Annotated in this window: 61 protein-coding genes and 1 tRNA gene (2 of these 62 cut by a window edge); 22 read left to right on the forward strand and 40 right to left on the reverse strand. The window is 74.0% G+C overall.

Features of this window, described 5'->3' with window-relative positions; genetic code table 11:
* From QRT03_RS00585 to QRT03_RS00625, 9 genes are all read left to right on the forward strand, one after another.
* A protein-coding gene (locus QRT03_RS00585; RefSeq protein ID WP_286050481.1) for an alpha/beta fold hydrolase crosses the window boundary here: on the forward strand, positions 1-82 show its 3' end. The gene continues 752 nt to the left of window position 1, outside the view; the window shows 82 of its 834 coding nt (coding positions 753-834); its start codon lies off the left edge, out of view; its stop codon occupies positions 80-82.
* 127 nt (positions 83-209) lie between these two features.
* Complete coding sequence (locus QRT03_RS00590; protein ID WP_286050482.1) at positions 210-3,680, forward strand: indolepyruvate ferredoxin oxidoreductase family protein; 3,471 nt, start codon at positions 210-212, stop codon at positions 3,678-3,680.
* 37 nt (positions 3,681-3,717) lie between these two features.
* Positions 3,718-4,752, forward strand: coding sequence for a YihY/virulence factor BrkB family protein (locus QRT03_RS00595; RefSeq protein WP_286050483.1), 1,035 nt, complete (start codon positions 3,718-3,720; stop codon positions 4,750-4,752).
* 164 nt (positions 4,753-4,916) lie between these two features.
* Positions 4,917-5,762, forward strand: a complete 846-nt coding sequence (locus QRT03_RS00600) for an SDR family NAD(P)-dependent oxidoreductase (protein WP_286050484.1) — start codon at positions 4,917-4,919, stop codon at positions 5,760-5,762.
* Between the two features lie 286 nt (positions 5,763-6,048).
* Positions 6,049-6,579 carry a DUF433 domain-containing protein gene (locus QRT03_RS00605; RefSeq protein ID WP_286050485.1) on the forward strand — a complete coding sequence of 177 codons (531 nt, stop codon included), beginning with the start codon at positions 6,049-6,051 and terminating at the stop codon, positions 6,577-6,579.
* 97 nt (positions 6,580-6,676) lie between these two features.
* Positions 6,677-7,402: a hypothetical protein gene (locus tag QRT03_RS00610; RefSeq protein ID WP_286050486.1), complete on the forward strand. Its 726-nt coding sequence runs from the start codon at positions 6,677-6,679 to the stop codon at positions 7,400-7,402.
* Positions 7,377-7,802 (forward strand): PIN-like domain-containing protein, encoded by a 426-nt coding sequence (locus tag QRT03_RS00615; protein WP_286050487.1) that lies wholly within the window; start codon positions 7,377-7,379, stop codon positions 7,800-7,802. The genes QRT03_RS00610 and QRT03_RS00615 overlap by 26 nt, the downstream gene beginning before the upstream one ends.
* Before the next feature lie 257 nt (positions 7,803-8,059).
* Positions 8,060-8,452, forward strand: coding sequence for a CopG family transcriptional regulator (locus tag QRT03_RS00620; RefSeq protein ID WP_286050488.1), 393 nt, complete (start codon positions 8,060-8,062; stop codon positions 8,450-8,452).
* Between the two features lie 61 nt (positions 8,453-8,513).
* Positions 8,514-9,614, forward strand: coding sequence for an extracellular catalytic domain type 1 short-chain-length polyhydroxyalkanoate depolymerase (locus QRT03_RS00625; RefSeq protein ID WP_286050489.1), 1,101 nt, complete (start codon positions 8,514-8,516; stop codon positions 9,612-9,614).
* Here QRT03_RS00625 and QRT03_RS00630 read toward each other — a convergent pair.
* The 13 genes from QRT03_RS00630 to QRT03_RS00690 all read right to left on the reverse strand — a co-directional run bounded on the left by QRT03_RS00630 (position 9,611) and on the right by QRT03_RS00690 (position 21,145).
* Positions 9,611-10,219: a hypothetical protein gene (locus QRT03_RS00630; RefSeq protein WP_286050490.1), complete on the reverse strand. Its 609-nt coding sequence runs from the start codon at positions 10,217-10,219 to the stop codon at positions 9,611-9,613. The genes QRT03_RS00625 and QRT03_RS00630 overlap by 4 nt on opposite strands.
* Positions 10,220-10,263: 44 nt before the next feature.
* Complete coding sequence (locus QRT03_RS00635; protein WP_286050491.1) at positions 10,264-11,268, reverse strand: NAD-dependent epimerase/dehydratase family protein; 1,005 nt, start codon at positions 11,266-11,268, stop codon at positions 10,264-10,266.
* Positions 11,265-12,866 carry a fatty acid CoA ligase family protein gene (locus tag QRT03_RS00640; RefSeq protein WP_286050492.1) on the reverse strand — a complete coding sequence of 534 codons (1,602 nt, stop codon included), beginning with the start codon at positions 12,864-12,866 and terminating at the stop codon, positions 11,265-11,267. The genes QRT03_RS00635 and QRT03_RS00640 overlap by 4 nt, the downstream gene beginning before the upstream one ends.
* Before the next feature lie 8 nt (positions 12,867-12,874).
* Positions 12,875-13,762 carry an alpha/beta fold hydrolase gene (locus tag QRT03_RS00645; RefSeq protein WP_286050493.1) on the reverse strand — a complete coding sequence of 296 codons (888 nt, stop codon included), beginning with the start codon at positions 13,760-13,762 and terminating at the stop codon, positions 12,875-12,877.
* Entirely contained in the window at positions 13,759-14,781 is a 1,023-nt protein-coding gene (locus QRT03_RS00650; RefSeq protein ID WP_286050494.1) for a 3-oxoacyl-ACP synthase III, read from the reverse strand. Before QRT03_RS00650 ends, QRT03_RS00645 begins: the two co-directional genes overlap by 4 nt.
* Before the next feature lie 229 nt (positions 14,782-15,010).
* A complete protein-coding gene (locus tag QRT03_RS00655; protein ID WP_286050495.1) occupies positions 15,011-15,922 on the reverse strand; it encodes a hypothetical protein in 912 nt (303 codons plus the stop codon).
* A gap of 4 nt (positions 15,923-15,926) precedes the next feature.
* Positions 15,927-16,952 carry a glycosyltransferase family 4 protein gene (locus QRT03_RS00660; RefSeq protein ID WP_286050496.1) on the reverse strand — a complete coding sequence of 342 codons (1,026 nt, stop codon included), beginning with the start codon at positions 16,950-16,952 and terminating at the stop codon, positions 15,927-15,929.
* A 41-nt stretch (positions 16,953-16,993) separates the two neighbouring features.
* Positions 16,994-18,175: a DUF899 family protein gene (locus QRT03_RS00665; RefSeq protein WP_286050497.1), complete on the reverse strand. Its 1,182-nt coding sequence runs from the start codon at positions 18,173-18,175 to the stop codon at positions 16,994-16,996.
* 28 nt (positions 18,176-18,203) lie between these two features.
* Positions 18,204-19,592, reverse strand: coding sequence for an MFS transporter (locus QRT03_RS00670; protein ID WP_286050498.1), 1,389 nt, complete (start codon positions 19,590-19,592; stop codon positions 18,204-18,206).
* Between the two features lie 33 nt (positions 19,593-19,625).
* Positions 19,626-19,976, reverse strand: coding sequence for an ArsR/SmtB family transcription factor (locus tag QRT03_RS00675; RefSeq protein ID WP_286050499.1), 351 nt, complete (start codon positions 19,974-19,976; stop codon positions 19,626-19,628).
* Complete coding sequence (locus QRT03_RS00680; RefSeq protein WP_286050500.1) at positions 19,973-20,404, reverse strand: SRPBCC domain-containing protein; 432 nt, start codon at positions 20,402-20,404, stop codon at positions 19,973-19,975. The genes QRT03_RS00675 and QRT03_RS00680 overlap by 4 nt, the downstream gene beginning before the upstream one ends.
* A gap of 99 nt (positions 20,405-20,503) precedes the next feature.
* Positions 20,504-20,980 (reverse strand): hypothetical protein, encoded by a 477-nt coding sequence (locus QRT03_RS00685; protein ID WP_286050501.1) that lies wholly within the window; start codon positions 20,978-20,980, stop codon positions 20,504-20,506.
* 88 nt (positions 20,981-21,068) lie between these two features.
* Positions 21,069-21,145 (reverse strand) — tRNA-Thr (locus tag QRT03_RS00690).
* 94 nt (positions 21,146-21,239) lie between these two features.
* Here QRT03_RS00690 and QRT03_RS00695 point away from each other — a divergent pair.
* Together QRT03_RS00695 and QRT03_RS00700 are read left to right on the forward strand one after the other, a co-directional pair.
* Positions 21,240-21,668, forward strand: coding sequence for a thioredoxin family protein (locus tag QRT03_RS00695; RefSeq protein ID WP_286050503.1), 429 nt, complete (start codon positions 21,240-21,242; stop codon positions 21,666-21,668).
* A 106-nt stretch (positions 21,669-21,774) separates the two neighbouring features.
* Positions 21,775-22,194, forward strand: a complete 420-nt coding sequence (locus QRT03_RS00700; protein ID WP_286050504.1) for a DUF4395 domain-containing protein — start codon at positions 21,775-21,777, stop codon at positions 22,192-22,194.
* Here the strand turns inward: QRT03_RS00700 and surE are convergent, their stop codons facing one another.
* On the reverse strand, positions 22,195-23,037 hold the full coding sequence (gene surE, locus QRT03_RS00705) for a 5'/3'-nucleotidase SurE (RefSeq protein ID WP_286050505.1): 843 nt from the start codon (positions 23,035-23,037) through the stop codon (positions 22,195-22,197).
* A complete protein-coding gene (locus tag QRT03_RS00710; protein WP_286050506.1) occupies positions 23,034-23,798 on the reverse strand; it encodes an arylamine N-acetyltransferase family protein in 765 nt (254 codons plus the stop codon). The genes surE and QRT03_RS00710 overlap by 4 nt, the downstream gene beginning before the upstream one ends.
* A gap of 20 nt (positions 23,799-23,818) precedes the next feature.
* Here QRT03_RS00710 and QRT03_RS00715 point away from each other — a divergent pair, with 20 nt between their 5' ends.
* Together QRT03_RS00715 and QRT03_RS00720 are read left to right on the forward strand one after the other, a co-directional pair.
* Positions 23,819-24,607, forward strand: a complete 789-nt coding sequence (locus QRT03_RS00715; protein WP_286050507.1) for a carbon-nitrogen hydrolase family protein — start codon at positions 23,819-23,821, stop codon at positions 24,605-24,607.
* A 25-nt stretch (positions 24,608-24,632) separates the two neighbouring features.
* Positions 24,633-25,109, forward strand: a complete 477-nt coding sequence (locus QRT03_RS00720) for a YbaK/EbsC family protein (protein ID WP_286050508.1) — start codon at positions 24,633-24,635, stop codon at positions 25,107-25,109.
* A 244-nt stretch (positions 25,110-25,353) separates the two neighbouring features.
* Here QRT03_RS00720 and QRT03_RS00725 read toward each other — a convergent pair whose 3' ends face one another.
* The 5 genes from QRT03_RS00725 to QRT03_RS00745 all read right to left on the reverse strand — a co-directional run bounded on the left by QRT03_RS00725 (position 25,354) and on the right by QRT03_RS00745 (position 28,500).
* Entirely contained in the window at positions 25,354-25,926 is a 573-nt protein-coding gene (locus QRT03_RS00725; protein WP_286050509.1) for a DUF3558 domain-containing protein, read from the reverse strand.
* The gene (locus QRT03_RS00730) at positions 25,913-26,377 is read right to left on the reverse strand and encodes a hypothetical protein (protein ID WP_286050510.1); all 465 of its coding nucleotides are present in this window, start codon (positions 26,375-26,377) and stop codon (positions 25,913-25,915) included. Before QRT03_RS00730 ends, QRT03_RS00725 begins: the two co-directional genes overlap by 14 nt.
* Before the next feature lie 51 nt (positions 26,378-26,428).
* Positions 26,429-26,881, reverse strand: coding sequence for an ArsR/SmtB family transcription factor (locus tag QRT03_RS00735; RefSeq protein WP_286050511.1), 453 nt, complete (start codon positions 26,879-26,881; stop codon positions 26,429-26,431).
* Entirely contained in the window at positions 26,878-27,966 is a 1,089-nt protein-coding gene (locus QRT03_RS00740; RefSeq protein WP_286050512.1) for a serine hydrolase, read from the reverse strand. Before QRT03_RS00740 ends, QRT03_RS00735 begins: the two co-directional genes overlap by 4 nt.
* A gap of 375 nt (positions 27,967-28,341) precedes the next feature.
* The gene (locus QRT03_RS00745; RefSeq protein WP_286050513.1) at positions 28,342-28,500 is read right to left on the reverse strand and encodes a hypothetical protein; all 159 of its coding nucleotides are present in this window, start codon (positions 28,498-28,500) and stop codon (positions 28,342-28,344) included.
* Between the two features lie 24 nt (positions 28,501-28,524).
* On the opposite strand from QRT03_RS00745, the gene QRT03_RS00750 reads away from it, so the two are divergent.
* Positions 28,525-28,914 carry a hypothetical protein gene (locus tag QRT03_RS00750; protein WP_286050514.1) on the forward strand — a complete coding sequence of 130 codons (390 nt, stop codon included), beginning with the start codon at positions 28,525-28,527 and terminating at the stop codon, positions 28,912-28,914.
* An 8-nt stretch (positions 28,915-28,922) separates the two neighbouring features.
* Here QRT03_RS00750 and QRT03_RS00755 read toward each other — a convergent pair whose 3' ends face one another.
* Together QRT03_RS00755 and QRT03_RS00760 are read right to left on the reverse strand one after the other, a co-directional pair.
* Positions 28,923-30,125 (reverse strand): DNA polymerase III subunit delta', encoded by a 1,203-nt coding sequence (locus tag QRT03_RS00755; protein WP_286050516.1) that lies wholly within the window; start codon positions 30,123-30,125, stop codon positions 28,923-28,925.
* Positions 30,126-30,162: 37 nt separating this feature from the next.
* The gene (locus QRT03_RS00760) at positions 30,163-30,666 is read right to left on the reverse strand and encodes a hypothetical protein (RefSeq protein WP_286050517.1); all 504 of its coding nucleotides are present in this window, start codon (positions 30,664-30,666) and stop codon (positions 30,163-30,165) included.
* A 62-nt stretch (positions 30,667-30,728) separates the two neighbouring features.
* Between QRT03_RS00760 and QRT03_RS00765 the strand changes: the two genes are divergently transcribed.
* Both QRT03_RS00765 and QRT03_RS00770 read left to right on the forward strand, forming a co-directional pair.
* Positions 30,729-31,043, forward strand: a complete 315-nt coding sequence (locus QRT03_RS00765) for a TfoX/Sxy family protein (protein ID WP_286050518.1) — start codon at positions 30,729-30,731, stop codon at positions 31,041-31,043.
* A gap of 29 nt (positions 31,044-31,072) precedes the next feature.
* Complete coding sequence (locus QRT03_RS00770; RefSeq protein ID WP_286050519.1) at positions 31,073-31,255, forward strand: hypothetical protein; 183 nt, start codon at positions 31,073-31,075, stop codon at positions 31,253-31,255.
* A gap of 1 nt (position 31,256) precedes the next feature.
* On the opposite strand, the gene QRT03_RS00775 is transcribed toward QRT03_RS00770, so the two are convergent.
* Together QRT03_RS00775 and QRT03_RS00780 are read right to left on the reverse strand one after the other, a co-directional pair.
* Positions 31,257-32,027: a thermonuclease family protein gene (locus tag QRT03_RS00775; protein WP_286050520.1), complete on the reverse strand. Its 771-nt coding sequence runs from the start codon at positions 32,025-32,027 to the stop codon at positions 31,257-31,259.
* A 75-nt stretch (positions 32,028-32,102) separates the two neighbouring features.
* Positions 32,103-32,741 carry a TetR/AcrR family transcriptional regulator gene (locus tag QRT03_RS00780; protein ID WP_286050521.1) on the reverse strand — a complete coding sequence of 213 codons (639 nt, stop codon included), beginning with the start codon at positions 32,739-32,741 and terminating at the stop codon, positions 32,103-32,105.
* An 88-nt stretch (positions 32,742-32,829) separates the two neighbouring features.
* On the opposite strand from QRT03_RS00780, the gene QRT03_RS00785 reads away from it, so the two are divergent.
* Complete coding sequence (locus tag QRT03_RS00785) at positions 32,830-33,531, forward strand: DUF998 domain-containing protein (RefSeq protein WP_286050522.1); 702 nt, start codon at positions 32,830-32,832, stop codon at positions 33,529-33,531.
* A gap of 3 nt (positions 33,532-33,534) precedes the next feature.
* Here the strand turns inward: QRT03_RS00785 and topA are convergent, their stop codons facing one another.
* The 3 genes from topA to QRT03_RS00800 form a co-directional block, all read right to left on the reverse strand.
* Positions 33,535-36,273 (reverse strand): type I DNA topoisomerase, encoded by a 2,739-nt coding sequence (gene topA, locus QRT03_RS00790; protein ID WP_286052011.1) that lies wholly within the window; start codon positions 36,271-36,273, stop codon positions 33,535-33,537.
* Positions 36,274-36,624: 351 nt separating this feature from the next.
* On the reverse strand, positions 36,625-37,467 hold the full coding sequence (locus QRT03_RS00795) for a hypothetical protein (protein WP_286050523.1): 843 nt from the start codon (positions 37,465-37,467) through the stop codon (positions 36,625-36,627).
* A 195-nt stretch (positions 37,468-37,662) separates the two neighbouring features.
* Positions 37,663-39,966, reverse strand: a complete 2,304-nt coding sequence (locus QRT03_RS00800) for a sodium-translocating pyrophosphatase (protein WP_286050524.1) — start codon at positions 39,964-39,966, stop codon at positions 37,663-37,665.
* A gap of 220 nt (positions 39,967-40,186) precedes the next feature.
* Here QRT03_RS00800 and QRT03_RS00805 point away from each other — a divergent pair, with 220 nt between their 5' ends.
* Entirely contained in the window at positions 40,187-42,592 is a 2,406-nt protein-coding gene (locus QRT03_RS00805; protein ID WP_425604762.1) for a DEAD/DEAH box helicase, read from the forward strand.
* A 352-nt stretch (positions 42,593-42,944) separates the two neighbouring features.
* Here QRT03_RS00805 and QRT03_RS00810 read toward each other — a convergent pair whose 3' ends face one another.
* From QRT03_RS00810 to QRT03_RS00850, 9 genes are all read right to left on the reverse strand, one after another.
* Positions 42,945-43,592, reverse strand: coding sequence for a bifunctional DNA primase/polymerase (locus QRT03_RS00810; protein ID WP_286050525.1), 648 nt, complete (start codon positions 43,590-43,592; stop codon positions 42,945-42,947).
* 275 nt (positions 43,593-43,867) lie between these two features.
* Positions 43,868-44,233: an Rv3654c family TadE-like protein gene (locus tag QRT03_RS00815; protein ID WP_286050526.1), complete on the reverse strand. Its 366-nt coding sequence runs from the start codon at positions 44,231-44,233 to the stop codon at positions 43,868-43,870.
* Positions 44,230-44,700 (reverse strand): TadE family type IV pilus minor pilin, encoded by a 471-nt coding sequence (locus QRT03_RS00820; RefSeq protein WP_286050527.1) that lies wholly within the window; start codon positions 44,698-44,700, stop codon positions 44,230-44,232. The genes QRT03_RS00815 and QRT03_RS00820 overlap by 4 nt, the downstream gene beginning before the upstream one ends.
* Before the next feature lie 17 nt (positions 44,701-44,717).
* Complete coding sequence (locus tag QRT03_RS00825) at positions 44,718-44,924, reverse strand: DUF4244 domain-containing protein (protein WP_286050528.1); 207 nt, start codon at positions 44,922-44,924, stop codon at positions 44,718-44,720.
* Between the two features lie 42 nt (positions 44,925-44,966).
* On the reverse strand, positions 44,967-45,551 hold the full coding sequence (locus QRT03_RS00830) for a type II secretion system F family protein (protein WP_345783224.1): 585 nt from the start codon (positions 45,549-45,551) through the stop codon (positions 44,967-44,969).
* Positions 45,548-46,360: a type II secretion system F family protein gene (locus QRT03_RS00835; protein WP_286050529.1), complete on the reverse strand. Its 813-nt coding sequence runs from the start codon at positions 46,358-46,360 to the stop codon at positions 45,548-45,550. Before QRT03_RS00835 ends, QRT03_RS00830 begins: the two co-directional genes overlap by 4 nt.
* The gene (locus QRT03_RS00840) at positions 46,357-47,646 is read right to left on the reverse strand and encodes a TadA family conjugal transfer-associated ATPase (protein ID WP_286050530.1); all 1,290 of its coding nucleotides are present in this window, start codon (positions 47,644-47,646) and stop codon (positions 46,357-46,359) included. The genes QRT03_RS00835 and QRT03_RS00840 overlap by 4 nt, the downstream gene beginning before the upstream one ends.
* Positions 47,647-47,870: 224 nt before the next feature.
* Positions 47,871-48,953 (reverse strand): septum site-determining protein Ssd, encoded by a 1,083-nt coding sequence (gene ssd / locus QRT03_RS00845; RefSeq protein WP_286050532.1) that lies wholly within the window; start codon positions 48,951-48,953, stop codon positions 47,871-47,873.
* Between the two features lie 111 nt (positions 48,954-49,064).
* Entirely contained in the window at positions 49,065-49,805 is a 741-nt protein-coding gene (locus QRT03_RS00850; protein ID WP_286050533.1) for a Fic family protein, read from the reverse strand.
* Between the two features lie 118 nt (positions 49,806-49,923).
* Between QRT03_RS00850 and QRT03_RS00855 the strand changes: the two genes are divergently transcribed.
* The 3 genes from QRT03_RS00855 to QRT03_RS00865 all read left to right on the forward strand — a co-directional run bounded on the left by QRT03_RS00855 (position 49,924) and on the right by QRT03_RS00865 (position 51,838).
* Positions 49,924-50,301: an aminoacyl-tRNA hydrolase gene (locus QRT03_RS00855; protein WP_286050534.1), complete on the forward strand. Its 378-nt coding sequence runs from the start codon at positions 49,924-49,926 to the stop codon at positions 50,299-50,301.
* Between the two features lie 131 nt (positions 50,302-50,432).
* Positions 50,433-50,924 (forward strand): phage holin family protein, encoded by a 492-nt coding sequence (locus QRT03_RS00860; protein ID WP_286050535.1) that lies wholly within the window; start codon positions 50,433-50,435, stop codon positions 50,922-50,924.
* A gap of 53 nt (positions 50,925-50,977) precedes the next feature.
* Positions 50,978-51,838, forward strand: a complete 861-nt coding sequence (locus QRT03_RS00865; protein WP_286050536.1) for an alpha/beta fold hydrolase — start codon at positions 50,978-50,980, stop codon at positions 51,836-51,838.
* Here QRT03_RS00865 and QRT03_RS00870 read toward each other — a convergent pair.
* From QRT03_RS00870 to nth, 4 genes are read right to left on the reverse strand one after another with little or no spacing between them, the layout of a single operon-like run.
* The gene (locus QRT03_RS00870; RefSeq protein ID WP_286050537.1) at positions 51,835-53,034 is read right to left on the reverse strand and encodes a MarP family serine protease; all 1,200 of its coding nucleotides are present in this window, start codon (positions 53,032-53,034) and stop codon (positions 51,835-51,837) included. The two genes, QRT03_RS00865 and QRT03_RS00870, sit on opposite strands and share 4 nt — an antisense overlap.
* On the reverse strand, positions 53,031-53,735 hold the full coding sequence (locus QRT03_RS00875) for an NUDIX hydrolase (protein WP_286050538.1): 705 nt from the start codon (positions 53,733-53,735) through the stop codon (positions 53,031-53,033). Before QRT03_RS00875 ends, QRT03_RS00870 begins: the two co-directional genes overlap by 4 nt.
* Positions 53,732-54,364, reverse strand: a complete 633-nt coding sequence (locus QRT03_RS00880; protein ID WP_286050539.1) for a TlpA family protein disulfide reductase — start codon at positions 54,362-54,364, stop codon at positions 53,732-53,734. Before QRT03_RS00880 ends, QRT03_RS00875 begins: the two co-directional genes overlap by 4 nt.
* Positions 54,361-55,113 (reverse strand): endonuclease III, encoded by a 753-nt coding sequence (gene nth, locus QRT03_RS00885; RefSeq protein WP_286050540.1) that lies wholly within the window; start codon positions 55,111-55,113, stop codon positions 54,361-54,363. Before nth ends, QRT03_RS00880 begins: the two co-directional genes overlap by 4 nt.
* Positions 55,114-55,227: 114 nt before the next feature.
* On the opposite strand from nth, the gene QRT03_RS00890 reads away from it, so the two are divergent.
* Positions 55,228-55,417 carry the 5' portion of a hypothetical protein gene (locus QRT03_RS00890; RefSeq protein WP_286050541.1) on the forward strand. The gene runs 92 nt beyond the window's last position, so the window shows 190 of its 282 coding nt (coding positions 1-190); it begins with the start codon at positions 55,228-55,230; its stop codon lies off the right edge, out of view.

Here is a 55,417-nt window from a genome sequence, read left to right on the forward strand (position 1 = left end):
GGCCCGGTCGCACTTCCCGTTCCTGGAGAACCCGGAGCGGTTCAACGCGGTCGTGGAGGAGTTCCTCGGCGCAACGAAGTGACGTCTGGTGATCGCGTGGGTGACGATCTTTGCGTTGCCGTGGCCAGCTCGTCGGTGATCCTTGTACCACGACGGCCCGTCCGCTGGCATGGGTGCACACCACCACGGCGACCCACGCAGGAGTGGCCATGAGCACCACCCCCGACACCACCGTCTCGCTCGACGACCGCTACACCGCCACGAGCGGCCGCGCACTGATGACGGGGATCCAGGCCATCGTGCGGCTGCTGCTCGACCAGCGGCGGCTCGACGGGGCCCGGGGCCTGGACACGCGGGTGTTCGTCTCGGGGTACCAGGGCTCGCCGCTCGGCGGGCTGGACTCGGAGATCCTCCGCAGCCGACGCCACCTGGACCCGGCGGGCGTCGTGTTCACGCCCGGGGTCAACGAGGAGCTGGCCGCCACGGCCGTCGCGGGCACCCAGCTGCTCGGGGCCGTGCCCGGCCGCCGGCACGACGGCGTCGTCGGGTTCTGGTACGGCAAGAACCCCGGCCTGGACCGCGCCGCCGACGCCATCCGCCACGGCATGCTCTCCGGGACGGCGGCGCAGGGCGGGGCGGTGGCGCTCATCGGTGACGACCCGGCCTGCAAGTCGTCCACGGTGCCGAGCTCCTGCGAGCCGATGGCCGCGAGCCTGTCGATGCCGCTGCTGGCGCCGGGGTCGGTCGCGGAGATCGTGGAGCTCGGCCTGCACGCGGTCGCGATCTCCCGGGCCTCCGGCCTGTGGACCGGATTGAAGATCATCGCGGACGTGGCCGACGCGTCGGCGACCGTCGACCTCGGCGCCCTGGCCCCCGACCTGCTGGGCGTGCCCCACCCGCCGTCGCAGGCCCGACCGACGTCCCCGCCGCTGGTCGGCCCGCCCGCGCTCGACGCCGAGCACGACGTGCTCACCCGCCGTCTCGACCTGGCGAAGGCCTATGCTCGCGAAGCCGGCCTCAACCGTGTGGCGTTCACGGCGCGCCGCGCCCGGCTCGGGCTCGTGGCCTCCGGCACGAGCTACGCCACCGTCCTGCGCGCCCTCGACGACCTCGGCCTCGGCGAGCCCGAGCTCGACGCACTCGGCGTGCGGCTGATCCGTCTCGCGATGCCCTTCCCGGTCGACCACGAGGCGCTCGCTGAGATGACGCGCGACCTCGACGAGGTGCTCGTCGTCGAGGACAAGATGCCGTTCCTCGAGGGCCACGTCCGCCAGGCGCTGTACGGCACGGTGCCCCCGCCGCGGGTCGTGGGGCGCCGGGACGACCGGAACCGGCCGCTGCTCTCCGCGCGGGCCCAGCTCTCCGCCGAGGACGTGGCGACGGCGATCGCCGCCCGGCTCACCGCGCTCGGCGCGGAGCTGCCCGCCACCGCGGTCGCGCACCTCGACGCGCTGCGGCCGCCCCGCCCCTCGCGCATCCCGCTGACGACCGCCGACGTCCCGTCCCGCACGCCGTACTTCTGCTCGGGGTGCCCGCACAACACCTCGACCCGCACCGACGACGACACGCTGGTCGGCGTCGGCATCGGCTGCCACGCGATGGTCGCCCTCGACGGCGGGCACCGCGGCCACCAGGTCGGCATGACGCAGATGGGCGGCGAGGGTGCCCAGTGGATCGGGCTCGCCCCCTTCACCGACGACCGCCACCTCGTGCAGAACCTCGGCGACGGGACGTTCCACCACTCCGGCTCGCTGGCGATCCGCGCCGCGATCGCCGCCGGGGTCTCGATGACCTACAAGCTGCTCTACAACGACGCCGTCGCCATGACCGGCGGGCAGCGCGCCGAGGGGCGCATGGACGTGCCGGCGATCATCCGCGAGCTCGCGGTCGAGGGTGTCCGACGGATCGTCGTGACGACGGACGAGCCCGGGAAGTACCGCGGGATCGCGATCGACCCGATCGCCGAGGTCCGCCACCGCGACACCTTCGCCGAGACCGAGCGTGAGCTCGCCTCCGTCGACGGGGTCACGGTGCTCATCCACGACGACCGGTGCGCCACCGAGGAGCGTCGCCTGCGCAAGCGCGGGCAGCTGCCGGCGCCGACCGAGCGCGTCGTCATCAACGAGCGGGTGTGCGAGGGCTGCGGCGACTGCGGCGACGTCTCCACCTGCCTGTCGGTGCTGCCGGTCGAGACCGAGCTCGGCCGCAAGACCCGCATCCACCAGGCGTCGTGCAACTCCGACTACAGCTGCCTCAAGGGCGACTGCCCGTCGTTCCTGCTGGTCGAGCCGGGCACCGTCGCGACGCCGACGATCCCCGACCTGCCGGTGCGTCTCGTCGAGCCGGCCGAGCGCGCCGGGGACACGACGCTGCTGCGCATGCCCGGGATCGGAGGCACCGGCGTCGTCACCGTCTCGCAGATCCTGCAGATGGCGGCGCACCTGGACGGCTCGTTCGCGGCCGGGCTCGAGCAGGTCGGGCTCGCCCAGAAGGGCGGGCCGGTCGTCTCCGACGTCCGCATCGCCAAGCACCCGATCAGCGGGTCGCTGCGGGCCTCGCGCGGCAGCGCCGACGTCGTCGTCGGCTTCGACCTGCTCGGGGCCGCCGACCCCGCGACGCTCGGCGTCGCCCGCCCGGGCCACACGGTCGCCGTCGTGAACACCTCGCTGACCCCGACCGCCGCGATGGTGACCGGCCGCGTCGTGCTGCCCGGCTCGCCCGACGACGCCCTGGAGCGGCTGCGCGGGGTCGCCGCCGAGGTGCACCACGTGGACGCGCAGCGGATCAGCGAGGCACTGTTCGGCGACCACCTCCCGACCAACGTCCTGATGCTCGGCGCGGCGTGGCAGCACGGGGTCGTCCCCGTGTCGCTGGACGCCCTCGAGCAGGCGATCCGGCTCAACGGGACGGCCGTGGAGACCACGCTGACCGCGTTCCGGTGGGGCCGGGCGGCCGCGATCGACCACGACGCGGTGCTCGCCGCCCTCGTCGCGCCCGCACCGTCGTTCGTGGCGGTCGACGCGCGCTCCGCGGCGCTGGCGTCCACCGTCGAGGGCCTCGAGGAGGTGCTCGCGACCCGCATCGCCGACCTCACCGGCTACCAGGACGCCGCCTACGCGGCCCGCTACGCCGAGGAGGTCCGCCGGGTCACGGCGCTCGCGAGCGAGGCGGCGGGTCCCGACGACGGGTCGCGCGTCGGGGCCGCGTACGCGCGCGGCCTGCACCGGCTGATGGCCTACAAGGACGAGTACGAGGTCGCCCGGCTGCACCTGGACCCGGTCGAGGTCGCACGGCGGGAGGCCGAGTACGGCGCCGACGCCGACGTCTCCGTGATGCTGCACCCGCCGGTGCTCCGCGCCCTCGGGATGCAGCGCAAGATCCGGCTGCGGGGGCGGACGGCGGAGGTGGCGTTCCGCGGGCTGCGGGCCGCCCGCCGGCTGCGCCACACCCCGCTCGACCTCTTCGGTCTCGCCCACGTCCGCGCCGTCGAGCGGGCCCTCGTCGGGGAGTACCAGCAGGCCGTGCGGGCGGCGGTCGAGGCGTTGCCGGCGGCGCCGGTCGACGTGGTCCTGGAGATCGCGGGGCTGGCCGGGGACGTCCGCGGGTACGAGGACATCAAGCTCGCCGCCGTCGAGCGCTTCCGGGCACGGCGCGACGAGCTGCTGGGGTCGTTGCGGTGATCGCCCGCCCGGCCGGTCGGGAGGAGGTGGGAGCCCCATGGGAGTCGTCGGGGTGCTCGACCGGTTCCAGCGACGGCATCGCTGGGCCGGGCTCCCGATCGCCGTGCTGTGGAAGTTCCTCGACGACGAGGGCACCTACCTGGCCGCGCTGATCACCTACTACGGCTTCCTCTCGCTCTTCCCGCTGCTGCTGCTCGCGCTGACGGTGCTGGGCTTCGTCCTGCAGGACGATCCGGCGCTGCAACAGGCGCTGGTCAACTCCGCCCTGCGCAACTTCCCGGTGATCGGCGACCAGATCGGCGAGAACATCGGCTCGCTGCAGGGCAGCGTGCCCGCGCTGGTCGTCTCCGTGGTCGTCAGCGTCTACGGCGGGCTCGGGGTCATGGTCGCGGTGCAGAACGCCTTCGCCCGGATGTGGGCGGTGCCGAAGGCCGAGCGGCCGGCGCTCCCGACCGCCTATGCGCGCGGTGCGCTCGCGGTGGCCGTGCTGGCCGCGGCGATCGTCGTCGCCACCGGCCTCGCCGCGCTCGGCGCCCTGCTCCCCGGCCTGCCGACACCGCTCGCGGGTGTCGGCCAGGTCGTCCTGACGGTGGCCGGGGTGGCGGTCAACGCGACCCTCGTCGTGCTGGCGTTCAAGCTCCTCACGCCCCGGCCGCTGACGTGGCGACAGGTCGTGCCGGGTGCGGTGCTCGCCGCCGTCGCCTGGCAGCTGCTGCAGTCGATCGGCGCATACCTGGTGCGCTACCAGTTGCAGGGCACGAGCGCGAGCTACGGCGTGTTCGGCATCGTGCTCGGGCTGCTCGCCTGGATCTACCTCAGCGTGGTCGTCGCCCTGTTCTGCACCGAGATCAACACCGTCCGGACGCTGCGGCTGTACCCGCGCAGCCTGCTCTCGGCGATGCCGGACGACACCGCGACCACCCCGGCCGACGAGCGCGCGTACACCGTCTACGCGGAGGCCGAGCGGCTGAAGTCGTTCCAGAACATCGAGGTCGGGTTCGAGACGCCGGTGCCGCACCCTCGGGCCGCGGACGAGGACGGCGCCCCGGATCGAGCCGCCCCGCCGTCCTGAGCACCTCCCGGTGCAAGCAAAGCCCTGTCGGCGTGCTCGTCTGGATTGCTTGCGTTGAGCGCCAGGAAATCCGGCACCGTCGTCCGCTTGCCGACCTCGGTACGCTCACGTACCTTTCGGGTGCGGTACGAGGCCGTACCACAGACCTGCAGGAGGCAGCACCGATGAGCAGCGTGCGGAGCAAGGTCGCCGTCGTGACCGGCGCGGGGTCGGGCATCGGCCGCCAGCTGGCGCTGGAGCTCGCGCGACGCGGCGCCCGGCTCGCGATCTCCGACGTGAACGAGACCGGGCTGGCCGAGACCGCGGACCTCGCCAAGGCCCACGGCGCCGAGGTGCACTCCGCCCGGCTCGACGTCGCCGACCGCGACGCCGTGCTCGCCTACGCCTCCGCGGTGGAGGAGCACTACGGCGTCGTCCACCAGATCTACAACAACGCGGGGATCGCGTCGTCCGGGACCGTGCTGGACGGCGAGTGGTCGGAGTACGACCACGTCCTCGGCATCAACCTGTTCGGCGTCATCAACGGGACGAAGGCGTTCCTGCCGGCGATCGTGCGCTCCGGCGACGGGCACGTGGTCAACGTGTCCTCGCTGAACGGGCTCATGGCCCAGCCGGGGATGTCCGCGTACTGCACCGCGAAGTTCGGCGTCCGCGGGTTCACCGAGACCCTGCGCGCGGAGATGCTGGCCGCCGGCAGCCCGGTCGCCGTGACGGTCGTCCACCCCGGCGGAGTGAAGACGAACATCGCCACCGCGGCGTTCGAGCGCGGCTCCGCCGCCGGGCGCACGACGGCGGCCGACGAGGCCCGGACGCGGACCTACAACGAGAAGCTGCTGAAGATGCCGGCCGACCAGGCGGCGACGATCGTCGTCGACGGCGTCGAGGCCGGGAAGCCGCGCGTGCTCGTGGGCAACGACGCGAAGCTCGTCGACCTCTTCGTGCGCCTCGTGCCGCGCTTCTACCCGGCGGCGCTGGTCCGGTTCGGCGGGAGGACGCTGGGCGGCCGCTGAGCCCCACCCTCTGACAGCAAAGCGTCGTTGCTGTCATCGAGTGGCAGGTATGCCGCATCGTCGGCGGGCGCCACCCGAAAGGCACCACGCCGCTGACCTGCTGTGGGAGGCTGATCTCGTGAGCGGGACGGTGTCGTTGCTGGAGCGACCGGTCTACGGCTACGCCGAGACGGACCGGCTCCTCCGTGTGTCTCCGGGCACCGCCCAGCGTTGGATCAACGGGTACAAGCGAGCAGGCGTCGTGTATCCACCGGTCGTCCGCGAACGGCCGAGCGACTCGCGGTGGGTGACCTGGGGCGAGTTCGTCGAGGCGCGTCTGCTCGCCGAATTCCGACAGGGCATCCCCATGGTGAAGCTTCGCCCGGTCGTCGAGTGGCTCCGCGACTACACAGGTCAGGCGTATCCGCTGTCCTACTCACGAACGTTCCTGGAACAGGACGGGCGCGACCTGCTGCTGCGAGCGCAGGTCGAGACGGACCTGGACACCCAGGAGCTCTGGATGGTGTTCCCGGTCGTCGGTCAGGGCGCGCTCATGACGGCCACCACCCGCCGGTTCACCGGCGTCATCCACGCGAGTGTCGATGACGATCACGGGGCGATCGCCGCACTCCGAGCCGATGCGGGCACCCCCGACGTCGTTCTGGATCCGCACGTGCGGCAGGGCCAGCCGTCGGTCGGCAACATCCCGACCGAGAGACTCGCCGAGCTGGTCTGCGCCGGCGACTCCATCGAAGCCGTGGTCGACGGGTACGGCCTCACCGAGGAGCAGGTGGAGCGGGCCGTGACCTACGAGGCCACCCGTCGTGGCGCCGCCTGACCTCGACGAGCTCACTCCCGAGCGCTCGCCTCGTCGACTCGACGCCGTCCGGAGCGTTGATACGGCAGGAGTCCGAAGCGATGCGAGACTGCAGAGCATGACGACGACGGCCCGAGACAAGCGGTTCGATGTGCCGCTGTACTCGGTGACCGACGCCGCCCGTCACATCGGAGTCGCCCGGTCGACCTTCGACACCTGGGTGCAGGGCTACCAGCGCAACCCGAAGGGCCGCCCGATGGTCGTGGGGCAGCCGGTCGTGACGGCACTGCCGTCCGCGGGCCGGGGAGAGGCCCGTATCCCGTTCATCGGCCTGGCCGAGGGCTTCGTGCTGGCGGCCTTCAAGGAAGCCGGGGTGCCGCTGCAGCGCATCCGGCCGGCCCTCGACGAGATCAGGAGCCACATCGGCCTGGAGCACGCTCTGGCCTCCAAAGCGCTCTACACCGACGGCGCCGAAGTCCTCTACGACTACGCCGAGCGCCAGGGCGACACGCTCGAGGCAAAGTCGGCCCGAGACCTGGTGGTGCTGCGCAGCAACCAGCGGGTGTTCAACCCGGTCGTCGAGTCCTACCTCGAGCGGATCGACTTCGCCGACGACGGCTGGGCCAGGTTGCTGCACCTGCCCCAGTACGGGGTTGCCGACGTCGTGGTCGACCCGACCCGATCCTTCGGGCTCCCGATCTTCGCCAGCGGTGCAGCTCGGGTCGAGGTCGTCTTGGGCCGGTTCAAGAACGGGGAGGACGTGGCCTCACTCAGCAAGGAGTTCCACATCCCCGAGAAGCAGGTCTTGGCAGCGATTCGTGCCCACACCGACGCCGCCGCCTGAGCTTCCGAGGTTCTTCATCGACCGCAACATCGGCGGCATCAAGGTGCCCGCCGGCCTGCGGGCCCTTGGCGTCGAGCTGACCACCTTGTCCGAGCGCTACGGGGTGCACGAGGGGGAGCGGGTGACCGACGTGCAGTGGATGCTCGATGCGGCTGAGGCCGGCGAGGCGGTGCTGATGGCTGACGACGCCATCCGGCGCAAGAACCCCGAGGAGCGCCGGGTGCTGCGTGAGCTGGGCCTGCGGGCCTTCGTGGTCAACGCTCAAGCGGCAGCGCCCGAGATCGTCAGACGCTTCGAGGTGTCGACTCGAGCGATCGAGCGGGCCAGCCGCAGGCCCGGCCCGTTCGTCTACCGGCTGCACCCCGAGCGCATCGAGCAGCTCCGGATCAGAGCTGACTGAAGGTGAGCGGCCTGACGAGGCTGGCTTCCCCTGGGCTGGAACCCGGTTGAGGAGACCGGGCTCGAGCTCCGACTGTCAGAACAGGGTGGGCAGGACGTGACTCACCCAAGACAGCAGGATGACGAGGCTGACAACGCCGCCAACGGTCTCTCGCTCGGTTTCTCAACAAGCCAGGGCGTCGACCGAAGGGCTTGCGTCGGCTCGCCCCCTCCATGCACCATCCATGTGGATGGCGTACGGATGACGAGGGGCGGGTCGTGGGGGAGGACAAGACCGAGAAGATCACCGTCAACCTCGGACTGGTGGATCTCGGGCACATCGACCTCCTCGTGCAGGAGGGCTTCTACACGACGCGCACCGACTTCATCCGCACCGCGATCCGCAACCAGCTGAACGCCAACGGCCCGGCCCTCGACCGCACGGTGGCCCGCCGCACGTTGGTGCTCGGCACCCAGCACTTCTCCCGGACCGACCTCGAGGCCCTGCGCGAACGGGGCGAACAGGTCCACATCCGGGTGCTGGGGCTGGCGAGCCTCGCCGAGGACGTCGACCCCGACCTGGCGGTGGCCACCATCGCCTCGGTCGAGGTCCTCGGCGCGTTCCGCGCGAGCCGGGCCGTGAAGGCGGCCCTGGGCTCGCGGATCGTCTGAGCCGTCGGCGGCGTCGGGGACCTCCCCTCGCCCGACATCACGCTCCCGAGGGGACGACGCGATGACCGCACCACACCGAGCCCGCCGACTCGTCGAGGCGCTCGCCGACCGAATGCGCGGGATGCCGACACCGATGCCCACGGGCACCGGGTCCACCCCTGCCGCGGTCCTCGAGGCCACTCGCCTGACGCGCGCCGGGCGCCTCACCGAGGCGATGTCCGTCCTGCAGGGCGGGTCGGCTCCCACGATGCCGAGCTTCCCGACGATGCCGTCGCCGTTCGCGACGATGCCCGGCTCGTTCGGGTCGGGCGCGCGCACGACGGCGGGGGCGCCGTCGGGCCGCGTCACGCGCGGCTCCTTCACCGGCCCGGCCGGCACGCGGGCCTACCGCGTCGTCGCCCCGACGGACCCGCAGGAGCGCCCGCCGCTGCTGGTGATGCTGCACGGCGGCACGCAGGACGCGGAGGTCTTCGCCGCCGCGACCGGCATGGACGACCTCGCCGAGCGCGAGGGCTTCGTCGTCGCCTACCCCGAGCAGGCCCGATCGGCGAACGCGATGGGCTACTGGAACTGGTTCGACCCGAGCCACCAGGGCCGCGACGGCGAGCCGTCTCTGATCGCGGGCATCGTCCGCACGGTCGCCGCGGAGCACGGCATCGACCGACGCCGCGTGTTCGTCGCCGGCTTCTCCGCCGGAGCCGCGATGGCCGCGGTGATGGGCTCGGCCTACCCCGACCTCGTCGCCGGCGTCGGCGTGCACTCCGGGCTCGCCGCCGGAGCAGCCCGGGACGTCGGGTCCGCGTTCGCCGCCATGCGCTCCGGCGCGTACCGCCCGGCGCCCACCACGGTGCCGACGATCGTGGTCCACGGCGCCGACGACGGCACCGTCGCGATCGCGAACGCCCACCAGGTCGTCGAGTCCGCTCTGGCCGGCGCGCCGGGCTGCGCGCGGACGGAGGAGCGAGGCGGGGGCGGCACGACGCGCAGCTGGATCCGGGAGCGCTGGACCGACCGCGACGGCCGGGTCCGCGCCGAGAGCTGGACGGTGCACGGGAGCGGCCACGCCTGGTCCGGCGGGCGGGCCGGGGGCTCCTACACCGACCCGGCGGGCCCCGACGCGAGCGCGGCGATGGTCGACTTCTTCGGCCTCGGGAGAAGCTAGGCCGAGGGGTGGGCGACCGTCTCGTACCCCGCGCGCAGCGTCTCGACCGTCGCGCGCGGGGTCCGGACGGTGACGACGTCCGGCAACACCGACCGCGCTCGCGGGGTGCCGTAGCCCTCGAAGCTCCACGGGTACACGGACGCGCCGCGGACGAGCCAGGACCCGTCGTCGTGAACGATCATCACGCCGTCCGGGAGGTCCGCGAGCGGGGCGCGGTGGGTGGCGTGCCCGCCGTCGGGATCGAGCCGGTCGGCGTGGAGGCGGCGGTCGATCTCCCGCGCACCGCGCGGATCGTCGGGAAAGGCCTGCTCCCAGGCGCGACGGAAGCGCCGGTAGTCGTGGTACCGGCACTCGCCGCACGGACGATGGCCCGCCGCGAGCGCGGTCGGCTCGTCGAGGAAGTACAGCTCGGTGAGGCGGTTCGGCTGCCACTGCGTCCTCCGGCGACCCTTGAACTCGAGGACGCAGACGATCCAGTTCCGCCCCGCGTGGTGGCGCGCCACCTCACCGCGGGCGTTCAGCAGCTGCCCGCGGTTGCCCCAGAGCAGGCCGCGGGCGGCGACGGCGTGGGTGGAGCCGTCGGGCGCGACGCGGTTCGGTCGCATGGGGCCTCCGGCCAGGTGAGCAGAAAGTGTCGCTATAGCACCACTTAGTGCTCACCTGCGCGAAGCGCACACGCCAACCTCGCGAAGCCCTCGTCGAGCGGGACCTCGGGGGCGTAGCCGAGGTCGCGCTTCGCGGCGGAGATGTCGAACCAGTGGTCGGTGGCGAGCTGGCGGGCGAGGAAGCGGGTCATCGGCGGATCGCCGACCGACACGAACCGCTCGAGTCCGCGCCACACCGTCTCCACCACGGCGCCCGCCGCCACGGCCACCGGGAGCGGGACGGTCGCGGAGATCGGCTCCAGTCCCCCGGCGGTGACGATGCCGTTGACCAGCTCGTGCACCGGGCGCGGGTCGCCGGAGGTGATGAAGTAGGGCTTCCCGGCGCACGACGCGCCCGGAGTGAGCCGGTCGGCGGCATCCAGGTGGGCGCGGGCGGCGTCGTCGACGTAAGTCGTGTCGATGACCGCGGAGCCGTCGCCGACGAAGCGCAGCCGTCCGGACCGGGCCCGGGCCAGAATCCGCGGGACGAGCTGGGTGTCCCCCGGTCCCCACACCAGGTGCGGGCGCAGGGCGACGGTCGCGAGGTCGGAGCCGTTGGCCGCGAGGACCGTCCGCTCGGCCTCCGCCTTGGTCTCCGGGTAGGCCGAGTCGAAGTGCGTGGCGTAGGGCAGCGACTCGTCCCCGCCACGGATGTCACCGCCGGTGTGCACGACGCTCGGCGTGCTGGTGAAGACCAGCCGCCGCACCCCGGCCGCGCGGCACGCCCCGAGCAGCGTCCGGGTCGCCTCGATGTTGCTGCGCCGGAACGCGGCCCGGCTCCCCGAGATGCCGGCGCGGGCGGCCACGTGGAAGACCACGTCCACGCCGTCGACCGCAGCGCAGGCGGCGACCGGGTCGGCGAGGTCGCCGCGGATCGTGCGCACGCCGCGCTCCCGCAGCGCCGGGTAGTCGCCGCGAGCGATGCTCGTGACGTCGTCCCCACGGGCGAGCAGCGCGTCGACGACGGCGCCCCCGAGGAACCCGCCCCCGCCGGTGACGAGCGCCTTCACGACAGCTCCGCCGCGGCCCACCGACCGAGCGCCTCCCGGTCGATCTTCGAGTTGTGCCGCGGGTCGACCGGGAGCCCGGGGTGCTCGAGCATCGTCCTGATCGGCTTCGTCCGCGGGTCGGCCTCGGCGAGCCCGCGCAGCTCGTCGGCCACCTCCGCGGTCAGCCGCGATCCGGGCAGCATCTCGACGACGGCGACCGGGGTCCGGTCGTCCTCCGGGCCGATCCCGACGAGGGCCGTGCGGCGCACGGCGGGATGGTGGTTGAGCACCTCCTCGCACGGCACGCTGTACAGCGGGCCGTCGACGGTGTGCACGACGTGCGCCACCCGCCCGGCGAACCAGAGACGCCCGTCGTCGTCGGCTGACGCGAGGTCGCCCATGCGGTGCGCGAGACGCCCGTCCCACCGCAGTTTGGCCGCCGCCGTGGCCTCCGGACGCTCGGCGTAGGCAGGGCTGACGACGGGCCCGCGGACCACGACCTCGCCGACCTCGCCCGGTCCGACCTGCATCGATGCCGTGAGTTCGGCGATCGGCCCGGGGGTCGGGCGGATCAGCGTGACGTCGACGCCGGGCGTGGGCCGGCCGACGCAGATCCCGTCGTCGGGGAGGTCGAGCAGTTCGTCGCTGCCGATCGTCGCGACCGGCAGGGCCTCCGTCGCGCCGTAGGGCGTGTGGACCTGGGCGCCGGGCGGGAGCAGGTCCAGGACCCGGCGCTGCACGTCCCGAGGTACGGGGGCGCCGGCCGAGATGACCTGACGCAGCGTCGGCAGCGTCGTGCCCGCCGGGGCACCGCGGCCGAGGCGGTCGAGCACCGCGGGCGAGCCGAACATGACGGTGGCGCCGCTGCGGTTCGCCGCGCGCACCAGCCGGGCCGGCACGACCTTCGCGGGCTGCGTCGGGTCCATCCGCGGGATCACGGTCGTCATGCCGAGAGCCGGTCCGAACAGCGCGAACGGCGGGAACGTCGCGAGGCTGACGTCGCCGGGACCGAGGCCGTAGAGGTCGCGGACGAGGTCGGCCTGGGCGAGCAGACCGTCGTCGTGGTGCTCGACGCCCTTCGGAGGCCCGGTGCTGCCGCTGGTGAACAGGATCGCCGCGGGCGCGCCGTCGGGCCGTGGGAGCGGCGGCAGGGCCCGTCGTCGGGACCCGTCGCGTTCGAGGCGGCGCAGGGAGTGCGTCCCGGGTACCGGCACCGCACCCGCGGTCACCGCGATCAGGGCGTCCGGGCACCACCGCAGCGCGCGGCGGGCCAGGTGCGCCTTCGCGATCCCGACGAAGGCCTCCGGTGCGGCCTCGTTCAGGCAGGAGCGGACCCGGGCGAGCCCGATGCCGGGGTCGACGACGACCGGCACCGCCCGGACCCGCAGCAGCGCGTACGCGAGCACGAAGAAGTCCGCGGTCGGGGGCACGAGCAGCGCGGTGCGCGTGCCCGGCCCGATCCCGACGGCGAGCAGGCCGGCGGCCGCGTCGGCGACGCGGCGTGCGAGCTCGCCGAAGGTGACGCGACGGGTCCGGCCGAACGGCGCCGGCAGGACGAGGGCGACGTCCTCCGAGCGGGCGGCGGCGTGCTCGGCGAGCAGGGCGTCGAGGGTCGTCATCCCCGACCTCACCGACCCGTCGTCAGGAAGGAGCGGACGCGGGGGACGATCCGGTCGGCGGCGTCCTCGAGGACGTAGTGGCCGGCGTCGTCGTACTCGCGGACGTCCGCGTGCGGCAGGTGGTGCTCGAGGTGGCGCAGGATCGTCGCGTCGAACACCGGGTCCTTCATCCCCCAGTGGATCTGCACCGGATGGGCGTCGAGCAGCGGGAGGCGTTCGGCGAGCCGGACGAGGACGGGGTGGGCGGGGTCCTGCGGTCCGGTCGGGATGTCCTGGACGAAGGCGTGGACCGCGACGCGGTGCTCGGGGCTGTCGTAGGGCGCGAGCAGCCCGCGACGCGCCTCGGCGTGGACCATCCAGCCGCCGCTGCCCAGGACGAGCGCGCCGAGCGAGAACGCGTTGAAGCGGCGGACCATGACGTCGCCGACCACCGGGAGCCGGGCGGCCTGCAGCGTCCACGGGATGCGCTTGTCGGCCGGCAGCGGGAAGGCGGCGCTGTTCAGGACGACGACCTTGTCCACCTGGTCGAGGTGCTCGACCGCCCAGGAGAGCCCGATCGGGCCGCCCCAGTCGTGGACGACGAGGTGCAGGGGCTCGTCGAGGTGGAGGGACTCGACGAAGGCGGTGAGATCGGCGACCCGGCGGGCGAGGGTGTGTGGGTACTCGTCGCGGCCGGGCTTGTCGGAGCGGCCCATGCCGATGTGGTCCGGCGCGATCGCGCGGAACCCGGCGTCGGGGAGGGCCTCGAGCAGGGAGCGGAAGTAGAACGACCACGTCGGGTTGCCGTGGACGTGCAGGACCGGCTGACCCGACCCGACGTCGACGTAGGCCATCGTGTGGCCGCCGATCTCGACGGTCCGCTGGTCGAAGGTGAATCCGGGAAGAGTCGCGGTCACCAGATCACCTCGGCGGCGGCCGCGTTGATCCCGCTCCCGACGCCCATGAGCATCACGCGCGAGCCGTCGGTGACGGTGCCGTCCTCGACCGCCTTCGACAGCACCGTCGGCACCCCGGCCGGGCCGATGTTGCCGAAGTGCGGGAACTGCGAGGGGAAGCGGGCGATGTCGAGGCCGAGCTGGTCGGCGACGGCGCGGGTGTGCACCTTCGAGACCTGGTGCAGGCAGTAGACGTCGTAGGAGTCGGTGTCCCAGTCGAAGGCCGAGACGGCGTCCTTCCAGGCGCGCCCGGCGAGCTCCATCCCGGCGGCGAGGAGGCCCGACGAGTCCGTGCGCATCTCGTCGGCCTGCCCGACGCAGAGCTGCGAGTTGCCCATCGTGCTGGCGCGGCCGAGGCCGCCGAGGAAGCGGTGCCCGGTGGTGCCCCGGGAGAGCACCATCGCGACGGCGCCCGAACCGACCGTCAACGTTGCGAACTGCTGGTGGAACATCTGTCGCGTGGCGGCATCGGACGCGAGGCGCGCGATCGTCGATTCCATCGCGAATCGACTGGTCTCGCCGGCGACGACGAGTCCGTGGTCGATCTCGCCGGCCTCGATCATCGTCGCGACGACGTTCATGCCGTTGAGGAATCCGAGGCACGCGTTGCCCAGGTCGAAATTGCCTGCTTCGGGCGACAATTCCATGCGCCCGTGCACGATGCTCGCGGTGGACGGTTCCAGGTGGTCCCGCGACACCGAGGTGTTGACGAGCATGCCGATGTCGTCGCGACCGACGCCGCTGTTCGCGAGGGCCCGCTCGCCCGCCTGCGCGGCCACCTCGCTGGGCATCGTGCCCTCGTCCCAGATCCGGCGCTCGGCGATCCCGGAGAGCTTCTCGAGCAGGCCGGGCGTGATGCGGAGCTTCCCGAGCGTGCCGGCGAGCCGCTCCTCGAGCTCGGTGGAGGTGACCACGTGCGGCGCGTCGACGTGCGCGAGCCCCGTGATCACGACGTCGTCGTAGCGCTGTGCCGCTCTCATGACTCCGAGAATGCGCCTCGGATTGTTCCGTCGCCATGAGCGTTGTTCCGGACAGTGCGTTCGGCGAACTGCGAGTTCCTGCTACCGCGAATCGTAGGAAACGTCGGGTAACAGGAAGATCCGTCGATCTCGGTGGGCCGAACGGATGAGCGCCGACCCCTCGGAAGGGGCCGGCGCACCGTACGGCACTACTGCTGCGTACGACCACGACCGCGATGCGATCTTTCCATCAGTCCTCGTCGTCGACCCAGCCGCACGAGGCCTCGCACTCGGCGTCGCAGCAGCAGCCACTCATGCAGACCCAGCCCTCGTCGTCGATCGGCATGCCGGCGGCGATGAGGTCGACGTGCAGCCGGATCAGCAGCCGGGCCGCGTCGCCGATCTCGTCCTCGTCGTCGGCGAGGCCCATCGTGTACACGTAGGCCCGCGGCGCGTCGTCCTGGAGCACGGCGAGCTGCGCCCGCCTCAGCCGGCCGTGGCGGTCGGTGCCCGCCGCGTCGAAGTGCTCGATGGCCTCGTCCAGGTCCCCGCGTCGGAAGGCGAGCTCACCGTGCAGCCCCTGCTCCCACTCCGGGAGGCAGGGGCCACCGAGGCGGGAGTCGGGACGCTCGACGTCCTGCAGGAGGGCCTCCGCGCCCTCGGCGTCGTCGGCGTCGAGGCAGCGCTGCGCGCTCCGGAGTCGGTCCTCCTCCCGACGCGCCGCGTCCTCCGCGGCGCGTTCCCGCGCCACTCGACGCCGGGTCTCCGCCTCGTCGGTCCAGCCGCCCGCGGCCGCCTGCCGCAGGAAGGGCGCGGCCACGTCCCGGCGGCCGGCCCGCCGGTGGGCACAGCCGACCTTCCAGGCCGCCTCGGCGGCCAGCGCCTCGTCGGGTCCCGCGGCCGCCGTCTCCCACCACGCCCGGGCCACACGCCCGTCCCGCAGCCACGCATCGATGTCGCCGAGCGCGATCAGTGCGCGCTGATCGGGGACCGCTGCGGCGAACACGGGACGGAGGGCGTCGCGCACCGGCTCGTCGGTGCGCCAGTCCTCCAGCAGCTGTGCGGCCGCACGGATGGTCGGGTCATCGGGGGTGTTGGTCCTCAGGACGGCCGCGACGCGGAGCGCATCGCGGCGCGCCTGCTCTCGCTGCGCCGTCGACATGCGCTCATGGTGAGCCCGTTCTCGCTGGTCGGCGAGGTGTTTTCGCGGCCTCGAGCCACCACGACACTACGTCGCGCTTGGTGTGGCCGTCGCGCGACGGAGCCTCTGCTCCCCGCTGCATGGCACCGCGCAGACCCTCGGCGAGGTCGGTCGCGTCGCCCGGGGTCGTGAGGACGACGTCGGGGTGGTCGCGGAGGTCGTCGGCGAGCCCGGTCTCCGTCGTCGTCACCACCCGGCAGCCGTGCGCGAGGCCCTCCACGAGCGGCAGACCGATCTGCTCGCGCCACCCGGGACGCCGGACCGACGGCATGACGACGACGGCGCTCGTCCGGAGGAGTTCGTGGATCTCTCCGCGGGGTGGGTCCAGGCGCAGGTCGGCGTTCGCCGGGAGCGCCGGGGGTTCGGCGCCGGAGGGGTCGGCGACGACGAGCTGCCAGTCCGGGTCGAGCCGCTCCCACGCCTCCAGCAGCACCGGATAACCCTTGCGTTCGCTGGGGGTGCCGAGGAAGAGCACCCGTCGCTCCCGGGTCGTCCCACCTGTGGGTCCGCAGACCGTGCACGTGTCGATGCGGGGCGGGAGGACGGCGTGGTGGATGCGGTCGAGTGCCGGGCCGAAGGTCGCGCGGTAGTTGTCGGCAGCACCCGACGTCCCGAAGGCGATGAGGTCGAGGCCGCGCAGGGACAGCCCGACCGCCCGAGTGCGCGACCCGAGTCGTTCAGCCGCATCGAAGTTCTCGATGGCGTAGGTGGCGACACGGATGCCGGGCCGGACCGTCTTCGCCAGCGAGAGGTAGCGGACGGCCTTCTTCCACTCCCCGAACCAGAGCGGCTCGGCGACCTCCAGGACGACGAGCTCAGGGTCGCGGAGCTGCCGGACGTAGGTGCCCCACGTGAACGGACGCACCCGCGGGTCCTGCATGAGCTCGTCGTCCGCGTCGGTGCGCGCCGAGGTGAACAGCAGGGCCTGCGTCGCGGGCATCTCCTCGACGACCGAGCTCCGCAGGTCCGGGACGATCCGCAACGACTGCACCCGCCCTGGTTCCCGCACGCCGCCGCGGAGAAGCCCCGTGATCAGAGGCCGAGCATCTCGACCGGGGAACGGGGCAGCGTCGTCCCCGTCTCCAGGTAGGTCTTGAGATTGGACAGGACCGCCGCCCACACCCCGGCCACGATGGCGCGCAGCGGCTCCGACGCGAGATCGGAGTGGGTCACGGTCAGGCGGGCGATCTCCTCGTACGGGTCGACCTCGAAGGCGACGCGCGAGGGCGGACCGGAGGGGAAGGTGAGGACGAGTCGCCGGGGCCGGTCGCTGACGAGGACTTCGCCCGTCCCGTCGAGCTCACCGGAGGGCTTGCGGTGCTCCCAGCGCGACCCCACCTCCCAGTCGGAGACGTTGGACCGCCCCCACCAGGCAGCGGTGGCCTCGGCGTCGGTCAGGGCGAGCCAGATCTCCTCGGGTGTGCTGTGCACGTAGATGGTCTGGCTGCACGAGAGGTCGCCGGTGGCGGGGTGCGCGAGGTCGTCGGAGTGTCCGGCGTCCAGGCGCGGCCACTGCGGGATCGGTCGTCCCTCCGGCCACTCCGCCACGGGCGTCCAGGTGGGCGGGCCGTCGGCGGTCCGGGTGTAGCTGCACGAGGCCGGCCATCCCGACGGCGAGTCCTCCCAGGGCTCCTGGCGTCCGTACACGGTGAGGTCCATCAGGGCGTAGGAGTTGTCCATCGCCTCGACACCGCGGCGGGTCGTCCAGTAGGTCTCGAAGACCCGGTCGCCCCGTCGCAGGTAGCACACGAGGTGCATGAGGCCGACCTGCTTCGGCGGCGCGAGCAGGGTGCCCAGCGACTCCTGGGCGGAGTACCAGGGCACGTCCCAGCCCAGGAAGTCGCGGTAGCGCCGACTTTCGTCGTACGGGCCCTGGCAGAACGTGGCGTAGGTGATGTCGCGGGAGTGCAGGTAGGACAGCTCGCCGATCTGGCTGGTGTCCCAGGTGCACCCCTCGCACTGCTCGGCGGCCGGGTGGCCGTCGTGCCACATGAAGTAGTAGGCGACGAGCTGGGTGCGCCCCTCGAAGGCGTCGAGGAGCGTGGTCGGGCCGTCCTTCCCGACGAGGGGCGTGGCCGGGTCGACCTCGACCATGGGGAGTCGGCGGCGGGCGGCGGCGATCGCATCGCCCTCCCGCGTGTGGGCCTTCTCCCGGGGCCGCAGCGCGTCGACCGCGGACTCGAAGGCGTCTCGTCCGGCGATGTCGGGGGTCATGGGTCCTCCAGGTGCGGATGTGGTGGGGTCAGGCGGTCTGGTGGAGACGGGCCCGGGGCGCCCCGGCCCCGGCGCGGCGCAGTCCGACCGCGACGAGGACGACGGCGGCCACGGTCACGGCGACGTCGACCGCGAGGGCGAGACGGAGGCCGCTCAGCTCGTCGGTGCGGGTGGCGGCGACCCAGCTCAGCAGCGGGATGCCGACGGTGATGGCCACCTGCTGGGTCATCGAGGTCAGTCCGGTCGCCAGGCCCTGCTCGGCGTCGGGCAGCCCGGACGTGCTGGTCACGGTGAACGCCACGATCGCGGGGACGTGGCCGAAGAAGCCGATGAACAGCGCAGGCACGAGGATCAGCAGCGCCGAGCGGTCGGCGCCGAGGAACACCAGCGGCAGCGTCGCCAGACCCTGCACCAGCAGCCCGCCGAGCAGGACCCGCCGACTCCCGAACCGCCCGAGGGCTCGTCCGGCCAGCATCCCGGCGACCACGGACGCGAGGCCGGGCACGCCGAACACCAACCCGGTGACCAGGGGCGGCAGGTGGAGGACGTGCTGGAGGTACAGCGTCGTCAGGAAGATCATCGCTGGTTCCGTCGCGAAGATGACCAGTCCGGCGACGTTGCCCCACAGCACCGTCCGACGCGCCAGGACCCGGGGTGGGGCGAGGGGCGCGGCCGCGCGGTGCTCGATCCGCCAGAACGCCGCCAGCAGGAGCATCCCGACGACGGCGGCGAGGGCGTGCTGCTCGATCACCGCGTAGACGACGGCCAGGAGGCCGGCGCTGACGGTCACCGCGCCCGGGAGGTCGAGCCGTGGCCGGTCGGGCCGGGTCGACTCGGCGAGCACGAACGGGGTGGCGAGCAGGATCGCCGCGGCGACCGGCACGTTCAGGAAGAACGCCGCCCGCCAGCTCCAGAGTCCGACGAGGGTGCCCCCGACGAGCGCGCCGACGGTGAACCCTCCGGAGAGCAGCGCCCCGTTGATGCCGAGGACGCGGTCGCGGGCCGGTCCCTCGGCGAAGTTCGTGGTGAGCAGGGACAGCGCCGCCGGCAGCGTCATCGCCGTCGCGAAGCCCTGCAGGACCCGCGCGACCAGGAGCACCGGCGCAGTGGTGGCGAGCCCACCGAGCAGCGACGCCACGAGCAGCAACGCCAGGCCGAGCCGGAACATCCGGCGGCGGCCGACGGTGTCCGCCAGCCGTCCGCAGACCAGCGTGAAGCCGGCCGCGGGGAGGACGAACGCCGTCGTGACCCAGGGCAGCCGTTCCACGTCCACCCCGACGCCGGCCCCGATGTCGGGCAGGGCGACGGTGAGGATGGAGAAGTCCACCGAGAGCATGAAGCCGGCGCCGAGCAGGACCGCGAGGACGGCGCGCTGGTCGCGGGTGAGATGGGCGTGCGGTATCGCCGCAGGAGACATGGGTCGTCCGCCGTGGGGTGGGTCGCGCGGGGTCTAGGTGTCGTCGCGCTCGGCGGCCTCGGCGAAGCGCTTGATGCGGGCCAGGCGGCGGTCCCACTGATCGGCGAGACCGGCCATCCACCGGGCCGTCGTGTCGAGGGCGTCGGGGCGCACGGTGTAGCGCACCTCCCGCCCGGCCCGGGTCGCCTCGACCAGCCCGGCGTCGTCGAGGACGGTGAGGTGCTTGACGACGGCCTGACGCGAGACCGGCACGCCCTCGGCGAGGGTCGTCGCGGTCGCCTGTCCCTGATCGGCGAGCAGGTCCAGGAGCTGCCGGCGGGTGGGGTCGGCCAGGGCGACCAGCACACCCGTCACCAGGGCGGCGGCGGGGTCCTCGGGGTTCACCGGTCCCGGTCCAGCGCGGCGAGACACTGCTCCCAGCCCGCCGTGTGGTCCTCGATGACGTGGGCCCGGTTCTCCTCGGAGGTGGGCAGCGCGGCGAAGCCGCTCTCGACGACCCGCAGGCGGGTCGCCGACCCCTCCGGCACGAGCGTGAACTCCACGAGCGTGGAGTTGTCCTCGCGCAGGTCCTCGCCCGGGAAGGCGGAGACCCAGCGGTAGGAGAGGTACGACGGCGGGTCGCTCTTCTCCACCCGCATCGGGAAGTCGCCGTGCTCGGAGTGCCGGGCGACGAACGACTCGCCGGCCGCCACCTGCGTCCCGCGCACCGTGTCGTCGTCGGTCGCCCAGAACCCGGGCTCGGCAACCAGGGCGAAGACGCGCTCCGGCGACGCCTCGATCATGATCTCCCGCTCGATCCGGTCCTGGGTCATCCGAACCACTCCCCGTGCTCGACCTCATGCTGTGCAACTACAGAGTTGCACGTCGTCCGAGCAGACGCAACTTCCGGGTTGCAAATGGAGGCGGTGACGTCAGGCGCGGACTCCCCGCTGCCCGACCGCGCCACGCAGGCCGACACAGCCGATGCACCCGACGCAGTCCACGCAGTCGACGCACGCGATGCACCCCACGCACCGGGAGCAGTCGACACAGGCCAACGTGGCGATGCACCGACGCAGGCCGACGCCGACCAGGGTGAGGACGCTGGCGACGATCCCGACGCTGCCGGCCGTCGCCACGCTCCCGGCGACGGCGGCACTCCCGGACGTCGCCACACTGCCGGCCACGGCGACGCTGCCCGCGGTCGCCACGCTGCCCGCCACGGCCACGCTCCCGCCCGTCGCCACGCTGCGCAGGACGCCGATGCTGCTGGTCGTCCCGACGCTGCCGGCCGTCGCGACGCTGTCGGTGGTGCCGACGCTGCCGGCGGTGGCGACGCTGTGCGACGTCTCGACGCTGCCCGCCGTCGCGATCCCGGGGTCCTGGTCGCTCTCATCCCGCTCGGCCATGGGAGAAGCGTCGCGGAGGGCGTCCCCGGCGTCCAGGACGAACCGGATCGGCGCGCACTTCTCCCCGGGTCCGTGACCAGGGAGAAGGTGGAGCCGCCTGTCGGAATCGAACCGACGACCTACGCATTACGAGTGCGTTGCTCTGGCCGACTGAGCTAAGGCGGCAGCAGGACCGAGTGTAGGGGACCTGTGCGGCGGCCCGATCGGGCGGGGTCGTGGGCCGGGGAACACGGCGCGCCGCTGCGGAGTTGCGGACCATGTGTCCCTCACCGGCGCGATCGTCGTGGTCGCCGTGCTCGCCGTCGCGACCGTGGTCGGGCTCGTCCTGCGGTCCCGTTCCGGCCGGATCCGCACGACCGCGGGTCGTACTGCTGCCGGCTGGCAGCTCGCCGGCGTGACGCCCGGGCCCGACGACCGGGTGCTCCTCCTGCAGCTCTCCTCGCCGGTCTGCACGCCGTGCCGCCAGACCGCCGCACAGTTGACCGAGCTGGCCGGGCGCCCCGGGCTACGGCACGTCGAGGTCGACATCGGCGAACGGCCCGAGGCCGCGCGCACGCTCGACGTCATGCGCACCCCGACGACGATCGCGTTCTCCCGCGACGGCCGGGAGCTGCTGCGGGTGTCGGGCGTGCCCCGTCGTCAGGAACTCCTCGACGCGCTGGACACCGAGCTCTCCGCCGCACGATGATCTTCGACGTGCTGACCCGCCGTCGCGCCGTCGACCACGGCCGACTCGCTGCGGACCTCTGTCCGGGCCGCTGACCCGCGCCCACCCCCGACCGAGGAAGCACCCCATGCAGCTCGACCCCCGCGGCGTGCGGTTCGCCGCCGCGATCACCACCGTCGTCCTCGCCGTCGTCCTGATCACCGGCAGCGGCTGGCTCGTCCTCGCTCAGGCCGTCGTCTTCGCGCTGCCGGCCCTGTTCGGGATGCGGTTCTCGCCCTACGGCGCGCTCTTCCGGGTCGCGGTCGGCCCGCGCCTCGCGCCGCCGACGGAGACGGAGGACCCCGAGCCGGTGCGGTTCTCGCAGACCGTCGGGCTGGTGTTCACCGTGGTCGCCGCCGTCGGCTACCTGGCCGGCCTGACCGCGCTCGGCGTCGTCGCGACCGCCCTCGCCCTCGCCGCGGCCTTCCTCAACGCCGCGTTCGGGTTCTGCCTCGGCTGCGAGATGTACGGGCTGATCGCCCGGGCCCGGGGCGCGCGCACCGCCTGATCAGGCGGGCACGTCGCGGAGGCGGTCCACGACCGCGTTCGACGTGGCGCCGCCGACCGTCAGCTGGGTCAGGGTCGCGACGCCGTCGTCGAGGATGTCCACGTCGTCGTCCGGGCCGTCCGTCGGCACCGTCATCTCCTCGCCGTCGAGCTCGACCGCGAGCGGGTCGCGGACCCGGACCTCATCGGCGCGCTCCCCCGCCGGATAGTTGACGTTCACGACGGTGCCGGGCGCGAACAGGTCCGGCCCGAGGGTCTGCACGAGCCGGGTCACGTAGGCGGCCGTCGCGGTGCAGTCGCCCTCGGACTCGCCCTTGTGGGTCGAGGACGCGATCGCCGGGATGCCTGCCGTGGCAGCGATGACGGCGGCGCCGACGGTCCCGGACTCGACGATCCCGGTCCCCGAGTTGTGTCCGAGGTTGGTCCCGGAGACGACGAGGTCGGGCGGGTCCGCGCGCATCAGCTCCAGCCCGGCGCGGACCGCGTCGACCGGCATCCCACCGACCGCGTACGTCTTCGGGCTCTTCTCGTCCAGCTCGGTCTTCCCGTCCGACGAGGCGCCGGCGCCGCTGCGGTTGCTCTCCGGGGCGACCAGCGTGACGTCGTACCCGGCGTCGGTGAGCGCCTTCCGGACGGCCGTGATCCCGCCGGCCTGCCACCCGTCGTCGTCGGTGAGCAGGACTCGCAGCGGAGCCGGCGCCGGCGTGGTCGTCGGCGGCGCCGGTGCTGCCAGTGCTCGGGGGGCAGGCGCCGGAGCCGGGGCGGGAGCGGGTGGGGGCGTCGCGGCGCAGGCGGCGCTCAGCAGGAGCGTGGCCAGGGCGAGGACGAGCCGGCGCGTCGTCACGACGCCTGCGGGGGGTGGAGGGGCGTCGGGAGCCGGTCGAGCGCGATGCCGAACAGGTCGCGGTAGGCGGAGAGCGCCTCGCCGGCGGAGAGGTCGTCCTCGGTGCGGGTGCCGTCGGGCGCGGTGCGGATGAGCTTCGCACCGGCGAGCGTGACGCGTCCGCCCTCGCGGGTCGGCAGGGTGCAGGTCGGCCCGTGGGTGAAGCCGGAGTCGGGGTGGGTCGCGGTCCAGAAGCAGGTCGGCGCGAAGTCGGCGCGCGACCGCACCCGGCGTTCGAGGCAGTAGCCGGGCTTCCCCGCGGGGCTGCGCACCTCGACGTCGCCGTCTGCCTGCGGCTCGAGCTGGGCGGACGGTGCGTCGAGGTCGGTCGGCAGCACCATGAAGCCGCCGAACCCGACGTCCACGAGCCGCTCCGACCCCCTATCGGCGTGCTCGGTTGCTCTGTCGGGGACGGAGAGGGCCATGTGGGCGAGCGGCGCGGTGTCGCCGTCGGGGGTGTGCACGACGCCGCCGAGGAAGCGGACGTCGTGGCCGAGCTCGCCGAGCAACCACGCGAACAGGCCGTTGAGCTCGTAGCAGAAGCCGCCGCGTCGTCGTCGGACGATCTTGTCGTAGAGCGCCTCGGGCCGGGTGTCGATCTCCTCGCCGAGGTGGATGGACAGGTTCTCGAACGGCACGGCGTGGAAGTGCCGGTCGGTGAGCGTGGCGAGGTCGTCGTCCTCGTCCGCGCCGATGCGGGCGAGATATGGGGCGACATCCATCGGCCCGGTATACACGGGTCATGCGCGTCGCCCTCGCCCAGATCCTGGCCACCGACGACCCGAAGGCGAACCTGGAACTGGTCCGCGACCACACGGCGCTCGCGGCGCAGCAGGGTGCGGCGGTCGTCGTGTTCCCGGAGGCGACGATGTGCCGCTTCGGGGTGTCGCTGAAGCCCGTCGCGGAGCCGCTGGACGGACCGTGGGCGACGGAGGTGCGCTCGATCGCGGAGCAGCACGGCGTCCTGGTCGTCGCCGGGATGTTCACCCCGACCGACGACGGGCGCGTCACGAACACCCTGCTCGCGGTGGGTCGGGGCGTCGACACGTCCTACGACAAGATCCACCTGTACGACGCGTTCGGGTTCGCGGAGTCGGACACGGTGGCGCCGGGCTCCTCGCCGGTGGTCGTGGAGGTCGACGGCGAGACGATCGGGCTGGCGGTCTGCTACGACATCCGCTTCCCGGAGCTGTTCCGCGCGCTCGCCGACCGGGGCGCCTCGACCGTGCTGCTCCCGGCGTCGTGGGGGGCGGGGCCGGGGAAGGTGGAGCAGTGGGAACTGCTCGTGCGGGCGCGGGCGATCGACTCGACGACGTTCGTGGCGGCCTGCGACCAGGCGGACCCCCTCGCCTCCGGCGTCGACCCGGGGAAGGCGCCGCGCGGGGTGGGGCACTCGCTCGTCGCGTCGCCGTTCGGGGTGGTCGTGGAGTCGCTGGAGGCCGACCCGGGGCTGCTCGTGGTGGACGTGGACACGGCGTCGGTGGCGCGCACGCGTGAGGTGCTGCCGGTGCTGGCGAACCGTCGGATGTGACGGCCGTCGTGCCACGATGATCGGCATGGCGAAGGTGCGCAGTGTCGACCGGGTGGCCGAGGCGCTGGTCGCGCACGGGATGGGCGGTCGGTCGCGGGAGCTCCCGGAGTCGACGCGGACCGCCGCCGAGGCGGGCGCCGCGCTCGGCTGCGAGGTCGGGCAGATCGTGAAGTCGCTGGTCTTCCGCGTGCCGACGACCGACGCGGCACTGTTGGTCCTGGCGTCCGGGTCGACGCGGGTCGACGTGGGGAAGCTGTCGGCGATCGTGGGCGAGCCGGTGGAGCAGGCCTCGGGTGCCTTCGTGCGGGAGCGGACCGGCTTCGCGATCGGCGGGGTCGCGCCCGTCGGACTGGTTGCGCCGGTGACGACCTACATCGAGCGGGGCGTCCTGGCGTGGGACCGTTTCTGGGCGGCCGCCGGCTCGCCGCGGACGGTCTTCGACGCGACGCCGGACGAGCTGATCGCGGCGACCGGCGGGGATGTTGTGGACGTCGCGGAGTGACCGCGCGTTCTACGGAGCGTCACCCCTGAGCGTCGGAGATGCCCGAGAACCGCTTCCGAGGGAATCGGTTCTCTCGCCATGGTCGCGATGGCGTGGCCCTGACAAAGATCAGGACTACATGAGTCATCTCGCCGACCCGATCGGCGTGGTTCATGTAGCTCTCGCTGCGGGAGCGCCGTCCTTGCTCACACCCGGTGCTACACCAAGCAGGTCCGGAGCCCCGCCAGCATGTCTCACGTAGCACTCACCGCTGCGGCGGGAGCTTCCTAACGACGAGCGCAATCGCTTCCTCCGCCTTCGCGCAGGGGTCCTCCGTCTGACGCGTCGACAAACCGGACCACTCGGTCTCGAGTGCCTGTCGCGGACCCAGGCCGGTGGTGACGGTGCAGGTGTTGTCGTCCGGTCTCATGCGCTGTCGGACCGCCGGCATCCCCTCGACGGTGGTCGGCACGAAGATGGGCAGGAGGCGGGTTCGATAGGTGTCGGCGAGCAGGTCCCGGCGGGTATCGACCGCGATTGAGAGGCGTTCGTCCCGCCCGTTCGCCCAGACGCACTCAGGTATGTCGACAAGGGTCCTTCCTCGGCCGGGGCCGGGAAACCCGAGCGATCGTAGATCTTGATTGGTCAGCAGCCGGGCGCACGGTTCTGCGGCAACACCCGACGCATCCCGTGGGGACGTGACTTCGGGGGCGCCGTAACGCAGCGGTGCGGCGGCTGGCGTCGACACGGGAGCCGCCCCAGAGCCTGCCGAGCACGAGGTCAGGAGCCCGACTGCCACAGCCGCCGTTGCGAACCAGATCGCTCTAGGCCTGATCATCGAACCGGCGAACCTGCTGGCCCTCGGTCGAGCGGTAGTCCGCGATCTCGGTCTCGAGGGTGCTGATCAGTTCGTTCAGGCGATCGATACCAGCGGTCAATGCCGCGAGCAGACTTCCGGGCCCCCCGACAGCTACAGCACCGAAGACCGCAGCAGCGTCTCGGCTGACGTCGTCCTGCGTGCCCGGATCGATCTTCCCGAGGAAAGCCGCTTCGTGGCGCAGGTCGTACAGCTGGTCGCGGGCGGTCCGGAGATCCCCGAGCACCTGCGGAGCAGCATCGAGGTCGACGGTGAACGAGTTGCCTTCCGCCGCGACCGGCATGGACTGGCGGGGGATGACCTGACCGTTCGCGAGGACCGTCGGGTCCGAGGCCTGCGGAGTGGGCGTGGGGATCGCCGAGGCACCGCGTGGGGGCTCGGTGAACAAGCCGGGCGGGACGGGCACGCTCATCCGACCCACGCTAGCCAGGCGGACCCGTCGTCGGGACCCGAACGGGAGAACTCACCGCAGCAGTCCCGCCACGTCGCCGGCTGCGAGCAGCATCGTCAGGACCGGGACGACGCCGGTCGCCGGGACGCGGAACGCCCGGCCGTCCTGCTCGGCGATGCGGGCGGCCGTGAGGGCGCGCAGGTGGTGGTAGACCTGGCCCGTCGAGGAGAGCTCGGCGGCCTCCTGCAGCTCGGCGGCGGACGCCGGCCCGGAGAGCAGACGGCGGACCAGGGCGAGCCGGACCGGGTGACCGAGGGCGGCGAGCACCTCCGCGGTCGGGGCGGCCGGGAGGTCGAGGACCCCGGCCGGGGAGTAGCCGATCCGCCACGACACCTCGCCGTGCAGGTTGACCGACCCCTCGTAGCCGACCGACCCCGACCCGTCGACGGGCTCGACCGCCACCGGCGACGACTCCAGTGCCGCGACCCGGGCCTCCAGCTCGGCCAGCCGTTCCTCGACGCTCACGCGACGCACACCAGCCGGTCGAACGCCTGGGGCGACACCAGCGCCGCGAGCGCGAGTTGCTGTTGACCCGGGATCTGCTCGGTCGTCGTGGGCGTGAGCGGGAGATCCGCGCCGAGGATCACCGCGTAGCCGGTCGACCCGTCGGGCCGGCGCAGGAAGGAGCCGAAGGTCAGCACGTTGACGAAGGTCCCACCCTTGAACCCGAGCGTCCCGACCTCCGTCGGGCCCTGCCACGTCAGGTGCCGGACCGCGACGTCCGCGCCGGGGACCGTTCCGGTCGCGATCGCGCGGTACAGGCCGTAGAGCTGTGCCGCGGTTCCCCGTGAGTTCGTGGTCGACCACGCCTGCGAGTCCGCGACGTAGCGCTCGGGGTCCTGCTGCGCGGCGGTGGCCAGGCGCTGCTCCACCTCGGCGTGGAACGCCGGATCGTCGGCGACCCGGCGCCCGAGCTGCGCGTCGACCTGCGCGAGCTGCTCCCGGGGCGCACCGGCGGGCGCCAGATCGGGGCGAGCGAGCCGCGCGGCCGCTCCGGCGTAGTTCGGCAGGTCGACGTCGTTCCAGCCCGTCGACGCGGCCGCCGCGCGGAGGGCGTCGTCGCCGAGCCGGGCGCGCAGCCAGTCGGGGGCGGCGTTGTCGCTGTCCTGGATCATCGCCGACACGAGCTGGTCGACGGTGTAGTCCGGACCGGGTCCGAGACGCTGCAGCGCCAACGGATGCACACCGCCGTCGGTCCCGGCGACGTACCAGCGCTCCCAGTCGGCCCGGCTGACCCGTTCGTCGGGCCGGATGCGCCCGTCGGCCACCGCCGCCGCGTACGCCGTCAGGTGCACGACCTTGACCGCCGACGCGAGCACCATGGGCGAGTCCGCCTCGTGCGAGACGACCCGACCGCGCCCGTCGTCGACCACCAGGCCGACCGTCTGTGGCGCCGAGACGATCCGGTTCAGCCACCCGCCGGGCTTCGTCAGGTCGGTCGAGGTCGGGGGCGTGCACCCGGCCGGACGCGGCGGGTTCGCGGGGAGCGCCGCCGCCCGCGGCGCCTCCGCACTCCCCCCGCACGCGCTCAGCGCCAGGCCCAGCACCACCGTTATTACGAGAATCCGTAATCTCGACATAGCGATAAGCTAGCAGGAGTCGTCCACTGTTCGCCTCCACGACGGCGTGCCGGCCCCGGGCACGGGGCACCGGACGGGCATGGCGTTCACGTGGATCCGCGGCCGGCTCGTGGTGGTCGGTTACCAGCCCGACGGCGACTCGGTGCGCTTCGTCCCCGACGAGCTCGCGACGGTGCGGGGGCTGGAGAACGGCGACCGGGTCGAGCCGAGCGAGCGCGACGGCAGCATCCAGCTCCGCCTCGACGCGATCGACGCCCCGGAGACGCACTACCAGGACCAGTCCCAGCCCCTCGCCCTCGAGGCCCGCGACACCCTGCTCGCCGCGGTGGGCTTCACCGACGTGGCCTACGACGACGGCGGGTCGGTCACCTCGTCCGCGCCGGAGTCCGTCCCGGCGGCGATCTGCGCCGCGCTCGTCGAGGTGAACGGCCGCCCGGTGGCCCTGCTGGTCACCGGGGACGCCGTCACGAGCCACGCGGAGGGCGACGAGGTCGACCCGGCCACGGTGGTCGACGCTCGGTCAACGCGGTGCAGACCAGCAACGGCCGCGCCTACCTCACGCTGTACACCTCGACCCCCGAACCGGTCCGCGCCCGCTTCCTCGAGCTCGCGGCCGCCGCGACCGGCGCCGGCAGCGTCTGGGCCGCCGACCGGTCCGGCGGGTTCACCCTCACGACCCAGGCGGACATCGGCCCGGAGGGCCAGCTGATCCTCCCGAAGCTGTTCCGCCGCGCCACCGACTACCTGCGTGCCGACTCCGAGCGCACCTTCGTCGAGTGGGTGAGGGCCCAGGGCGCCGACAACGACCCGGTCGAGGTGGCCGGGACGCGCACGAACCTCGCGGAGCTGCTCACCGAGGACGGGGACCGGGTCTCGCTGACCGTGCCGCTCACCGACCTCGTGTTCGTCGAGGACTGACCCGAGGACTAACCCGCCCGCAGCGCCGTCACCATCGCCTCGACCGCGATCTGCGGCTTCACGTTCGTCTCGAGCGCCTCCCGGCAGGCCAGGACGGCCTCGAGACGGCGCAGCGCGGACTCGCGCGACCCGTCCCGGGCGGCGTTCTCCACCTCGATCGCCCGGTCGGGGTGGGTCGCCGCGGCCTCGGCGCCGAACCCGCGCACGAGCACGTCGCGGTAGTAGCCCGCCAGGTCGATCAGCGCGCGGTCGAGCGAGTCGCGCTTGGTGCGGGTCTGGCGCTGCTTCTGCTGCTTCTCCAGCTCCTTCTCCGCCGCCTTCGCCGCGCGCTGCGCCTGCGCGACACCCTTCCCGGTGCCCCCGGCCCCCATCGAGACGGCGAGCTCCTCCCGCTCGGCCTCGTCCCGCTCGCCCGTCAGCGCGACCACCTCGGCGTCGGCCGCCGCCATCATGTCGTCGGCCGCGGCGAACACCTCCGCGGCGCTGCGCAGCGACCGAGGCACGGCGAGGACGGCCTCGCGACGCTGCCGGGCGTTCTCGTCGCGGGCGAGCCGCCGGGCGCGCCCGATGTGCCCGCCGCAGACGCTCGCCGCCCACGACGCGGTCTCGGCGTCGACGCCGTCGCGCTCCTGCAGCACCGCCGCGATCGCCGACGACTGCGGCGTGCGCAGCCGCAGCGGCCGGCACCGCGAGCGGATGGTGACGCTGACGTCGTCCGGGTGCTCGCTCGGCGCGCAGAGCAGGAACACCGTGCGCTCGTTCGGCTCCTCGACGGCCTTGAGCACCGCGTTGGAGGCCTGCTCGGTCATCCGGTCGGCGTCCTCGATCAGCACGACCTGCCACCGGGCCGTGGTGGGCATCCGCGCGGCCCGCTCGATCACCGCCCGCATCTCCTTGACCCCGAGCGAGAGCCCCTCGGTGGCCACCTCGTGCACGTCCGCGTGCGTCCCCGCGATCACGGTGCGGCAGACCTGGCAGGCGTCGCAGCCCCCGCGCGGACACTGCAGCGCCGCGGCGAACGCCCGGGCGGCGACCGAGCGCCCCGACCCCGGCGGACCCGTGAACAACCACGCGTGCGTCATCCCGCCGGAACGACGCCGGCCCTCGTCCGGACCCTCGGAGGCGAACCGGACGTGCGCGGCGTGCTCGGCGGCGGCCTGCAGCTCGGCGACCGCCTCCGGCTGCCCGACCACCTGGGACCACACGCTCACGGCACCGATGATGCCCCAGACCCCCGACAGCCTCCGCTCAGAGGTGCAGGGCCAGCGCGAACACCGCGATCAGCACCGCGATCAGCAGGATCAGCGGCGCCCCGAGCTTCACGCCGCCGAGACCGCCGAGGCCACCACCGGACCGCGCGGGTCCGGCCGCGCCGGCCCGCCACTCGCCGAACTGCGCCCGGAACTCGGCCTCCTCACGGCGCTCCCGCCGCCACGCCGGCTCGTCGTCGTGATCGGCCGCCGGAGCGGGTGACTCGGTGTACTCGGGCGGGAGGGCCCGGTGGACCCGCTGCGGCGGGATCGGGCGCGGCGGCGGGACGTCCCGGGCGAGCGGGCGCAGCGCGCGCTCGCGGTCGTCGTCCATCCAGCGCGCCACGCCCGCGCGGTCGGTCACGCCCGGCAGGCGCAGGTCGGAGTCCGCCGCGCGCGCGACCGTCGGGTCGTCCTCGCGACGTGCGGGCTGCGTGCCGTCCGGGCCGGCGAGAGGGTCGGCGAGCCGCGGCCGGTCGCCGCGCTCACCCCGGTCGTCCATACCCCCGACCATCACACGATCGGGTGCCCACGGCCAGTGCTGGGCCCGCGAGGCTGTGCGGCGTGGACCCCCAGGAGTGCTTCGACGGCCTCGTCACGACGCTGCGCGACCGGCCCGGCGTCGAGCTCCCGGACCCGACCCGCCGCACCTTCGGCGCCCGCACCCTGCGGGTGCACGGCTCGATCTTCGCGATGGTGCAGGACGAGGCCCTCGTCGTGAAGCTGCCCGAGGCCCGCGTGGCGGAGCTGCTCGCCGAGGGCACGGGCCGGCCGTTCGGGAACCGTCCGATGAAGGAGTGGGTGTCCGTCCCCGAGGTCGCGCCGCGGATCTGGCTCGCGCTCGCCGAGGAGGCCCTGGCGTTCGTCGGGCGGGCGTGAGCGCCCCGCAGAACGGGCAGGGACCCGGCATGGGACTGAACTACCGCAAGAAGCGCCGCCTCGGTCCGCTGCCGATCTGGCGCAACGTCTCGCGCTCGGACGCCGGCAAGACGGTGTCGTACTCGTTCAAGCTCGGCCCGTTCACCTGGAACAGCCGGACGAAGAAGAGCACCGTCGACCTGCCGGGCGGCTACTCCTACACCAAGGACTGAGTCACTCACAGGCCACGCCGTCACCGTCGCGGTCGAGCTTGGCCGCGTAGCCGGGCCCACCGCGGTACAGCGGGGCGGCACCCGCCGCGCGCGCCTCGGTGCAGTTCTTGAACGCGCCGACGGACGGGGCCGGCTTCGGCGCCGCCGCGACCGGGCGAGGCGCAGGCTTCGGCGTCGCGACCGGCTTCGGCTGGGGCTTCGGCGACGGGTTCCCGACGACCGGTGCGGGCTGCGGTCGCGTCGTGGTCGTCGTCCCGCCGCAGGTGCGGCCGTTGCCGTCGAGGGAGCGCAGGCGGGCCTGCACGGACACGGAGGCGTCGTTGCGGCCCTTGGTGTAGATCGCGGTGTGGTCGGCGCGCACCATCATCTCGGCGAAGTCACCGCCGGAGTACGAGACGTAGCGCAGCTGGCGGTCGTAGCGGTCGCGGTCGACGCCGGGCTCGGCGGTGAGCCGCACCGACTGACCCAGGATCGCGTCCTCGGCCGCGCGGGTGGCCTTCCGGCCGCCGACCGTCGGGGCCTCGCAGGAGTCGATCCCGAGCACCCGCACCTCGGTGCCGCCGGTGATCACGAAGGTGTCGCCGTCGATGACGCGGGTGACCATCGCGCTGGAGGCCGCGCCGTCGGTACCCACAGCATCGGCCGCCACCGGCGACGCGGTCGCGGCGGTGGCCGGCGCCGAGGAGGACGACCGCGTGGCCGTCTGCGGGACGCAGCCGGCGAGCAGCAGGACGGCCGTGACGGCACCGATGACGAGCGCGACGATGCGCACTGTTCCCCCGAGGATGTCGACCGAACGCCCCGTGCGACTCGGACGAACGGGCTATCGCCTACCGAGATCTCGTCGTTACCCCAGCCCGACGACCCGCAGCGCGTGGTCCACCAGCTCGTCGATCCGGCGCTCGTCGGGCCCCGGGGCATCGGGATGGAACAGCGCGCGGTCCAGCTCCGCCCCGAAGAGCAGGAACGCGAGGTCCGAGGCGGTGCGCTCCGGGTCGTCGACCTCCACGAGCCCCCGCCCGGCGAGCCGCGCGAGCCCGTCCGCGACCGTCCGCAGCGTCGCACCCGGGGCCCGCCGGTGGTACTCGGCCGCGAGCTCGGGGAACCGGGCGGCCTCCGCGACCACGAGCCGGCGCACGGCCAGCACGTTCGGCCCGAGCACGGCGGAGGCCCACCGGTGGGCGAGGCGCCGCAGCGCCGGCCCGACGTCCTCCCGGCGCTCCACCGCCCCGAGGGTGGCCGTGAGCTCCGCGCCGTAGGCCTCGGCGGTCGCCGTCACGCCCAGCACGACGGCCGCGAAGAGGCTCCGCTTGTCGCCGAACTGGTTGTAGACCGTCTGCTTCGAGACGGCGGCCGCGGCGGCGATGCGGTCCGTCCCGGTCGCCTGGAAGCCGTGGGCGAGGAAGAGCTCGGTGGCGGCGCGGACGATCGCGGCGCGTGCCGGCTCCACACGCCGCTCGTCGCCCGCGGCCCCGTCGATCCTCACGATCAGCTCATCCACTGGACCGGACGGTACTGCGATCAGTACCGTCCGGTCCAGTCGAGTACCGATCAGTCCAGAGGGGCCCACGACGATGACCGAGACCCGCCCGACCGGACCGTCCGGGAGCCCGCTCGTCGGCCGCGGCGACGCCGACCTGCACGCCGCGGTCACCCGCTCCCTGCTCGGCTACGGCCTCGTCGCCGGGCCCCTGTACGTGGTGTCCGCCCTCGTCCAGGGACTCGTGCGCGACGGGTTCGACCTCACGCGCCACGACGTGTCCCTGCTCGCCAACGGCCCGGGCGGGTGGGTGCAGATCGCGACGTTCGTGGTGTGCGGGCTCATGACGGTCGCCGCGGGGGTCGGCATGAACCGGTCGCTGCGGGTGCTCGACGGCGGGCGTCGCACGTGGGGCGCGTGGCTCGTCGTGGGCTACGGGGTCGGCCTGGTGGGCGCCGGCGCGTTCGTCGCGGACCCGATCAACGGGTTCCCACCGGGCGCGCCCGAGGGCGGCGTCGAGGCACCGTCGATCGGCGGCCTCGGCCACATCGCCTTCGCCGGCCTCGGCTTCCTGTGCCTGATCGTCGCCTGCTTCGTCGTGCCCACGTCCCGGCCGTGGTTCGGACGGATCACCGGGATCGTGTTCCTGATCGGCTTCGCGGGCGTGACGACGGGCTCGTCGTCACCCGTCGTCGTGATCGGGTTCTGGATCGCGGTGATCCTGGCCTGGACCTGGATCGCTGTCACGAGCCTGGAGCTCTACCGGCGGACGCCGTTGCTGACGCCCGCCGGGTGAGACTCAGGTCGTCGGCGACTTCCGCGTGGTCGTCGCCTTCTTGGCGGGGGCCTTCTTGGCCGGCGCCTTCTTCGCGGTGGTCGAGCTCTTCGACGCCGTCGACTTCTTCGGCGCCGGCCCCTTGGCGCGCTTCTCGGCGAGGAGCTCGGCGGCCCGCTCGTCGGTGAGCGTCTCGACGCTGTCGCCCTTGCGCAGCGACGCGTTGTAGCCGGTGCCGTCGGTGACGTACGGGCCGAAGCGACCGTCCTTGACCACCATCGGCTCGCCCGAGACCGGGTCCTTGCCCAGCTCCTTCAGCGGCGGCTTCGCCGCGGCCCGGCCGCGCTGCTTGGGCTGCGCGAAGATCTTCTGCGCCTCCTCGAGCGTGACCGTGAAGAGCTTCTCCTCGCTGTCGAGCGACCGCGAGTCCTTGTCCTTCTTGATGTACGGCCCGTAGCGCCCGTTCTGCGCGGTGATCTCGACGCCGGTCTCCGGGTCCTTCCCGACGACGCGCGGGAGGCTGAGGAGCTTCAGGGCGTCGTCGAGGGTGATCTCGGAGAGCGTCATCGACTTGAACAGCGAGCCGGTCCGCGGCTTGGACTTGTCGCCCTCGGGCAGGGTCTCGGTGACGTACGGCCCGAAGCGCCCCTCCTTGGCGAGGATCTCGTGGCCCGACTCCGGGTCGGTGCCCAGCGAGCGCCCCTCCTGCGGGGTGGCGAAGAGCTGCTCGGCCAGCTCGAGGTCGAGCTCGTCGGGCGGGAGGTCCTCCGGGAGGTTCGCCCGCTGGTTCTTGTCCTCGCCGTCCTCGGTGATCGTCCGCTCGAGGTAGGGCCCGTACCGCCCGACCCGCACGACGATGTCGCGCCCCTGCTCGTCGACCACGATCGGCAGCGAGTTCACCTCGCGGGCGTCGATGCCCTCGAGGTTGTCCCCGACGAGCTTCTTCAGCCCGCCGAGCTTCGTCATCGCACCCTCGACGCCGCCGTCGGACGCGGTCTCGCCCCCGAAGTAGAAGTGCGACAGCCACGTCTGGCGCTGGGCGTTGCCCGAGGCGATCGAGTCGAGCTCGTCCTCGAGGGTCGCGGTGAAGTCGTAGTCGACGAGCCGGCCGAAGTGCTTCTCCATCAACCCGATGACGGCGAACGCGATCCAGCTGGGGACGAGGGCGCTGCCCTTCTTCCAGACGTACCCGCGCTCCTGGATGGTGTTGATGATCGACGCGTACGTCGACGGGCGGCCGATGCCGCGCTCCTCCAGGGTCTTGACGAGGCTCGCCTCGGTGTAGCGGGCGGGCGGGCTGGTGGCGTGGCCGGACGGCTCGAGTTCGTCGGCGCGCAGGCCCTGGTCCTTCTCGAGGCGCGGGAGCCGCGACTCCGCGTCGTCGGCCTGACCGCCCTCGAGCTCGTCGACGGTCTCGACGTAGGCCCGCAGGAAGCCGGGAAAGGTGATCGTGCGACCCGACGTCGTGAAGGTGCAGACCTCGCCGGTCGTGGCGGTCGCCTCGATGCGCACCGTCATCGTCGTGCCCCGGGCGTCCCGCATCTGGCTCGCGATGGTGCGCTGCCAGATCAGCTCGTAGAGCCGGAACTCGTCGCCGCCGAGCTCGCCCGCGACCTGACCCGGCGTCCGGAAGGAGTCCCCGGCGGGCCGGATGGCCTCGTGGGCCTCCTGGGCGTTCTTCACCTTGCGCGTGTACTGCCGCGGCTGCTCGGCGACGTTCTCGGCGCCGTAGAGGTCGCGGGCCTGGCTGCGCGCGGCGTTGATCGCGGTCTCCGACAGCGTCGTGGAGTCCGTACGCATGTAGGTGATGTAGCCGTTCTCGTACAGCCGCTGCGCGGTGCGCATCGTCCGCTCGGACGAGAACCGCAGCTTGCGGCCGCCCTCCTGCTGGAGCGTGGAGGTCATGAACGGCGCGTAGGGCTTGCGCGTGTAGGGCTTCTCCTCGACCTCGGCGACCGAGTAGTCGCTCGAGCCGAGGGCCTCGGCCAGCCGGCGGGCCGAGGCCTCGTCGAGACGGTGGACGTTGTCCGACTTCAGCTGCCCGCGGGCGTCGAAGTCGCGGCCGGTGGCGACGCGCTGATCGCCGATCTTCGTCAGCCCGGCCTTGAAGGTCTGCGGGTTGGCCTGGTCGCCCGCGCCCGTGTTGAGCTGCGCGTCGATGCCCCAGTAGCCGGCGGAGACGAACGCCATCCGCTCACGCTCGCGCTCGACGATCACGCGGGTGGCCACCGACTGCACGCGGCCCGCCGAGAGCTTCGGCATGACCTTCTTCCACAGCACGGGGCTGACCTCGTAGCCGTAGAGCCGGTCGAGGATGCGGCGGGTCTCCTGCGCGTCGACGAGGTCGTGGTCGAGCTCGCGCGGGTTGGCGGCGGCGGCCCGGATGGCCGACTCGGTGATCTCGTGGAACACCATGCGGCGGACCGGGACCTTGGGCTTGAGGGTCTCCAGCAGGTGCCACGCGATGGCCTCGCCCTCGCGGTCGCCGTCCGTCGCGAGGTAGAGCTCGTCGACCTCCTTGAGGGCGTCCTTGAGCTCGGTGACGGTCGACTTCTTGTCCGGCGTGACGACGTAGAGCGGCTCGAAGGAGTTGTCGACGTCGACCCCGAGCCGCGCCCAGCTCTCGCCCTTGTACTTGGCGGGGACGTCGGCGGCGCCGCGCGGCAGGTCCCGGATGTGGCCGCGACTGGACTCGACGATGTAGCTCGAGCCCAGGTAGTCCGCGATCTTGCGGGCCTTGGCCGGCGACTCGACGATCACCAGCCGACGGTTGCCGTCACCGGCCGGCGTCGCCGTGCCGTTGCCGTTCTTGCGCCCGCCGCCCTTGGCCGTGCTCTTGCGGGTGCTGGACGTGCGGGCGCGCTGGGCCGGTGCGGTGGCCTCGTCGGCCGTCGCCGCGTCCGCCGTCGCGGTCGCGCTCCGTGTCGACTTCGTGCCCGCCGAACCAGCCGCTGCCTCTCGCGCTGCCACCAGTCATGCCTCGTCTCGTCGCCTCGTGACGTCCCGTGCTCGGGCCGGTCACTCGCCGCCAGTGTGCCTCACGGCGCCCTCTCTACCATCGGGAACGTCACGCGCATCGCTGTCGTTCCCGCTCCACCCACCGATTTCCGCTGGTCACGACGCCGACCCGGAGGGTCGATCCGGCCACACCCCGTCGTGGAGGTGGCGCGGCCGGCCCCCGACCAGCTCTGCGAGCCGACGCTGCCGCGCCCGCCCCACGATCCGGACGACGGGCCCGTCGGAGTCCCCGGCGAGGGTGGCGCCGAGGCCCGCCCGCTGACACGCCGTGAGCAGGGGCTCGTGGGTGGTCGGAGCGAGCGGGTCGAGACCGAGAGTGTAGGCACGGCCGTTCCACCGCCCCGCGGCCAGGACCCAGAGCCGCAGGCGGGGCCCGTCCAGCGCCAGCGCGTCCGGGGCGTGCTTCGCGTCGGTGCACCACTGCTGCGCGAGCGGCAGCAGATCGGCCCGGAACGCGCTGCGGACGACCGGGCGCCCGTCCGGCGCCCGCTCCACCTCCGCGGGCACCCCTCGCCCCCGGAAGGCACAGCACAGCGCGTGCGCCCGCCATTCCGCCTCCGGGTCCGTGACGGCCGGTGGGGCGGGCTCGGGCTCCGCGGGCGGCGGCTCGGCCTCCGCGTCGGGCGGCGGGCCGTCGTCGCGGACCGGGAGGTCGTCGTCGGGGATCTCGTCGACGCCCTCCTCCCAGGTGCGCTGATCGGCGAGCACCGTCGGCGGTGCCGCGGGCTCGTCGGGAACCGGAGGTGCCGGCTCGACCGGCACCGGCTCGTCGTCGGGAAGGTCCTCGGGTTCGGGCGGCAGTGCCCCGAGGACGATCGTGAGGCGCGCCGCCGTGCCGCGGCCGAACAGCGACATCTCCCCGCCGGCGCAGAGCACGCCCTCGAGGTCGGTGATCGCGCGCGGCAGGGCGTCCGCCGAGTAGAACGACATCTGCCCCACGCGCGCGCACTCTAGAACACGCGTTCGAAGCAGCGTCGTCCACGCGCCGACGGGGGCTCGACGCGGCGAGTGCGACGTGACGCAGGTTCCGGGGCGCCAGGACCTGCCAGGTGTCGCACTCGCGCCCGCCGATGGGCGCCGGACAGCACGAGGGGCGCCGTCCGGACACCGGACGACGCCCCTCGCGAGGTGGAACTAGACCGAGGCCGGTTCCGGCGCGTCGGTGTTCGAGTCGGCGATCGACGTCGAACGACGCTTCGAGATGTACACCGCCACGGCGATACCGATCACCGCGACGACGGCCACGGTGATGCGGACGGCCGGGTTGGCGCCCGGGCCGATCGAGAGCGCGACCACGGCCGGCGCGATGAGCACCGACACCAGGTTCATGACCTTGATCAGCGGGTTGATCGACGGGCCGGCGGTGTCCTTGAACGGGTCACCGACGGTGTCGCCGATGATCGTCGCCTCGTGGGCGTCCGATCCCTTGCCGCCGTGGTTGCCGTCCTCGACCAGCTTCTTCGCGTTGTCCCAGGCACCGCCGGAGTTCGCGAGGAAGACGGCCATGAGCGTGCCCGCGGCGATCGCGCCGCCGAGGTATCCGGCGAGCGGACCGACGCCGAGGCCGAAGCCGACGGCGATCGGGGCGAGGATGGCGAGCAGACCCGGCGTCGCGAGCTCACGCAGCGCGTCGCGGGTGCACAGGTCCACCACGCGGCCGTACTCCGGCCGCTCGTCGAACGTCATGATCCCGGGCTTGGTGCGGAACTGGCGCCGCACCTCGTAGACCACGGCGCCGGCCGCGCGGGACACGGCGTTGACCGCGAGACCGGAGAACATGAACACGACGGCCGCACCGAGCACCACACCGACCAGCAGGTTCGGCGCGGTGACGTTGTAGATGTCGCTGACCTGCTGGCCGACCTCCTGGTAGGCCTGCCGGATCGCGTCGTTGTACGAGCCGAACAGCGCCGTGGCGGCGAGGACGGCGGTCGCGATCGCGATGCCCTTGGTGATGGCCTTGGTCGTGTTCCCCACCGCGTCGAGCTCGGTGAGGATGTCGGCGCCGGCGCCCTCGACGTCCCCGGACATCTCGGCGATGCCCTGCGCGTTGTCGGAGACCGGACCGAAGGTGTCCATGGCGACGATGACGCCGACCGTGGTCAGCAGGCCGGTCCCGGCCAGCGCGACCGCGAACAGCGCCACGATGACGGACCCGGACAGCAGGAACGCCCCGTAGACCGCGGCACCGATGACGATCGCGGTGTAGACGGCCGACTCGAAGCCGACCGAGATGCCCGCGAGGATGACGGTGGCCGCGCCGGTGAGCGACGAGGTGCCGACGTCCTTGACCGGCTGGTCCTCGGTGCCGGTGTAGTAACCGGTCAGCGCGAGGATGATGATCGCCAGCACGATGCCGATCGCGACCGCGACGGCCGCGATGACCGCCGGGTTGCCCGCGGCGGCGAGGTCGCCGACCGAGGCCTGGTTGACGCCGGGCAGCTCGGTGAAGCTCGACGGCAGGTAGACGAAGGCCGCGATCACCGTCAGGACCAGCGAGATCCCGGCGGAGATGTAGAAGCTGCGGTTGATCGCCTTGAGCGCGTTCTCGCCCTCGCGGGTCCGCGTGATGAAGACGCCGACGATGGCGGTGAGCACGCCGATCGCCGGGACGATCAGCGGGTAGGTCAGGCCGAGCGTGCCGAAGGCGACCGAGCCGAGGATCAGCGCGGCGACCAGGGTCACGGCGTAGGACTCGAAGAGGTCGGCGGCCATGCCGGCACAGTCACCGACGTTGTCGCCCACGTTGTCGGCGATCGTCGCGGCGTTGCGCGGGTCGTCCTCCGGGATGCCCTGCTCGACCTTGCCGACGAGGTCGGCGCCGACGTCCGCGGCCTTCGTGAAGATGCCGCCGCCGACACGCATGAACATGGCGAGCAGCGCGGCGCCGAGGCCGAAGCCCTCGAGGATGCGCGGGGCCTCCTCGACGAAGATCAGGACGACGACGGCCGCCCCGAGCAGACCGAGACCGACGGTCGCCATGCCGACGACGCCACCGGTGCGGAACGCGATGCGCGCCCCCTGGTCGCGGCCACCGGGCCGGGTGGACGCGGCCGCGACGCGGATGTTGGCCTTGGTCGCGAGGTTCATGCCCAGGCCACCGATGGCCATGGAGAACAGCGCACCGACCACGAACGCGATCGAGCGCGCGATGCGCTCGACCCAGCCGGTGGCCGGCAGCGCGAGCAGCACCAGGAACACGACGACGATGAACGGCGCCAGGGTGCGGAACTGGCGCTGGAGGAACGCCTGCGCGCCCTCCTGCACCGCCCGACCGATGTCCTGCATGTTCTGGGTGCCCTCGTCGGCGGCGAGGACCTGCTGACGGAGCACGACGCCGATGGCGAGAGCGATGAGCGCGATCACCGCCACCACGCTCACCACGACGTATTCGCTCGAGGAGAACTCGACTCCCTGAGCGAGGACGGACGCTTGCATCCAGCCTCCCGGTTGGAACGGAACGAACGACGACGGGAGGCCTCTGGCGGCGTCCGCGGCGCACAGTGAGCGCCACCACGCGATGTGCACACGAAGTGGCAGGTGTCGCAGTGTATGGGTGTCCTCCGACACCGGCTGCGGCCCGGTTCCCGATCAAGCTGTGACGTGCGCTTCTTTCCCGCGCTCCGGTGCTGTCGGACCCGTGTGCTCTGCTGGACGCGTGACCGGAGTGGGCGCCCTCGAACGGGCGTCGGGGATTCCCGACGACGACGGGCGCGGCACCACCCTGCTCCGGCGCGTCCTCGCGGGGACGCCGCAGGGCGAGGCCCCGCTGACGCACGCCGAGGTCGTCCCGGCGCGCGAGGGGCGGCGGGCGCCGTGGCCGGACTGGGTTCCCGACGATCTCCGTGCCCGGCTCGTGGCGCGCGGCATCCCGTCCCCGTGGGGTCACCAGGCCGAGGCGGCCGGGCACGCGTGGGCGGGGCGGCACGTGGTCGTGTCCACCGGCACCGCGTCCGGGAAGTCCCTGGCCTACCAGCTGCCGGTGGTCGCCGCGCTCGGCGCCGATCCACGGGCCACGGCGCTCTACCTCTCCCCGACGAAGGCCCTGGGCGCCGACCAGCTGCGGGCGGCCCGGGCGCTCGACCCGGGCGGGGCCGACGGGCTGCGGGCCTCCTCCTACGACGGCGACACCCCGATCGCGGAGCGGGACGCGATCCGCCGCTCCGCCCGCTGGATCTTCACCAACCCGGACATGCTGCACCGCGGCGTGCTGCCGCGGCACGGGCGGTGGACCACGTTCCTGCGCCGGCTGCGCTACGTGGTGATCGACGAGGCCCACGCCTACCGCGGCGTGTTCGGCTCGCACGTCGCGCTGCTGCTGCGGCGGCTCCGGCGGATCTGCGCCCGCTACGGCGCGCACCCGGTGTTCGTGCTGGCCTCGGCGACCATGTCCGACCCGGCGGCCTCGGCGTCCGCCCTGACCGGGCTCGACGTCGTGGGGGTCACCGACGACTGCTCGCCGCGCGGGGCGCGGGCGGTCGGCCTCTGGGAGCCGCCGCTGCTGGAGGAGGTCACCGGGGAGAACGGCGCCCCGGTGCGGCGCTCGGCCGGCGCGGAGACCTCCCGCATCCTCGCCGACCTGGTGGTCGAGGGGGCGCGCTCGTTGGCCTTCGTGCGCTCGCGCCGCGGAGCGGAGCTGACCGCGCTGGGCGCCCGGCGGGTGCTCGCGGACGTCGACCCCGACCTCGCCCGCCGCGTGATGGCCTACCGCGCCGGGTTCCTGCCCGAGGAGCGGCGGGCGCTGGAGGAGTCGCTGCTGTCCGGGGAGCTGCGCGGGGTGGCGACCACCAACGCCCTGGAGCTGGGCATCGACATCGCGGGGCTCGACGCCGTGGTGGTGGCCGGGTTCCCGGGGACGCGGGCCTCGTTCTGGCAGCAGGCGGGCCGGGCGGGGCGTTCGGGCGACGACGCGCTGGTGCTGCTGGTCGCGCGCGACGACCCGCTGGACACCTTCCTCGTCCACCACCCCTCGGCCCTGCTCGGCGCGCCCCTGGAGCGGTGCGTGCTGGACCCGACCAACCCCTACGTCCTCGCCCCGCACCTGGCGTGCGCGGCCAGCGAGATGCCGTTGACGGCGTCCGACGCGGCCGAGGTGTTCCCGGGCTCGGACGACGTGCTGCGCGACCTGGTGGCCGAGGGCCTCCTCCGGCACCGTCGCGGTGGGTGGTTCTGGGCGCTGCCGACGGAGACGCCGCACCACGGCGTGGACATCCGGGGGTCGGGCGGCGAGCAGGTCGTGATCGTCGAGACCGAGACCGGTCGCATGCTCGGCACCGTCGATCCCGGGGCGGCGCACTCCTCGGTGCACGAGGGCGCGGTGCACCTGCACCAGGGCGTGAGCTACGTCGTCGACTCGCTCGACCTCGAGGAGAACATCGCCCACGTCCACGCCGAGGAGCCGGAGTGGACGACGCAGTCCCGGTCGGTCACCGACATCGCGGTCGTGCACACCGAGTCCCGCGAGTCCCACGGCGCCCCGTGCGCGGACGGGCCGGAGCTCCAGGTGTGCCTCGGCACGGTGGAGGTGACCGAGCAGGTCGTGGGCTACCTGCGGCGGATGCCGTCCGGGCAGATCGTCGAGCAGGTGCCGCTGGACCTGCCCGAGCGCACGCTCGCCACCCGCGCGGTCTGGTACACGCTCTCCGAGGAGCTGCTCGCCGGGATCGGGATCGAGCCGGCCCGGGTCCCGGGGTCGCTGCACGCCGCCGAGCACGCGGCGATCGGGCTGATGCCGCTGGTGGCGACGTGCGACCGCTGGGACATCGGCGGGGTGTCGACCGCCCTGCACCCCGACACCGGCCGCCCGACCGTCTTCGTCCACGACGGGCACCCGGGTGGCGCCGGCTTCGCCGACCGGGGGCACGAGGCGCTGGCGGTGTGGCTGGAGGCGACGCGGGGCGCGATCGCGGGGTGCGAGTGCCCGTCGGGGTGCCCGTCCTGCGTGCAGTCGCCGAAGTGCGGCAACGGGAACGACCCGCTGGACAAGGCCGGCGCGGTGGCGGTGCTGACGGCGGCGCTCGCACGGCTGCCCGGTTCCGAGCGAACGCCACTCTCGCGCCCGTAGAAGCTGCGAACGGACAGTTCGTGCACATCGGGGGAGTGGGTTCCACCGCGGGCCGGGGTTCGGGGCTCCCGGCCCGCGGGGAGGTCTGCCACGCCGCAGGGCGGGGAGTCGGCTCGACCCGCCCTGCGGCGCTGTCTCGGGCGGCGGTGGGCGCACGGGGCGCGCTCCGGGTGTCCTCCTCGGCCGGGGTCGTGGTGGCCGTCGGAGGGTGGGCGCCGCATCCGGCGCCCACCGCCGCGGGTCTGCCGGACCACGCACGTCCCCTCGCGGGCAGCAGCGGGGCAGCGCGCTCCGCGGGACGTGGTCGGCGGTCCTGGCCGACCCGAGTCTTCAGTTGTGGTGGTGCTGGTCGCTACGAGCGGATGCCGGTGGCGACCGAGGCCAGGCGGTAGGTCGAGCTGCCGCCGAGCCCGCGGAGCGGTCGCTCGCGGACGGCCTCGGCCATCGCGTCCTGGACGCTGTAGGGGTCGGGCAGGCGCCAGCCGCACGCGGCCGGGCGGACCCGCCAGTGGATGGAGCCCTGCGGGAACGTCGACGGCGGGGCCGCGAAGTACGAGCCCCGGCCGTGCAGCGCGGTGCCCGGGCGACCCGCGAGGTCGGGGCGCAGCGGCTCGCCGGGCATGACGGGGAAGAGCCACTCACCGGTCGGCGTCGCCGCGATCGCCACCGGCTCCCCGACCGACCGCAGCGCCGCGGCCGCCCGTCGCCCGATGCTGGCCGGGACCTCGATGACGTCGAAGGTGATCCCGGTCGGCAGCAGGATCGAGTACGGCAGACCCGACCACCAGTCGGCGATCTGCGCGACGTCGGTCGTCGCCTTCGCCGCCCAGTCGTCGAGGACCGGCACCGGACCGGCCTGCGGCGCGTCGGCACGTCCCGTCCAGACCTCGCCCTGCGGGAACGTCCCCGGGACCACCGCCCAGCCGTGGTCCGCGAGCACCATCGCCTCGGCGCGGAGCTCGGTGCCGTAGACGGCGCGGTAGCTGTCCCACCACTGCATGCGGGTCCTCCCGGTACTGGTCCACCCCGTGCGGTGTTCCTCCCCTAGTAACGGCACGTTGCCGCCCGATTTCCACCCGTCGTCGCCCATCGGACGCGATGGAACGCCGAGCGCCCTGTCCGGCACCGTCGAGCGGGCGAACGCGCATTCGGTGCGCTTTCGCCGCACCACTCGTCCCGGGTGCACCATCCGTGTCGCCGCTCGGCGGGGGCCCGGAGCCGCTCGTCCGAGGAGGACACGGTCAGGTGACGATCGGTGACCGCGACTCCGGCGATTCAACCCATGACCTTCACCACAGGCCCTGCCCGAGCGCGGACGGTGGTGGTGTCGCCGACCGGCAGACATCCGCACTCCAGCGCCACGTCGACGGCCAGGTCCCAACCGTGCCAGGTGCACGCGACGAGCGTCCCGCCGTTGCGCCTCGCGTACTCGGCCGCCGTCGCGCAGCCCGCCTCACGGCCCCGGACGGCCTCCGCCGCGCCGGCCAGCGCGGCCAGGTCCGCCGCGACACCGGCCCGGTGCCGCGTGGCCACCGCCGAGCCCAGCACGAGCAGGGTGCCGAGCAGGAGCGCGAGCGCGCCGATCGCGGCGGCGGCCACCACGGTCGCGACCCCGCGGTCGTCGGCGAGCGGCCGCCTCACGGCGGGAGCTCCTCGGGCGTGCCGATCGGTCGGGACGGTGCTCCGGGCCGCCCGCCCGCGCCCGCACCGTCGGCGGACGGGAGGTCGTCGGGCTCGAGATCCTCGGGGGCACCGTCCTCGGCGGCACCGTCCGCCGCGGTACCGGTCGGTCCGGCGACCGCCGGCTCCCGAGCGGCCACCGCGTCCGCCGAGACCCGGAACCCGGGCAGGGCACCACCCAGCGGCGGGACCCGCACCCGGACCCGGACGACGTCGCCCTCCACCGCGACGTCGACCTCCGTCCCCTGCGGTAGCCCCTCGGCGAGGGCACGGGCACCGACGAGATCGTCCCGCGATGCTCGCCGGGCGGCCTCGCCGGCGGCGTCCACGCAGCGGATGCGCGCGAGCACCGCGCCGAGGCCCCCGAGGACGACCGCGAACACGAGGACCAGCGCGCCGAGGGCGATCGCGGCCTCGACCGTCGCCATGCCGTGGTCGTCGGCGATCAGCCGCCGGGCGCCAGCGCCCGATCGATCAGTCCGGTCAGCGCGTCGAGGACGCCGGGACTGTTGATGATCACGATCAGCAGCCCGGCAAAGGCGGCCGCCGCGACGAGGCCGACGGCGTACTCCACCGTCGACATGCCGTCGTCGGCGCGGGCCAGGGCCGTGAGGCGAGCGGTGAGCAGGGCGATCGTGGTCGTCGGGTCCATCGTGGTCTCCTTCCGTCCCGGGCCCCGGGTGGGCGCCGGTCGTCATGTCCGCTCCAGGAGCGGGCTCGCCAGCCCGATGACGACCGGGGCGATCCCCAGCGCCAGGAAGGCCGGCAGGAAGCACAGGCCGAGCGGGCCCGCCACCAGGACGCCCGCCCGCTCGGCCCGGGCGGCCACCGCCTCCGCCGCCTCGGCCCGGACGTCGGCCGCGACGGTCACCGCCACGTCCGCGACGGCCGCTCCACTCCGGGCCGAGCGACGTGCGGCCCGGGCGAGGCGGGCGGTCGAGGGCTCGTCGAGGGCGGGCGCCCACGCCTCCGCGGGGTCGGCGCCGAGGGCGACCAGGTCGGCCACGCGGACCAGGGCCTGCGCGGTCGGTACCGGCGCGGAGTCGGCGACGGCCCGCACCGCGACGTCGAGCGGGAGCCCCGCCCGCAGGCAGGCGGCGAGCTCGTCCCAGGCGCCGGCCTCCCGCCACGGGTCCCGCGGCGTCGGGCGGCGGCTCCGGGGCCGGGACGGCGCGGCCGGGCGGTCCAGTGCGCCGAGACGCCGGGCCGCGTCCACCGGGCCGGGCACCGCGAGCAGCGCCACGGCGAGGAGCGTGACCGCCGCCGCGAGGGTGATCACTGCACGACCCGCGCGGTGAGGTGAGCGCTCCACTCCAGGCCGGCCGCGACCAGCACCGACCCCACGACGAGCAGCCCCTGCCCGACCCCCGAGCCGGTGAGCACGGCCCAGGGTCGGGCGCCCATCAGCTGGCCGAGGAGCAGCCCGATGACGGGGAGGCCGGCGAGCACCGTCGCCGTCGTACGGGGCCCGGCGAGCTGCGCCGCGAGCCGCCCGTCGAACCGGCCCCGGGCCCGGAGGTCCTCCGCGACGGCCTCCGCCAGCCCGGCGAGGCCGATCCCGTGGCGCTCGGCCAGCGACCAGGCGTCGGCGAGGCGGCGCACGTGGTCCCCGGCGAGAGGGTCGGCGGCGGCGTGGTCGCGGAGGGCGGCCGGGACGTCGCCGCCGAGGCGGGCGGTGGCCTCCACGAGCGTGAGGGCACGGGTGCAGGCGGGATGGGCGTCGCGGGCCGCGGCCGCGGCGGCCGACGCGGGTGGGTGGCCGGCCCGCAGCTCGGCGGCGAAGCACGCCAGTCCCTCGGCGAGACCTCCGACCGCGTCCTTCCGCTCGACGTCGCGCCGACGGGCGCGGCGCGAGCGGAGCGTCACCGTGCCCACCACCGCGGCGGCGACCGCTCCACCGGGCCCGGCGACGAGCACGGCCAGGGCGAGCACCGCGAGGGCCACCAGGAACACCGGTGGGCGGCGGATCGACCCGGTGTCGGGTCCAACGGCGACCACGTCCAGCCCGCGCACCCGTCGTGGAGCCGGCGAGCCCGGCCAGAGGAGCAGTGCGGCCGCGCCCAGCAGGAGCACCGCCGTCCCGGTCACGCGGGCACCCCGCGCAGGCTCGCGACACCGCCGCGCAGCCGCGGCACCGCCGGCGTCGGGACGCCGTCGTGGGACGGTCCCGGTCCGGACCCCGCACCCCCGCCGTCCGTCGCGGTCCACGGTGACCCGACGCCCCGCTCCGCGAGCATGGCGCCGAGGTCGGCCCGCCCGAGGGCCCAGCCCTCCTCGCGGGTCCACGCCGGGACCACCACGACCTCGCCGTCCGCACGCCGCAGCACCCCGACGGCCTCCAGCACCCGCCGACCGTCGGTCAGCCGCCGCACGTGCAGCACCACCTGGACGGCCGCCGCCATCTGGCTGTGCAGCGCGGCCGGCGTCATCCCGCCGAGCGCGGCGAGGGCCTCGAGCCGGGCCGGGACCTCCCGGGGCGAGTTGGCGTGCACGGTGCCCGCACCACCGTCGTGCCCGGTGTTCAGCGCGGCCAGCAACTCGCAGACCTCGGCGCCGCGGACCTCACCGACCACCAGCCGGTCGGGGCGCATCCGCAGCGCCTGCCGCACCAGGTCGCGCAGCAGCACCGTGCCCGCGCCCTCGACGTTCGCGGGCCGGGACACCAGGCGCACCACGTGCGGGTGGGCCGGCCGCAGCTCCTCGGCGTCCTCGACCACGACGATGCGTTCCGCGGCGGGCACCCGGGCGAGCAGCGCCGACAGGACCGTCGTCTTCCCCGATCCCGTCCCGCCCACGACGAGGAACGCCAGCCGCGCCTCCACCACCGCCTCCAGCAGCGCCCGGCCGACCCCGTCGACCGTGCCGCCGGCCTGCAGCGCGTCGAGGTCGTGGCAGGCCGGGCGCAGCACCCGCAGCGACACGCACGTCCCGTCCGCCGCGACCGGCGGCAGCACCGCGTGCAGCCGCACCCCGCTGCCCGGCAGCCGCGCGTCGACGTACGGGCTCGCGTCGTCCAGCCGCCGGCCCGCCGCGGCCGCCAACCGCTGGGCCAGCCGCCGGACGGCGTCCTCGTCCGCGAAGCCCACCTCGGCCCGCTCCAGCCCCCGTCCGCGGTCGACCCACACCGCGTCCGGCGCCGTCACCAGCACGTCCGAGGTCGCCGGATCACGCAGCAACGGCTCCAACGGCCCCGCCCCGACGAACTCCCGCTGCAACGTGCGGACCGCCGCGAGCACGTCGGCATCGCCGACCACCCCGCGTGCCTCGGCCCGCACCGCCGCCGCCAGCTCCCCCACCCCGGCCTCGCCGCCCGCCGCCGCGATCCGCGTCCGGACCCGTCCCACCAGGTCCGCCCCGCCGTCGTCGCCCGCCATCCCCGCACCTCCCCGAGCCGGCCGTCACCACCATTGCCACCGCCACCGACGTGATCGACGCTGCCCGAGCACCCACCGGATCGGCGAGCACGCCGCCCCCGCCTGTGGACAACCCCGCGCGGAGTGCCGGTGGGGACAACTCACTGCTCCGAACGCCGTGAGCCGGCACGCACGACGACGACCCGGCTCCCCCAGGAGGGGACCGGGTCGTCGCACCTGCACCGTCACGCCGCCAGCGACGGCCCTCCCCGGCGTCCGTCCAACGCGTCCAGCACCGCACACGCCGCGTCGGCCAGCGGCCCGCGGCGGACACCGGGCACGGTCCCGTGGTCCATCGCCGCGGCCAGGCCCGGTTCCGCGTCCACCGACGCGAGCACCTCGAGCCCCAGCGCCGCCGCGACGTCCTCCCCACCCAGGCCACCGGGGGACGGCCCCCGGACCACCACGCCCACGGTCGCCCCCAACTCGGTGACCTGCTGCGCGACCCGCGAGGCCGCCGCCGTCGCGCGCACCTCCGCGGGGACCACGAGCACCGTCAGGTCGGCGACCTCCAGGACCGCTGTCGCCGTCGGGGTCAGGTGCCGGGGCAGGTCGCAGACCACGACGTCGCCCGCCCGGCGCCCCGCCTCGACCACGGCGACCGCGGCCTCCGGTGCGGGACCCGGTCCGTGCCGATCACAAGCCAGCACGGTCAACGGGCCGTCGGCGTGCGGCAGCGCGTCGTGCAGCGAGGAGGCCGCCACCCGCCCGCCGCCGAGCGCGAGCCCCGGCCAGCGCAGGCCGTCGATCTGCTCCGCGCCGACGACGAGGTCCAGCCCGCCGCCGAGGGGGTCGCAGTCGACCAGCAGCACGCGGGCCCCGTCGTCGCGGGCCCGGACCGCGATCGCCCCGGCCAGGACGGACGCGCCGGCGCCTCCTCGGCCGCCGAGGACGCACACGACCCGGCCGGGGCCGTCGTCGGGAAGATCCTCGACGTCGGCGAGCGCCGTGACCAGCCAGTCCTCCCCCTCGGGCAGCGAGACCACGTGCTCCGCGCCGACCGCCACCGCCGGTTCCCACACGCTTCCCGGCGGATCACCGAGACACAGCACCACCACCCCGTCGCGGCGCGCCGGCCGCACCGCGGACGCGACCGCGGCGGCGCCCCGCTCGTCCAGCAGCACCATCGCCGCACCCGGCCATCGTCGGCGCAGCGCCACCGCGTCGGGCACCCGTTCCAGCTCGCACCCGGCCGCGGCGGCGACGCGGACGACCTCGTCGGTCAGGTCCTCGTCGTCGCACAGCAGGATCACTCGTCGTCGCTCCACCCCCGCAGCGTGCGTCGGCCTTCCCGACGACGGGTGTGGCCGGCCGCCGCCTGGGGACGAGCCGCTCCACGGTGCCGGTGGGGACGGACGGCGAGGCCGAACGGACGAGCGCTACCCGGCCGCGTCGGCGATGCCGGTGGCCTCCTTCGCGCCGGTCCGCCACGCGGTGACGCCGTGGGAGAACCACTGCGCGAGCCCCTCGTGGGTCCCGGACGCGAACGCCTGGGCCGCGGCGCGGTACTCGTTCCCGGCGCGCAGGTGGCCCACCTCGGGGATGACGAGGCCCTTGGGGTCCAGACCGGTCGAGATCGCGGTGAGGCGGCCCGCCGCGCGGGCGACGACGCCGTTGCCGATCAGGAACGGCGAGAGCGCGAGCAGTTCGCCGTGCACGACCCCGACGAGCACCGGGGCCGGCACCGACGTCCCCCCGACGACGAGGCCGGCGAGCGCGTCCAGCCGCGCGGAGACCCAGGCGCCCGGGCGGGGGCGACCGAGGTCGGACTCCGGCGCCCGGTCGGTCGCAGCCAGGACGTGCAGCTTCGCGAGGGCCTGCAGCGGCGCCCGGCGCCACGTCGGGAGGAGCCCGCCGAGCGCCTCGGCGACCCGCAGCGCGCCGGCCAGCACCGGGTCGGTGACCGGGCCGTCCTCGGGCAGGTCGGCGGACCCGCCGTCGAGGGCGGCGGAGGCCCGGGCGGCGCGGACGCTCGCCTCGGCGGCCGTGGTCGGCCAGCCGCGGCGGTTCGTGCGGTGGGCGTGGACGGCCTCGACGTGCCGGCGGATCGACTCGGCGCCCTCGGCGACGCCGGGGAGGTCCAGCAGCGGCGCGAGCGGATCGGTGGTCGGGGCGGTCATGCGGTCCATCGTCCCAGGGCCATACACCCCGTGATTGTGACGTCCAGCGTCAGCATGGCCGCACTGCTGACACCGGGGAGAGGCGCAACCGGCTCGACACGACGCGCACACTGGAGTCATGGACAGCACCGAGCTGCTGCCCGCGCACGCCCTGACCTGGCGGTTCTCCCGGTCGTCCGGGCCGGGCGGGCAGGGCGTGAACACCACCGACTCCCGCGTCGAGCTCCTCGTCGACCTCGCCGCCCTCCCGGACCCCGAGCGGCTCGTGGAGCGCCTGGGCCCCGTGCTGCACGTCACGGCCTCGGAGCACCGCTCGCAGCTGCGCAACCGCGAGGCCGCGCTGGAGCGCGCCGCCGAGCGGATCGCCCGCGCCCGCCGGCCCGACCCGCCGTCGCGAACTCCGCGACGACCCAGCCGGGGCGCCAAGCTGCGCCGACTGGAGGACAAGCGCCGGCGCAGTGATCGCAAGGCGATGCGCCGCGCCCCGTCCGAGTAACCCGGGCAACCGGGAGGACTGGACTCGAGGATGATCGGGAAGACACGGGCCGTGCTGCCGTGTCACCGATCGCCCCGGGCGTGGTCGTGGCACGATGTGCCCCCTCTCGACCCGACCCGCCAGGAGGGCCCGTGACCTCGCCGTCGTCCCCCGGAGGCCCACCCGTGGTGCCCTCCATCCCGCTCAACGCCGAACCGGCGCGCCAGAACGGCGACGCCTCGGTCGGGGCGCTGGTGAAGGAGGTGACCACGCACGTCTCCACGCTGGTGCGTGCGGAGGTCGAACTCGCCAAGCAGGAGATCACCGGCGAGGTGAAGAAGGGCGTGCAGGGCAGCATCTTCTTCGTCATCGCCGGCGTCGTCGCGCTGTTCAGCCTCTGGTACTTCTTCTTCGCCGTCGCCGAGGCGTTCAACCTCATCTGGCCGTCGCAGCGCTGGGCCGGGTTCGCCGTCACCTTCGCGCTGATGTTGATCATCGCGGGCATCGCCGGGTTCCTCGGCTACCTCAAGGTCCGCAAGATCAAGGCCCCCGAGCGCACGATCGAGACGGCGAAGGAGTCCGTCGAGGCCCTGCGCCGCGGGCGATCCGACGCCGCGCCCTCGACCGTCGCGCAGCGGCGCTGAACCACCGCCACGAGGACCCCGCGGCGCTCGCGGGGCCCTGGCGGCACCGTGAGGTGTCCGCCAACGGCATCCGGCTGCACGTCGCGGAGTGCGGGCCCGCCACCGGCGAGCCGGTGCTGCTGCTCCACGGGTTCCCCGAGTTCTGGTGGTCCTGGCGCCACCAGCTCGCCGCGCTCGGCGCGGCCGGGTACCGGGCGGTGGCCCCCGACCTGCGCGGCTACTGCGGCTCCGACCGCCCGCCCCGCGGGTACGACCTGTGGACCCTCGCCGGCGACGTGGCCGGCCTGGTCCCGGCGCTCGGGGCCCGGCGAGCGGCGGTCGTCGGCGCCGGGTGGGGCGGTGCGGTCGCGTGGACCCTGGCCGCCCTGCACCCGCGGGTCGTCTCCCGCCTGGCGGTCGTCGCCACCCCGCACCCGCTGGCCCTGCGGCGCGCGGTCCGTCGCCGCCCCTGGCGGTGGGTCCGTCCGCTGCGCGACGTCGCCTTCTTCCAGCTCCCCCGCCTCCCCGAGCGCTCCCTGCGCCGGGACGGGGGCGCGGCCGCCGGTGCCTTCCTGACGGCGGGTGCGGGCTCGGGCTGGTCGGCGACCCCGGAGTTCGCCGGGGTCGCCGCGCACCACGCCGCGGCCCTGCTCACTCCGCGCACCTCGCACTGCGCGCTGGAGTACTTCCGCTGGGCCGCGCGCTCCCAGGGCCGCCCCGACGGGGTCCGCTTCGCCGAGGCGATCGACCGACCGGTCGACGTCCCGGTCCTGCACCTGCGCGGCGCGGAGGACCCGTGGGTGCCGGAGGACGTCGTCCGGGACTCCGCCCGCTGGGCGCCCGACCACGAGGTCGTCACGATCCCCGCGACCGGGCACTTCCCGCACCAGGAGGCACCGCGGCACGTGACCGAGGTGCTCCTCCGGCGCCTCTAGCTGGCGCAGCTCCCCGTCGACACCCGGGAGGTCGCCGAGCCGGACGCGTCCAGGGCGGCGCGCACCTGGTCGGCGGTGAGCACGAACCCGGTGTCGCCCTGGTCGACCGCCGCGCCGAACACCACGCCGATCACCTGCCCCTGCGGGTTCACCAGCGGCCCGCCGGAGTTCCCGGACTTCACCACGCCGCGGATCGTGTAGACGTCGCGCGTCACGGTCTGCGAGTCGTAGATGTCCGGGCCGCGCAGCTGGATCCGCTGCCGGATCTTCGCGGGGCTCGAGGAGAACGGTCCGTCGAGCGGGTAGCCCAGGGCCACCGCGTTGTCGCCGGTCCCCGCGGCCGCGAACTCGAAGGGCAACGACCGCGCCTCGAGCCCGGGGACCGCGAGCACCGCCACGTCGACCTCGGGGTCGTAGTAGACGACGCGGGCGGACTCGGTGTCGGCCCCGCCGCCGGAGCGCGGCACCTCCACCGACACCTCGCTCGTGCCTGCGACGACGTGGGCGTTCGTCATGACCCGCTCGTTGCCGATGACGAAGCCGGTGCCCTCCAGCGCCCGCGAGCACGACGGCGCGCGGCCGCGGATCTTGAGGACGCTCGACCGGGCGCGCTGGACCACCGGGTCCTGCACCAGCCCCTGGTCCGGCGGGGCGACCTCGGCGACCCCCGGGGTCGGGGAGAACGGCGAGAGCACGTCCGGGAAGCCGGAGGCGTCGAACATCGCCCGCAGCTCGTTCGGAAGAGCCCGCAGCGGCGCGGGCATCACCGAGTCGACGGTGGACAGCACCGCGGAGTTCTTCAGTGCCGACGCGAGCGCCACGTTCGACGACGACGCCAGCGGCAACGCGATCAGCCAGGCGACCACGAGCGCGGTGAGCGCCTGCAGCACCGAGCCGAACGTCGAGTCCACGGTGCGCACCGCGTTCAGCCGCATCCGGTCGCGGACCGCCCGCCCGAGGTAGACCCCGAGCGTCTCGCCCAGCGCGACCAGCGCGATGACGATCAACACGCTGACCACGACCCGGCTGGTGTCGCCCTCGAAGTTCCCGACGACCAGCGGCGCGAGCTTCAGCCCGAGCAGCGCGCCGCCGATGACACCGAGGAAGGACAGGGCGGCCACGGCCAGCCCGTGCCGCCACCCGGAGATCGCCGCGGCGACGGCGAGCAGCACGACGACGATGTCGACCCAGCTCATCGGATCGCTTCCCCCTCGTGCCGACGGGCCCACGCCTCGCCGAGATCGCGTACGTCCGTGCCGTCCCACGGGATCGTCCATCCCGCGAGGTCGAGCACCCAGGAGAGCACCCCGGCGGTGAACCCCCACACCAGCAGTCCCCGCACGGCGAACGCGGGGCCCTGGTAGCCGCCCGGCGACGTCACCGTGAAGCGCCGGGCCGGATCGGTCAGTTCGGACACGGGCACCCGCGCCACCGCGGCCGTCTCGGCAGGGTCCACGACGCCGACGGGTCCCGGCACCGCCCAGTGGGCGACGACCGGGGTGACGGCGAACCCGGACACCGGGATCGTGAGCGGCGGCAGTGTCGTCAACGGCACGATGCCCGCGGGATCGGCGCCGATCTCCTCCTCGGTCTCGCGCAGTCCGGCGGCCACGAGCCCGTCGAGCCCGTCCCCGTCGTCGGTCTCGAGCCCTCCGCCGGGGAACGCGGCCTGCCCGGCGTGCGAGCGCATGTCGGCGGCGCGCTCGGTGAGCACGATGTCCGGGCCGTCCTCACCGTCCGCGCCGCCCCAGCCGAACAGCAGCACCACGGCCGCCTGCCGGCCGTTCCCGGTCGGCTGCCGACGGAAGGGCACGTCGTCCGGCGACACCCGCCCGCAGGCGGCGACCAGGCCGGACAACCAGTCGGGCGCCTCGTCCGGGCGCAGCAGCCGGCTCACGCGGCCGCCCGCGTGACGGCGGCCCGCACCTGGTCGGGCGTCGCGAACACCTGCGGGGGCAGCGGGACGACGGTGCCGTCGGCACGCACGACGAGGCTCGCGGGGAGGACGGGCGGGGCCCCGAGACGGCGTCCGACGACCTGCTGCGGGTCGGTCACCGACGGGTAGCGCACGCCGAGGGCGGCCATGAGGTCCAGCGCGTCGGCCGGGTCGTCCGCGACGTCCACGCCGAGCACCGACGCCGCGCCCGGCTGGGCCGCGTAGGCGCCGATCGCGGGCATCTCCTCGCGGCACGGCCCGCACCACGACGCCCACAGGTTCACCAGGGTCACGCGGCCGGGCAGCGCGGCGGCGAGGTCGACCGTGCCGGGGGCGCCGAGACACTCGAGGCGCAGTCCGGCCAGCGGCGCCGGCGCGACGACCGCCGACGACGGGGCGGGGCACGGCGCGAGCGCCGCACCCGCCCGGGCGCGCGCGAGGTCGGCGGGGTCGGCGGCCGCGGGAGCGCTGCTCGCCAGCACCGACCCGGCGTCGGGAACGGAGGAGGAGTCCCGCGGCCAGAGCGCGATGATGCCCACGACCACGAGGATCAGCACGAGCAGGGTCGACCCGACCTCGGTGCGCGTCACCGCTCGAGACCGACGAGGGCCAGGAGGTGGTCGGCCTCCGGCCCCTTGACGAGCTTCGCGGCCTTGACCGGGTCGGTCTCCCCGATCCCGGCCGACGGGCAGTCCTTGGCGATCGAGCAGGCGCCGCAGGCCGGCTTCTTGGCGTGGCAGACGCGACGGCCGTGGAAGATCACGCGGTGGGAGAGCATCGTCCAGTCCCGCTTCTCGATGAGCTCGCCCACCTCCTTCTCGACCTGCACCGGGTCGTCCGAGGCGGTCCAGGCCCAGCGCCGGGTGAGCCGGCCGAAGTGGGTGTCGACCGTGATGCCCGGGACGCCGAAGGCGTTGCCGAGGACGACGTTGGCGGTCTTGCGCCCGACGCCGGGGAGCTTCACGAGGTCCTCCAGGCGGCCCGGGACCTCGCCGTCGAACGTCTCGACCAGGGCCTGGCCGAGCGAGATCACCGAGTTCGTCTTCGCGCGGTAGAACCCGGTCGGGCGGAGGATCTCCTCCATCTCGGTGCGGTCGGCGCCCGCGTAGGCCGCGGCGTCGGGGTAGCGGGCGAACAGCGCCGGCGTCACCCGGTTGACGGTCACGTCCGTGGTCTGCGCCGACAGCACCGTGGCGACCAGCAGCTCCAGCGGGGTGGTGAAGTCGAGCTCGCAGTGCGCGTCGACGTGGGCGGCCGCGAGCGCACGGTGCATCCGACGCGCCCGGCGGACCAGGCCGAGATGCGTCTCGCCCGGCTTCAGGACAGCCCCCGAGGTCATTCGACCAGGGTAATGAAGACCCCCGACACCGTGACCGGCCGGGAGCACCCGCGACACGCCGGGAGCCCCCCGGTCGCACTCCTCGTGCGCGCGTGCGGGAGCATGCGTCTCACCATGACCGCCTGGATCGCGATCCTCATCCCCCTGCTCATCATGGTCTTCGCCCTGGGCATGGAACGCCTGGAGACGAGACTGCGCGCGGGCACCGTCCGTGAGGACGAGGTCGAGGACTTCCTCGAGCGCGCCCGGCCCGACGAGGTGAAGGCCCTGTTCCGGCAGGGAATCGGCGGCGCCCTGACGCTGT

The organism is Actinomycetospora termitidis (assembly GCF_030286555.1).
Taxonomy (GTDB): Bacteria; Actinomycetota; Actinomycetes; order Mycobacteriales; family Pseudonocardiaceae; genus Actinomycetospora; species Actinomycetospora termitidis.

Bases quoted from the DNA above. Each gene is read 5' to 3' on its own strand.
- QRT03_RS00590 (WP_286050482.1), top strand. From the start codon at position 210: ATGAGCACCACCCCCGACACCACCGTCTCGCTCGACGACCGCTACACC.
- QRT03_RS00595 (WP_286050483.1), top strand. From the start codon at position 3,718: ATGGGAGTCGTCGGGGTGCTCGACCGGTTCCAGCGACGGCATCGCTGG.
- QRT03_RS00600 (WP_286050484.1), top strand. From the start codon at position 4,917: ATGAGCAGCGTGCGGAGCAAGGTCGCCGTCGTGACCGGCGCGGGGTCG.
- QRT03_RS00610 (WP_286050486.1), top strand. From the start codon at position 6,677: ATGACGACGACGGCCCGAGACAAGCGGTTCGATGTGCCGCTGTACTCG.
- QRT03_RS00625 (WP_286050489.1), top strand. From the start codon at position 8,514: ATGACCGCACCACACCGAGCCCGCCGACTCGTCGAGGCGCTCGCCGAC.
- QRT03_RS00630 (WP_286050490.1), bottom strand. From the start codon at position 10,219: ATGCGACCGAACCGCGTCGCGCCCGACGGCTCCACCCACGCCGTCGCC.
- QRT03_RS00640 (WP_286050492.1), bottom strand. From the start codon at position 12,866: ATGACGACCCTCGACGCCCTGCTCGCCGAGCACGCCGCCGCCCGCTCG.
- QRT03_RS00650 (WP_286050494.1), bottom strand. From the start codon at position 14,781: ATGAGAGCGGCACAGCGCTACGACGACGTCGTGATCACGGGGCTCGCG.
- QRT03_RS00655 (WP_286050495.1), bottom strand. From the start codon at position 15,922: ATGTCGACGGCGCAGCGAGAGCAGGCGCGCCGCGATGCGCTCCGCGTC.
- QRT03_RS00665 (WP_286050497.1), bottom strand. From the start codon at position 18,175: ATGACCCCCGACATCGCCGGACGAGACGCCTTCGAGTCCGCGGTCGAC.
- QRT03_RS00670 (WP_286050498.1), bottom strand. From the start codon at position 19,592: ATGTCTCCTGCGGCGATACCGCACGCCCATCTCACCCGCGACCAGCGC.
- QRT03_RS00680 (WP_286050500.1), bottom strand. From the start codon at position 20,404: ATGACCCAGGACCGGATCGAGCGGGAGATCATGATCGAGGCGTCGCCG.
- QRT03_RS00685 (WP_286050501.1), bottom strand. From the start codon at position 20,980: ATGGCCGAGCGGGATGAGAGCGACCAGGACCCCGGGATCGCGACGGCG.
- QRT03_RS00700 (WP_286050504.1), top strand. From the start codon at position 21,775: ATGCAGCTCGACCCCCGCGGCGTGCGGTTCGCCGCCGCGATCACCACC.
- QRT03_RS00710 (WP_286050506.1), bottom strand. From the start codon at position 23,798: ATGGATGTCGCCCCATATCTCGCCCGCATCGGCGCGGACGAGGACGAC.
- QRT03_RS00715 (WP_286050507.1), top strand. From the start codon at position 23,819: ATGCGCGTCGCCCTCGCCCAGATCCTGGCCACCGACGACCCGAAGGCG.
- QRT03_RS00720 (WP_286050508.1), top strand. From the start codon at position 24,633: ATGGCGAAGGTGCGCAGTGTCGACCGGGTGGCCGAGGCGCTGGTCGCG.
- QRT03_RS00725 (WP_286050509.1), bottom strand. From the start codon at position 25,926: ATGATCAGGCCTAGAGCGATCTGGTTCGCAACGGCGGCTGTGGCAGTC.
- QRT03_RS00730 (WP_286050510.1), bottom strand. From the start codon at position 26,377: ATGAGCGTGCCCGTCCCGCCCGGCTTGTTCACCGAGCCCCCACGCGGT.
- QRT03_RS00760 (WP_286050517.1), bottom strand. From the start codon at position 30,666: ATGGACGACCGGGGTGAGCGCGGCGACCGGCCGCGGCTCGCCGACCCT.
- QRT03_RS00770 (WP_286050519.1), top strand. From the start codon at position 31,073: ATGGGACTGAACTACCGCAAGAAGCGCCGCCTCGGTCCGCTGCCGATC.
- QRT03_RS00785 (WP_286050522.1), top strand. From the start codon at position 32,830: ATGACCGAGACCCGCCCGACCGGACCGTCCGGGAGCCCGCTCGTCGGC.
- QRT03_RS00800 (WP_286050524.1), bottom strand. From the start codon at position 39,966: ATGCAAGCGTCCGTCCTCGCTCAGGGAGTCGAGTTCTCCTCGAGCGAA.
- QRT03_RS00810 (WP_286050525.1), bottom strand. From the start codon at position 43,592: ATGCAGTGGTGGGACAGCTACCGCGCCGTCTACGGCACCGAGCTCCGC.
- QRT03_RS00820 (WP_286050527.1), bottom strand. From the start codon at position 44,700: ATGGCGACGGTCGAGGCCGCGATCGCCCTCGGCGCGCTGGTCCTCGTG.
- QRT03_RS00825 (WP_286050528.1), bottom strand. From the start codon at position 44,924: ATGGACCCGACGACCACGATCGCCCTGCTCACCGCTCGCCTCACGGCC.
- QRT03_RS00840 (WP_286050530.1), bottom strand. From the start codon at position 47,646: ATGGCGGGCGACGACGGCGGGGCGGACCTGGTGGGACGGGTCCGGACG.
- QRT03_RS00850 (WP_286050533.1), bottom strand. From the start codon at position 49,805: ATGACCGCCCCGACCACCGATCCGCTCGCGCCGCTGCTGGACCTCCCC.
- QRT03_RS00855 (WP_286050534.1), top strand. From the start codon at position 49,924: ATGGACAGCACCGAGCTGCTGCCCGCGCACGCCCTGACCTGGCGGTTC.
- QRT03_RS00870 (WP_286050537.1), bottom strand. From the start codon at position 53,034: ATGAGCTGGGTCGACATCGTCGTCGTGCTGCTCGCCGTCGCCGCGGCG.
- nth (WP_286050540.1), bottom strand. From the start codon at position 55,113: ATGACCTCGGGGGCTGTCCTGAAGCCGGGCGAGACGCATCTCGGCCTG.